Source organism: Isoptericola sp. NPDC055881 (assembly GCF_053615895.1).
In genome coordinates this window covers 1-47,127 of sequence record NZ_JBSHCR010000004.1, presented here as the reverse complement: position 1 = coordinate 47,127, position 47,127 = coordinate 1, and the positions used below count along the sequence as shown (strand labels likewise).

The following is a 47,127-nucleotide window of genomic DNA, read 5'->3' as shown; positions in this document are numbered from 1 at the left end:
GGGGCCGCCGCGCGCGGTTATTTCGCCCTTCTCTACCCTGTCCTCACCGGCCCCCCCGTCCCCGTTGCGCCCGGGGGGGTGGGGGCGCAACCCTGCGCCGAGGGTTGCGCCACCTCGGTACTGCTACTCGGGGCCGACGACGCCCACGCGGGCGGCGCGGACCACCTTGTCGCCGATACGGTAACCGGGCTCCACCACCAGGCTGACGGTGGTGGCCGTGGCGTCCGCGTCGACGTTGTGCATGAGCGCCTCGTGCACCGTCGGGTCGAACTCCTCCCCGACCTGACCGAACCGCTCGACGCCGAACTTCGCGAGCGACGCGTCGAGCTTCTCCGCGATGGCCGCCATGGGCCCGGACAGCTCGGCGTGCTGCTTGGCGCGCTCGATGTCGTCGAGCACCGGCAGCAGCGCGGCCAGGACGTCCTGCGTGCCCTGCGTGCGCGCCGCCTCCTGGTCGCGCAGCGACCGGTTGCGGTAGTTGGTGAACGACGCCCGCTCGCGCTGCAGCGCGTCCAGGTGCTGCGCCGCCTCGGCCTTCGCCGCCAGGACCTCCGCGCTCTCGGCGGCCTCGCCCTCGGGCTCGAAGTCGAGCGCCGCGAGCGGGTCCTGCGACCCGTCGGCCTGCTCGGCAGGCTCGCCCGCACGGGCCTCGCCCGACGTCGGGTCGACCTTGCGCTTGTCGGTGAACTGGAAGGGGGCCTCCCCCGAGCCCTCGGAGCTCTCCGGGGGCTCGGGGACCGACCGCTGCTCGTCCGTCACTTCTTGTCGTCCTCGTCGTCGACGATCTCGGCGTCGACCACGTCCTCGTCGGAGGCGGAGGAGGCACCCGCGGCGGACGCCGCGTCGTCCTCGGCGGCCTGGGCGTTGCCCGCGGCCTGCTCCTGCTCGGCCGAGGCGTACAGCGCCTGGCCGATCTTCTGCGACGACGTGCCGAGCTTCTCGTACGCGGCCTTGACGGCGTCGGCGTCCTCGCCCTCCAGGGCGGTCTTGACGCCGGCGATGTCGGCCTCGACCTCGGTGACGACCTCGGCGGGGAGCTTGTCGCGGTTGTCCGCGATCTGCTTCTCCATCGAGTACGCGAAGGACTCGGCCTGGTTGCGGGTCTCGGCCTCCTCACGACGCTTCTTGTCCTCGGCGGCGTGCTCCTCGGCGTCCTTCACCATGCGGTCGATGTCCTCCTTGGGGAGGGCGGAACCACCGGTGATCTTCATCGACTGCTCGGTGCCCGTGCCGCGGTCCTTGGCGGACACGTGCACGATGCCGTTCGCGTCGATGTCGAAGGTGACCTCGATCTGCGGGACGCCGCGCGGCGCCGGGGCGATGCCGGTGAGCTCGAACGTGCCCAGCGGCTTGTTGTCGCGGGTGAACTCGCGCTCGCCCTGGAAGACCTGGATCGCCACGGACGGCTGGTTGTCCTCCGCCGTGGAGAAGATCTCGCTGCGCTTGGTCGGGATGGCCGTGTTGCGCTCGATGAGCTTGGTCATCACGCCGCCCTTGGTCTCGATGCCGAGGGACAGCGGGGTGACGTCGATGAGCAGCACGTCCTTGCGCTCGCCGCCGATGACGCCGGCCTGCAGGGCCGCGCCCACGGCGACGACCTCGTCCGGGTTGACGCCCTTGTTGGGCTCCTTGCCACCGGTGAGCTCGCGCACGACGTCGGTCACGGCCGGCATGCGGGTGGAGCCACCCACGAGCACGACGTGGTCGATGTCGGACACGGAGATGCCCGCGTCGCGGATGACCGCGTGGAACGGCGCCTTGGTGCGGTCGATGAGGTCCTGCGTCATCTGCTGGAACTGCGCACGCGTGAGCTTCTCGTCCAGGTGGACGGGGCCGTTCTCGCTCATGGACAGGTACTGCATCGAGACGTTGGTGCTCGTCGCGGACGAGAGCTCCTTCTTGGCCTGCTCGGCCGCCTCGCGCAGACGCTGCAGGGCGATCTTGTCCTTCGACAGGTCGACACCGGCGCTGTTCTTCACCTGCTTGATGAGGTGGTCCACGATGCGCTGGTCCCAGTCGTCACCGCCGAGGCGGTTGTCGCCCGAGGTGGCGCGCACCTGGATGGTGGAGAAGTCGTCCTCGTCCTTGCCGACCTCGAGGAGCGAGACGTCGAACGTGCCGCCGCCCAGGTCGAAGACGAGGATGAGCTCGTCCTCCTTGCCCTTCTCCAGGCCGTAGGCGAGGGCCGCCGCGGTGGGCTCGTTGACGATGCGCGTCACGTTGAGGCCCGCGATCTGGCCGGCGTCCTTGGTCGCCTGGCGCTCGGCGTCGTTGAAGTACGCCGGGACGGTGATGACCGCGTCGGTGACGGGCTCGCCCAGGTACTCCTCGGCGTCGCGCTTGAGCTTGCCGAGCACGCGCGCGGAGATCTCCTGCGCGGTGTACTTCTTGTCGTCGATCTCGACCGCCCAGTCGGTGCCCATGTGGCGCTTGACCGACGAGATGGTGCGGTCGACGTTGGTGACCGCCTGACGCTTGGCCACCTCACCGACGAGGACCTCGCCGGTCTTGGAGAACGCGACGACGGACGGCGTCGTGCGCGACCCCTCCGCGTTCGCGATGACGGTGGGCTCGCCGCCCTCCAGGACGGCGACCACGGAGTTCGTGGTGCCCAGGTCGATACCGACTGCTCGAGCCATGTGTGCTGCCTCCATGCGTACGTCCGGACGCCTGTGCGCCCGAGGTTGAGTCAACTGCACTCAACGTAAATCTCGGCGCCCCGGCCTCGCAAACCGCAGGCGCTGAAGTTGAGTCTGTATGGCTCAACCTTGCTCGGGGCGCCTCTATTCCCGCAGGTGATCACGGGCGTTCGCTGTGAGCGAACAGGGCTGCTGTGCCGCAATCCTCGGGAGGTTCCGCTCGCTCAGACCAGTTCGACGTTGTCGGCCTGCGGGCCCCGGTCGCTCTGCCGCACCTTGAAGCGGACGCGGTCGCCCTCCTCCAGGAACTCGACACCCCGCACGACGGACACGTGCACGAACAGGTCCGCACCTCCGGCGTCGGGCGTGATGAAGCCGAACCCGCGGTCCGCGTCGTACCGCGCGACGGTGCCCTCGCCACCACGCACGGGCGCGCCGGACGACGACGGCTGGCCCGACCGGCCGCGGTCCGCGACCCCGCGCGGACCACGCCCACCGGCGGCACCGCCGGCACCGCGCACGAGCTGGACGTTGCGGGCGTTCGGACCCTTGTCGCCCTCGACGACGTCGAACGTCACGCGTGCGCCCTCGGCGAGCTCGCTCAGGCCATGGCCGAGCGCGCGGACGTGCACGAAGACGTCGTCGCCGCCCGCGTCAGGAGCGATGAACCCGAAGCCCTTGACGTCGTCGTACCAGGAGACGGTGCCGTCCGCGCCGTCGGAGGCGGGCCGGGCCGGCTCGGACGCGAGCGGGAGCAGGTGGTCCGCCTGCGGACCCTTCTCCCCCTCGACGACGAGGAACGCCACCCGCTGCCCCTCCGTGACCACGCCGCCCCCGACGATGGCCGAGCTGTGCACGAAGATCTCGTCGCGGCCGTCGTCGGGCGTGACGAAGCCGTACCCCTTGGTCGGCTCGTACCAGTTGACGGTGCCGAGCACGCCCAGGGGCGCGTCCGCGGCCTGGTCGCCCGTGACCCGGACGCGGCGGGCCTGCGGGCCGCGGTCGCCCTCGCCCACCTCGAACTCGACGACCTGCCCCTCACGGAGCAGCTTGGGCCCGTCGTCGCCGACGATCTCGGACGCGTGGACGAACAGGTCCTCCGCCTCGTCCCCGAGGTCGATGAAGCCGAACCCTCGGTCGGCGTCGAACCATCGGACAGTTCCCTGGGGCACCTGATACTCCTCGTCTTGACAGAAGATTGCTGTCTCCAGTGTCCCTGACTGGTGCGGCGCGAACCTCCGAACGTGCTCAGCGCCACCTTTGCGCCCCGGCCCTGCCGCGACCCGGACGCCTGTGGTGGGATCGGCGCATGCAGCCCGAGCCCGCCGACAGCTACTACGCCCGCATCGCCGCCCACCTCGGCCCGGACGGCCGGCTCCCGGTAGCGGTCGAGGAGATGCCCGGCTGGGACATCTACCCCACGAGGTGGACTCGTTGCGGATGAAGCCGCTGCGCCCCCTGGCCGACGCCGAGCCCCCGCGCAGGGGCGAAGACCCGTCCGAGTGCTGGTGCTCGTCGACGACGGACCGCCTGCCCACGTTCCTGGAGGACCACGTGTGGCGCAACGAGCGGTGGGTGCTGACCGCCGACCTCGCCCAGGGGCTGCCCGCGTTCCTCACGCTCGTGCCCGTCTCGGCGCACTGCGACCTGCCGACGGTCCCGGCGGACCTCGCCGCGGAGATGGGGCAGCTGATCGTCGCGGTCTCGGCGGCCGTCGAGGCGCTGCCGAGCGTGGGCCGCGTGCAGCTCGCCAAGTGGGGCGACGGCGGGGCGCACCTGCACCTGGCGTTCCTCGGCCGTCCCGCCCGCGTGCTGCAGTTCCGCGGCTCCCCGCTGCTCGACTGGGCGGAGAACCTGCCCGACGTGCCCGAGGACGTCCTGCGCGCGAACGCCGCGTTCGTCGCCGCACAGGTCGTCGCCGCCGTGGGCGGGCAGGCCGGTCCGGCGGGCGGCGCCGCCTGAGGGCTCGTCCCCCGGTCGTCAGAGCGGCTTGCGCATCTGCTGCGTCACGACGTCGTACCCGGCGGAGCCGTACAGCGTCACCGCGGGCGTGTTGTGCCCGAAGACGTTGAGCTCGAGGGCGGTGGCGCCGGCCTCGCGGGCCGCGTCCTCGGCTGCCGTGAGCAGCCCGCGCCCGAGCCCCTGACCGCGGCGCGACTCGACCACCTCGATGTCGTACAGGAACGCCACGCCGGGCACCCCGCGCGGGTGGTCCAGCGCCACCCACACGCGCCCGACCGGCTCACCGTCGGCGTCGACGCCGCGCAGGAACAGCATCCGTCCCGTGGCCACGCCCTGCGGCAGGAGCCGGGCGCTCTCGTCGCGCGCCCGCTGCATCGCGCCGTCGGCCTGCCACATCCCCGCAGCGACCTGCTCCGCCGCGTAGCCCTCCGCCAGCGCGTCCTGCCACTCGTCGAACTCGCCCGGCGTCATCGGGCGGAGCGTCACCGTCGTCATGCGGGCATGCTGGCACAGGTCATGACGACCGACCCTCCGACCGACCCTCCCGGCCGTGACTCACCGACCGCTCAGAACGGCGGCGTGCCGGGATCGGACGGCGGGTGCCCGTCGGGGGCTCGCGCGTCGGCCTGGTTCGGCGAGCGACGCCCGGGGTCCGGGGGGGCGGGGTTGCGCGCGCCCCGTGGGCGACGTCCACAGCAGGGCGCCGTCAGGCGCCCGGGCGACACGCCATCCGGTCTGGTGCTTGAGCACGTGGTGGTGACGGCACAGATGGGTCAGGTTGTCGGCGGTCGTCGTGCCGCCGTCGACCCACGCCCTGACGTGGTCGACGTCGCAGGCCGAAGCCGCCCGGGTGCAGCCCGGGAACGTGCAGGTGACGTCCCGGGCCTGCAGCAGCGCGCGGAGCGCTGCCGGCACGGCGTAGGTGCCCGGGTCGGTGGCCAGCACCGTGGCGTCGACCGGGTCGACCAGGAGTCGGCGGAGCGAGGGGGCGCTCGCCGTCAGGCGGAGCGCGGTCTCCGCGTCGACGGGGGCCTGACCGTCCAGCTCGGCGACCCCGCCGGCGTCACCGCCGAGCAGCGTGAGCACCGGCACGGTGATCCGCACGGTGGGTGCGACGCGGCGGGCAAGGTCTGCCAGGCCGGGCACCCGGGCGCGCTCGGCGCCACGGGCAGCAGCGCTGCCCGCGACGGCACGCGGGTCGTCGGCGCCGTCGACGTCGGCCCGGCCGAGCAGGAGGTCCGCGAACGCGTCGGCACGGAGCTGCCCCGCCCCGCGCGGGTCGCCGTCGTCCCGTGCCGTGCGAGCGACGCGCGAGAGCCGGTCGTGGATCGCGTGCGCCTGGACCGCAGGCAGGTGCGCGGCGATCCAGGCCATGCCGTCAGCGCCCGGGTCGAGGTAGACCGCCCGCTTGTCGACCGCCGCGCGGTGCCGGACCGTCAACGACACCGGGTGCGCCAGGTCCCGCGCGCGCCGCAGCCGGCGGCGGAGCTGCGGCAGGGTGACCCGCCTGGCAGCCGGCAGGACCGCCTCCTCGACGCTTCGGCGCGCGGCGACGTCGGGAAGGCCGAGGAGGGTGTCCGCGAGCGCCCCGGCATGCGCGAGCGAGAACCGCCCCTGGCACAGGTCCACGAGCGCCGTGGCCGTGCCCTCCCCGCCCCCGGCCTCGCCGGCAGCATGGGCGTGCAAGGCCACCTCGGTCAGCACGCGCGCCACGCCGACGAGTCGCGTCGCCTCCTGCTCGGACCAGCGCAACGCCGTCGCCAGGTCGGCCGTGAAGGCCCGCTCCGCCAGCTCGCGCCGACGGGTCGACGATGCCCGGCGGACCTGCGGGTCGTCCTGCTCGAGCAGCGCCCGCTCGCACCTGTCGGCGGCCCGTCGCGCCCGTTCCACGGCGAGCACCTTGGCGCCCTCCAGCGCGTCGATGCGTCGCTGGAGCTCCACCACCTCGTCGATCGAGGACGACACCTCATGGAGGGACGGTCGCGGCCCAGGGTCGACGCGTCGCAGCACGTCGGACAGCTCGACCGGCGCTCCAGGTGACGCGTCGACGACGTCGTGCTGCTGAGCCGTCCCGCCCCCTTTCGCCGCCGCGGTCGGCCGTCCCGACACACCGTTCGAACACTTGTTCGATCCTACCGAAGCTCAGCGCGCCCCGGGCGAGACCTGTGGACAACCCCTCACCTCCTAGGTCATCGCGGCCCGCCGACCGGTGTGCGGCGCAGCCGGTAGAACGTGGGCTCGCCACGACGCGCGAGGCGCGGCATGCCCGGGGCGTCGGTGGGGACCCGGTGCACGTCGGTGACCTCCCACCCGGGGAAGGCGTCCTCGATGTCGGCCCGACTGGCGCCGGTGGGCATGAACGGCGGCCCGACGGACCTGCCCAGCACGAGCATCAGGAGCGTCGCGCCCGGACGCGTGCGGTCCGTCACGGCGCGGCCCATCGCGCGCTGCTCGGGGGTTCGCAGCCCGTGGAAGCAGCCGACGTCGAGGACGAGGTCGAAGCCGTCCCCCACGACGTCGGCGGGCAGGGTCGTGGCGTCCGCCCGGACGACCGTCGCGGCGACGTGCTCGCGCGCCAGCCTCGTGCGGGCGCGGCCGAGAGCGCGCTCGACGACGTCGACCGCCGTGACGTCCCACCCGCGGCGGGCGAGGGTCAGCGCATGCACTCCCGTGCCGCAGCCCACGTCGAGCGCGCGCCCGGGCCCTCCGCGCTCCGCCTCCTCGCGTCGGAGGAGCTCGTCCAGCCGACCGGCGTCCGCGGCGGCCGACCGCTCCCACGGCGTGAATCCCACGGCGTAGGCGACCTGGTAGAAGGTGCTCATGACGTCCTCCTGGGCTCGGTCCAGCGGCTCGTGCTGCACCCGACGCTAGGGGTCGTGCGCGCGACGCCACATCGGCAGGACCATGCATCCCTGGTGTGCAGGCCGGGCTCAGACGAGCCGGGAGTCGTAGGCGTACGCCGTCGCCGCGGCGCGCGAACCCACCCCGATCTTGAGGAAGATGTTCGCGACGTGCCGCGCCACCGTGCGCTCGGACAGCACGAGCCGCCCGGCGACCTGCCGGTTCGTGAGCCCGGTCGCGAGGAGGCGGAGCACCTCGACCTCCCGCGGGGTGAGGCCGTCCGGCGCCCCCGCCGTCTCGCCCACGAGGGATGCCAGGTCGCGGCGCGCGCCGAGGTCGGCGAAGGTGCGCCGCGCGGCGTCGGTCTCCACGTCCGCGGTCTCCGTGTCACCCAGCAGCCGGCAGGCCCGGGCGAACAGCACGCGGCACCGGGCCTCGTCGTAGGGCGCCCCCACCTCCGCCCAGGCCCGGAGCGCCGCCCGCAGGGGGCCGACGGCACCGCGCGGGTCGCCGTCGGCGAGCGCCACCGCGCCCGCGCACTGTGCGCTCGCCGCCGTCACCGACGGCGCACCCAGCCGCCCGGCCAGGGCGGCCAGCTCGGCCGACGCCGCCCTCGCCCGAGCGCCGTCGCCGGCCGCGAGCGCCACCTCCACCTGCGCCGGCAGGAGGCGGCCACGCAGGAAGTCCCCGGCCGCCTCCGCCGACGCCCGGGCGAGCGCGGCGGTCGCGTCGGACGCGCGCCCCTGGGCGGCGCGCAGCAGGGCGAGCCCGGGCTGCGGGTCGAGACCGGCGGCAGCCGCCGCCCGGTAGGCCTCTTCGGCGGCGCGCGTCTCCCCCCGGACGCGGTGGAGCTCCCCGCGCTGATAGTGGGCCATCCCCCGGGCGGGGTCGCGGCGTCCGGGGTCCCGCGCGCACCGGTCCAGGACGGCGGTCACCTCGTCCGTCGCGGCGGCCCACTGTCCCCGCAGCTGCAGCACCTCGGAACGGTGGACGGCGCACTGCCCCCGGTAGTGGACGATGCCGGGCTGGCCCGCGCACCACCGGGACAGGGCCTCCGTCCACTCGGCGCTACGACCCAGGTCGAGGCAGCCGCGACAGACCAGGATGGCGGCGCAGTAGACCTGCCCGACGGCCTGCGGCCCCGCCGTCCCGGTCGTCGCGAGGACCATCACCTCGTCGAGCTCCGCCATGCCCTCGGCGGTGCGTCCCAGCGCGAGGAGCGCCTGCCCGTGGCCGTTGCGGGCCAGCAGCTCCAGGTCCGGGTCGGCGTGCTCGCGCGCGACGGCGACCGCGTCCGCGAGCAGGTCTCGGCTCTGCGTGCCCTGCCCCTCGGCCAGGGCACGCATGCCCAGGTTCAGCCGCTCGTACCCGTGCCACACGGTGGCGGCGAAGCCCGTGTCGCCGACGATGCTCCGGGGGCGCTCGAACCATCCTCGGGCCCGGGCGCGCTCGCCCCGCATCAGCAGGGTCAGGGCCAGCCAGAACGCCACGCGAGACGCCCCGTCCCGGTCGTCAGCGGCGAGGAACGCGTGATGCGCCCTCTCCCGCGCCGCGTCGGACTGCCGGTCGTCCCCCGCGAGCAGGGCCGCCAGGCCCCAGCCCTCCAGGTCGGCCGCGGACAGCGGCTCGCCGTCCTCGTCCGCCCGGGCGAACGCGGCGCGCGCGACCTCCCAGGTCCGCGCCGCGCACGCGGCACGCGCCTGCGCCACAGGGCCTGGCGCCCGGGGTCCGTCTCCCGTCACCTCCCGATCGTCCCACCGGCACCACGAGGGAGCCCTGCGTCAGTCGTCGACCGGCTCGCCGGTGGGGTCGTTCGCGACGACGGCGTCGAGGCGCTCGCCGCCGACAGGCTCGCGCACCCAGTCGACCAGGCGCCAGCCGGACGCGGGGTCGCCCTCGACCTCGATGAGGCCGGTGTTGGCGAGCGGCGTGTGCTCCACCTCGTCGACGTCGAGCCCGCGGACGCGGGCGCTGGACCACGAGCGGATGGCGGCGCCGTGCGACACGGCGAGGACGACGTCGTGGTCGTGGTCGGCCAGGGCGGCGACGGCGTCGTCGAACCGGGCGAGGAACGCGTCGCCGTCGGGCCCGCCGGGCATGCGCCGGGAGAGGTCGCCGCGGGACCAGGCGAACACCGTCTCCAGGTAGGTGTGGTGGTCGGCGAGGTCGGCGGACATCTCGAGCGCGCCCGCCTCGATCTCCCGCAGCCCGTCGAGGACGGTGGGGCGCAGGGTGCGGTCGTCCGCCAGCGGCTGCGCCGTGAGGGTGGTGCGCAGGAGGGACGAGACGGCCAGCGCGTCGATCCGGCGGCCCTCCAGCGCGCGCGGCACGGCCGCGGCCTGCGCCTCGCCCAGGGGCGTGAGGCGGGGTCCGGGCGCACCGGTGTCGAGCAGCCCGGCCACGTTGGAGGGCGTCTGTCCGTGTCGCAGGAGGAGGAGGCGCATGTCCCTAGCCTGCGCCATCGCTGCGACGATGTCCGCGTGCCGATCACTGTCGTCCCCTCCTCCCCCACCTGGCCCGCACGGTTCGAGGGCGTCGCCCGTGCGCTGCGCGCGGCGCTCGACGGCGTCCCGGGCGCCGTCGTCGAGCACGTCGGGTCGACGTCGGTCCCCGGCCTGCCGGCGAAGCCGATCCTCGACGTCGACGTGATCGTGCCCGCGGCCGACGTGCCCGCCGCGGTGCGGGCGCTCGAGGCGGTGGGCTACACGCACCGCGGCGACCTGGGCCTCGCCGGCCGGGAGGCGATGGACGCGCCCGACGACGACCCCGCGCGGCACGTCTACGTCTGCGCCCGGGGGACGCTGCACGTGCGCAACCATCTCGCCGTCCGCGACGTGCTGCGCCGCCGGGACGACCTGCGCGACGAGTACGGCGCCGTGAAGCTCGCGCTCGCCGCGGACCCGACGATGGACATCGAGCGGTACCTCGCCGGGAAGTCGGCGGTGCTGCAGAAGGTGCTCGCCGAGTCCGACCTGACGCCCGACGAGCTGCGGCAGGTGCTGCGCGCCAACGACACGTCCGCGTAAGGCTGCAACGCTCGGCCGGTTGCCGGACATGCCACGGTTGTCACCGTCCCCCGGTCGAGAGGACCTCAACGATGCCAGCCCTCGAACCACCTGCCGCCCCGCCCTCACCACCCGTCACGGACGGGCACGAGGCGCGGTTCACCGCGCTCTTCGAGGCGACCCACCGCCCGCTGCTCGCGTACGCGGTGCGGCGCGTGGCCGACCCGGCCGACGCCGCCGACGTCGTCGCCGAAGCCTTCCTCATCGCGTGGCGGCGTATCGAGGAGGTCCCCGCCGGACCCGACGCGCGGCCGTGGATGTTCGGCGTGGCGAGGCGCGTCCTCGCCAACCTGCACCGCGGCGAGCGCCGTCGCCTCGCGCTCGCCGACCGCCTGCGCGCCGAGGTGGCCGAGACGTTCCCGGGACCGGACGCGCCAGGGTCCGACGTCGAGCGCGCCCTGGGACGTCTCGGCGAGCAGGACCAGGAGCTGCTGCGCCTGGTCGCCTGGGAGCAGCTCGCCCGCGACGAGATCGCCCTCGTCCTGGGGATCACGCGGGCCAGCGTCCGCGTCCGGCTGCACCGCGCCCGCCGGCGGCTCGCCGACCAGCTGGCCGCGCTCGCCACCGCCGACGACGGTCCGCCCGCCCCCGTCCCCGGCCCCGCCCTGGCCACCGTCGCGCCGGCGCCGCCCGCCGCGGCGGTGCGGGGACAGCAGCACGGCAACGGACAGCGGGAGAGGTGGGGCGCCGCGCGCCCCGAGATCGAGGAGGCGTCATGACCGACGTGATGAAGCAGCTGCGAGACGCCGACCCGGCACGCCCCGGTCGCCTCGACGCCGTGGACGAGGCGGTCTTCGCCGCGCTGCGAGACGACATCGCCACGACCAGCACCCGCAGCACGGCCGACCTCGCCGAGGCCCCCGCCCCGACGACGAGCCGACGCCGCCGGGTCGGGCGCCGTGGTGCGGTCGCGATCGGCCTGGCCGCCGTCCTCACCGGGGGTGGCGTCGCGTACGCCGCGGTCCACCTGTTCCAGGGGGCTACGGGCGAAGGCCTGACCTGCGTGCGCACCTGGAACGCCGACACCGCCGCAAGGCAGCACGTCGACGCCGCCGGGTCCTGGCGCACCGGCGACCCCTACGCGGACTGCACCACCCTGCTCGCCGAGCAGGGGCTGCCGCCCATCGACGACCCCGTCGCCTTCGCGTGGGACGGCCAGACCGTGGTCGCCCCCGCCGACCAGGTGCCCGACGGCGTCGAGCGGCTGGAAGGCTCGCAGGCCCTCGGCACCGGCGTGGTCGAGCTGCGACGCACCGTCGAGGACGTCGTCGACGGCGGCAGGGGCGAGTGCCGCACGGTCGCCGAGGGCGCCGCCTGGGCCCAGGGTGAGGTCGACCGGCTCGGCCTGCAGGACTGGACGGTGGTCGAGCAGCCCGGGACGGAAGGGCTGCCGTGCTCCGACTACGTGGTCGACGTCCAGGACCGGCAGCTGACCGTCAGCGCCTCGGAGGACCCCTACCAGCGGCTCTCCACACCCGAGATGGACGCGATGACGGCCGCCCTCCGGGAGCGGATCGTGGACCGGTGCGTCTCTCTCGCCAAGGCCCGCGCCGTCGTCGACGACGTGTTCGCCCCCGTCGACTTCGAGTTCCCGACGACGGACGTCGTGGACGAGTCGGCCGGGTGCGCCCGGGTGGACGTCCTCCTGGGCGGCACCATCGACGTCACCGTGTACGGGCCGAGCACGGCCCGCTGACCGGCTCACGCAGCACCCACCGCACGGGCGCCCCTGCCGGCTCGGCGCAGCCGGCAGGGGCGCCCGCACGTCGGCGCGCGGCACGCACCGCGTCCACAGCTCCCGTGTAAGCCGCGGCGAGCCGCGGACACTACGTGGTGTGAGCACCCCCGACGACGCGGCCGACGCCCGCGAACGCCTGTCCGCGCTGTGGAGCGCGCACGCCGTCCGCGTCCAGGCGTACCTGTGGCGCCACACCGACCCGGACACCGCGCAGGACCTGCTGTCCGAGACCTTCCTCGTGGCATGGCGGCGTCTGGCCGACGTCCCCGACCCCGCGCTGCCGTGGCTGCTGGTCGTCGCGCGCAACCTCACGCGCAACGCGCACCGGGCCGCGCGACGACGCCGCACCCTCGACGACGAGCTCGCCTCGCTCGCCGCCTCCGCGCCGCTGGCCGAAGCCGCCCCGGAGGCGCTCGCCGTCGAGCGCGACGCCCTGCTCGGAGCACTGGCACGCCTCAGCGCACGGGAGCGGGAGGCCATCCTCCTCGTCGCCTGGGACGGGCTGGCGCCTCCCGACGCCGCCGACGTCGCCGGGTGCAGCACCGCCACGTTCCACGTCCGCCTGCACCGCGCCCGACGACGGCTGGCCTCGCTCTCCGACGCCACCGACAGCGCCGACGCCCTGCCCACCGCTCGGTCGACCGCCCGGACTGGCGACCCCACCCGCTCCCCCGCGTCCTCGAGGAGGTCGGCATGAACCCCGCAGACCTGGACGAGCGCCTCGCCCGCATCGCCCCCACGACGTCACCCGACCCGGACCGGCTCGACGCCGCCCGCGCCGCGCTCGACGCCGTGGTGGACGCGCTGGTCGACGGCGCCCCCTCTCCGCGCAGCCGCCGTGTCGGTGGTGCGCACGTGCTCGACCTCGACGAAGCCCGCGTCGGCCTCGGCGACGACCTCGTGCTCCCGGAGCCCGACGACGAGGTCGTCGTCCCGCTCACCCGGGGCAGGACCGCCCGCGAGCGCCGTCGGCGTCGCGTGCAGCTCGGTGCCGCGGCCGCCGGCGTCGTCGGCATGGTCGCCGTCGGCATCGCCCTGTCGCCGTGGCCCGCCACGCCTGGCCCCGCTGCGGCACCGGAGGTCCCCTGCGCGGCGATGCTCTCCGATTCGGGCTCACTGCCGGAAGGCGACGCGGACCCGCGGTGGAGCATGCTCACCCAGGACACGTACGACGGCACGGACCTGGCGCTGATGCGTTCGCCGGTCCTGGGCTACACCGGCTTCTGCGCGGGCTCGGGCGGTGCAGGGGCGGCCACGTCGAGCACCGTGCTGTGGACCGGCGAGGTGCCGGAACCCGCGGACGGTGAGGTCACGCTCGGCGGGATGGTCGACGACAGGTGGTACGTGCTCTGGGGAGACGCGGGCCCCGGCGCCCGGTCGGTCCAGGTGCGCGCGCAGTGGTCGGACGAGCGGTCGCACACTTCCGAGCTCGTCGTCGACGCCCGCAGGGACGGCTACGGCTGGTCGGTTCTCCTGCCCGGCGACGAGGTGCCGTCAGACGCTCGGATCTCTCTCGAGTGGAGGGACTACGGCATCGCACGGTCGGCGCCGCTCGACAGCGCGTGGCCGTCGGACGGCGAGGCGGCGACGGCGCTGACCGCGCAGCGGCGGAATGCCTGTACGGCGGGTCCCGACCTTCCCGGTCTCCACCCGCTCGCCGAGAAGCGGTACGACCAGCTCGGGCTCACCTCGATGATGAACGCGCGCCGCGAGCTCGTCGTGTGCATCCAGGAGGCTGACCCTCCCTACGACTCCGTGAACACGATGAGCGGCCCGGCCGACGCAGCGCCGGCGAAGGACGAGGCGACCGTGGACGTCGGCGGTGCGGCGGACGGCGCCCGGATGCTGACCGGTTTCGCCGGGAAGGACGTCGCGAGCGTGGAGCTCATGACTCCGGACGACACGGTGATCGAGGCCGAGCTGTCCGACGGGTACTGGGTCGCCTGGAGCACCACCGTGGCCGACGAGGAATGGGACCTGGCGCGGCTGGTCTGGTACCTCGACGACGGTTCGCGGCACGAGGAGTGAACGCGTCGCCGCCACCACCCACGGCCCGGCAGTGTGGGCCGGTAATGCCTCAGTAACGGCCTCTTCGTAGCGTGCAGGCACCCTGCACCTGCCCTCGAGGAGCGCACCTGATGCCCCAGCCCCGACCGCCCCGGCGCCGACGCGCCACCTGGGCGGCGGCCACGCTCACCGCGGCCGCCCTGCTCACCAGCCCCCTGCTCACCGGCCCTGCCGTGGCCGCCCCGACCGCGGACCCCGGCAGCTCCAAGGTCGACAGCGCGCTCGCGAGCGCCGTGAAGGGTGGCAAGGACGCCACCTTCTTCGTCGTCCTGAAGGACCAGGCCGACCTTTCCTCCGCACGCTCCAAGCGCGCCCACGCGGCACGCGCCGAGGCGGCCTACACCGCGCTGAAGCGGCACGCCGCGTCCAGCCAGCGCTCGCTCACCGCCTACCTGGACGCGCACAAGGTGGGCCACGAGGACTTCTGGATCGCGAACACGGTCGAGGTCACGGGCGACGCCGACCTCGTCGCCTCCCTGGCGAAGCGGCCTGACGTCGCGTCCGTCATCAAGGCGAAGACGTACGAGCTCGACGCGACCGAGGCCACGCCCTCCGGGGAGGTCACGACGACCGCCGACGACGCGACCCCGCAGTGGGGCGTCGCGGACATCAACGCCGACGACGTGTGGACCCAGTACGAGGACCGCGGCGAGGGCATCGTCATCGCCAACGTCGACTCGGGCGTCCAGTACGACCACCCCGACCTGGTGGCGCAGTACCGCGGCAACAACGGCGACGGCACGTTCACGCACGACTACAACTGGTACAACCCGACCGGTGAGTGCGAGGACAGCACCGTCCCCTGCGACAACAACGGCCACGGCACCCACACGATGGGCACGATGGTCGGCAAGAACGGCATCGGCGTGGCCCCGAACGCCACCTGGATCGCCGCCAAGGGCTGCGAGACGCGGTCGTGCTCGGACGAGTCGCTCCTCAAGGCGGGCCAGTGGATCCTGGCGCCCACCGACAGCGAGGGGCGCAACCCGCGCCCGGACCTCGCGCCGAACATCGTGAACAACTCCTGGGGCGGCGGCCAGACCGCGTTCTACCAGGACACCATCACGGCCTGGAACGCCGCGGGCATCTTCGAGGCGTTCGCCGCCGGCAACTCCGGCGACGGCCGCACCTGCTCCACCACGGAGGCGCCGGGAGCCCAGGCACCGGCCTACGGCGTGGGCGCGTACGACGCGGACGGCGTGATCGCCGGCTTCTCCGGCTTCGGGCCGTCGCCCGTCGACGGGTCCGCGAAGCCGAACATCTCCGCCCCGGGCGTGAACGTCCTCTCCACGTGGCCCGGCTCGTCGTACGTGGCCGAGGACGGCACGTCGATGGCGACGCCGCACGTCGCGGGCGCCGTCGCTCTGCTGTGGTCGGCCGCGCCGTCCCTCATCGGTGACATCGACGGCACGCGCGCGCTGCTGAACCAGGGCGCCCGCGACGTCGACGACACCCACTGCGGCGGCACCGCCGACGCGAACAACGTGTGGGGCGACGGCAAGCTCGACATCCTCGCGTCGGTCGACCTCGCGCCGCACACGGCCGGCACGCTCACCGGCACGGTGACCGACGCCGCCACGGGTGCGGCCCTGCGCGGCGTCACCGTCACGGCGACCAACACCGCGGTCGGCGCGCGCGCCGTCCTCACCGGCGCGGACGGCTCCTACCGCCTCCACCTGGCGCCGGGCACCTATGACCTCACGCTGAGCGGTTACGGCTACGCCCCGCAGACCATCACCGGTGTCGAGATCGCCGACGGCACGGACGTGACCCGCGACGCCGCCCTCGTGACCACGGCGAGCCACCCGGTCACCGGCACCGTGCTGGACGTGACCGGTACGCCGCTGGCGGGAGCGACCGTCGAGCTCGTGGGCACCCCGCTCGCGCCACTCACCACGGGTGCGGACGGCACGTTCACCGTCCCGGCCGTGGCCGAGGGCGACTACACCCTGTCGGTCCAGCCTGCCGACCCGGTCCTGTGCAACGGCGACTCCCGCACCGACCTGACGGTCGACGGCGTCGAGACGCGCGTCGTCCGGCTCCCGGCGAAGAGTGACGCGTCCGGCAACAGCTGCACGCCCGCCGACTACTCCTGGGTCAAGGGCCAGAACACCGTCGCGCTGAGCGGGGACGAGGACGCCGCGCCGATCTCGCTGCCCTTCTGGGTCACCCTGTACGGGGTCGACTACAGCTCCGCGTCGGTCACCACCAACGGGCTCGTGAACTTCCTCCAGCCGCGGCTCGGCGACTACGCCAACACGGCACTTCCGGAGGCCTTCGCCCCCAACGGCATCGTCGCCCCGTTCTGGGACGACCTGACCCTGGACAAGCGGTCGAGCGTGCAGACCGCCACCAAGGGCAAGGCCGGCGCCCGCACCTTCGCCGTGGTGTGGAACAACGCGGTGGTCGCATCCGGCGGCGCCCGCGTGACCTTCGAGGTGCTCTTCGACGAGGCCTCCGGGGACGTCACGTTCCAGTACAAGTCGGTGCCGGACGGCGGCGCCTCCGCGACCGTCGGCATCGAGAACCAGGCCGGCTCGGACGCCCTCCAGTACTCGTTCGACGAGCGTGTCCTCACGGACGGCTCGGCGATCCGCTTCTCCCAGGGAGACTGACCATGAGGACCACTCACTCCAGGCAGGCCGCCAGGCTCGCCTCCACCCTGGTCGCGGCGGGGCTCGTCCTGTCCGCGGCCCCCCAGGCCCTGGCGGCCGACGACGGCGCGATGACGCTGACCGACGCCCAGGCCGACCGCCTCGCGCAGGACATGGGTTCCGACGTGTACGGCGGCGTGCAGGACGACGTCGCGGACGACGTCGAGGACGCCGGCACGACCGGAACGACCGACGGCACGAGCGGCACGACCGGCGGCACGAGCGGCACGACCGGCGGCACGACCCCCGTGACGTTCACCCAGCGGTCTGCCCGGGAGGGCGTCCGCGGTCTGGGCGTGACGATCCCCGCGTCCGGCCGGCAGTACTTCAGCGTGCACGGCCTCGGCAACGTCGAGCTGCACGACGCCGACGGCTCCACCGTCTGGGAGCGCGGCAACACCTCGCTGCGCGCCGACTGGAAGGTCACGCCCGCGCGTCCGTGGGAGCGGGAGATGTACCCCGCGCGGGTCGTCATGGGGTACGACGCCGTCTCGCCGTTCTCGACGGGCTCGGACGACGGCTACGCCACCGGTGACCTCACCGGCGACGGGACCGCAGACCTCGTCTTCTCCGCCAGCCTCGGCATCGAGCCGCCCGTGGGCGCACGCTTCCCCGGGACGAACCTGAACGCAGGGACCGAGGTCACCGTCCTGGACGGGAAGACGGGCGCGACGGTCTGGTCGAAGGCGTACGCGTTCGCCTCCACGGTCAAGGTGGTCGGCGACACGCTGCTCGTCGCGGACACGCCGAGCGCCAACGGCTGGGCCCCCGATGGCTCGACCGCAACGCTCACCGGCACGCGGTTCACCGTCGCGGACGGCGCGCTCACGCCGTCGGAGACGTGGACCTTCGACCCCGCGGTGACCGGCGAGGTCGGCTGGGGCGACCTCACCGACCTCGGCGACGGCACCGTCGCGACGTCGTGGAACCTCCGCAAGTCGGACACCGCGGCGGGCCAGGGCCACACCATGGTCCTGGACGTGGCGGACGGTTCCGTCGTCTGGCAGCAGGAGAGCGACCTGTACAGCCGCCAGCTCCACCTCGACCCTGCCCGGGGCCGCGTGGTGGCCCTGGAGCAGGCCGACACGCGCGACGCCGTGCGGTACCAGGTCGTGTCGTACGGCCTGACGGACGGCGAGCGCACCGTCCTCAACACCCGCGTCAACGCTCTGCCCACGGCCATGACGATCGGTGATGCCGCCTCCGGTGACGGTGCGGAGTACATCGTGGCCGAGTCGACCCTCGACGCGGTCCGCTACATCAACGCGAGCACGATCCGGGTGCTGGACGGCGACGACGGATCCACCGCCAAGTGGACCGTCACCACCAAGCGGGACGCCGCCAACGGCGCGGACGGGCCCAGTGTCTGGAGCCTCGACGTGGCTGGCGGCCTGCTCGTCGCGTCGTCGCAGGACGACAAGGACATCAACGAGGCCGACAACGTCGCCGGACTGCGGTACGGCACGCTCAGCGCCTACACCAGCGCCGGCCGCCTGAAGTGGCGTGCGGACGGCACCGACGCGTCCCCGCGGTTCCAGCAGGTCGACATCTCGGGCAAGGCCGCGGTCGTGCGCGTCGTCGACCAGGGGCAGAACATCCGCACCTACAAGCTGGGCAACGGCAGGGCCACGGACCTGACCCCGCTCCAGGGCGACCTCAACGCCGGCACCACCGTCGACCTCGACGGTGACGGGAAGGACGACGTCGTCGCCGGCGGCTCCTCGCACGGCGTGTGGGCCTGGAAGGGCACCTCGCTGGTCAAGGGCACGCCGAAGGAGCTGTGGCGGGCCACCGTGCCGGGCGAGATCCACCGCGTGGAGCACGGCGACGTGAACGGCGACGGACGACCCGAGGTGGTCGTCGCCGCCGACACCGCGACCGTGGTGCTCGACGGTGCCACCGGCAACGTCCTGACGACGATCGACGGGGCCGGGCAGTACGTGCGCACCGTCACCGTCGCGGACGTGAACGGCGACGGCAAGGACGAGGTCGTCGTCCCGACGGACGCCGTGCGGGCCTACGACGCCCGCGGCCGGGTCCTGTGGACCTACGCCGCGCCCACCGAGCGCACGGACGTGGTGTTCGGTGACGTCCAGGTGGACCGCGGCACGGTGTACGCCCAGTACACGACCGAGGACGCGCTCTGGGACGACGCCCCGTCGGTCGGCGGTACCGCGCTCGACGGCACCACCGGCGAGCCGCGCTGGCACGTGACCCCGGACGCCCCCGCCCAGGCCATGGACGGGAAGATCCACGGCGCGGTCCTCGACCACGGTGTCTTCGCCTCGCCGAAGATCGCCTTCGCGGACGGGAACGCGGTCGTCTACACCTGGATCATCATGGCTGACCCGAGCGTGACGGGCGCGGAGGCCGCCAGCACCGCCACCGTGGTCGTCGAGATCCGCGACGGCCGCACCGGCGAGCTGCTGCAGCAGGACATCAGCGGCAGCCCGTGGTCGCACGGCAACTTCTTCATCGACGGCAAGAACGACCCCCTCTATCTGCTGAGCTTCGGCTCCTTCAGCGGCTACCCCGGTGACGGCACCGTCACACACGGATCCGTGACGGCGCCCGCACGCACCGCGCAGTTCGTGACCGGTCCCGCCGGCCGTCGGCTGGTCCTCACCGGTCTCGAGGGCGGGGTCGCCGCGTACGACCCGTCGCAGCTGGACAACGTGGTGCCGTTCCAGCCCAGCATCGGGATCACCGGTCCCATGGGCGCACGCACCTTCCTCGCCGACGACCTGGACGGCGACGGCGTGGACGACGTGGTCTCGCTGAACTACGACCACCTCGGCGTCAACCGGATGGCGGCACAGCTGGGCGGCGGCGTCCTGTCGCTGGACGGCGGCATCCACCAGCTGACGACGTTCACGCTCTCCTGAGCAGCCGATGGTGACGGCCGACTGAGCGTCGGCTGCCGAGGACCCCTCGACCTCCGGTCGAGGGGTCTTCGGCGTGCGCGCCTAGGATCTGCGGCATGACCGTGCGGCACGCCAGGGAAGAGCCTGCCGCCGTCGTGCCACCCGTCCCGCTGCTGCGGCTGCACCTGCTGGGCGGGTTCCGCGTCACCCGCGACGGCGGGCCGCCGCTGCCGGAGCGGTGGCCCCGGCCCAGCGCCCGCACCCTCGTCAAGCTGCTCGCCGTCGCAGGCGACCACCGCCTGCACCGCGAGGAGGCGATGGACGTCTGCTGGCCCGACGCGGACGGCCAGGCGCAGGTCGGCAGCCTGCGGGTGGCGCTGCACGCGGCACGGCGTGCCCTCGAGCCCGAGCTCGCGCCCCGGGCGGCGTCGTCGTACCTGGTGTCCGCAGGGACGCTGCTGCTGCTCGACCCGCAGACCGTGTGGATCGACGCCGACCACGCGGAGACGACGGCGCGCGCCGCGCTCGCGTCGGGCGACCGGGCAGATCTCGCCGCGGCGCTGGACCTGTTCACCGGCGAGCTGCTGCCCGAGGACCGGTACGCCACGTGGGCGCAGGCTCGCCGCGAGCGGCTCGTCGCGCTGCGCGAGCAGGTGCAGCTGGCGCTGGCGGGCGCGCACCTCGCGGCGGGCGACGTCACGCGCGCGGTGGACGCCGCGGAGCGCGTGCTCGCGGACAACCCCGCGGAGGAGCTGGCCCACCGGGTGCTCATCGAGGCGTTCCTGCGCCAGGGCCTGCGGCGGCGCGCCGTGTACCAGTACCACGCGTGCCGCGAGGCGCTGGACGCCGAGCTCGGGGTCCGGCCCGGCCCGGAGACGGAGCGCCTGCACCGCCTCGCGCTCGACGCCTCCCCCGGCGGCGCGCCCACCGGCGCCGCCCTGCCCGCGCCGCTGCGCGCTCCCGCCGCGGCGCCGCTGCGCGGGCGGGAGACGGAGCTCGAGCGGCTCCTGGCGGACGGCGGGCCGCCCGTCCGCCTCCTGTCGGGCGAGGCGGGGGTGGGTAAGACGCGGCTCGTCGCGGAGGTCGCGCGCCGGTCCGCCGACGACGGCGCGGCGGTGCTGTGGGGCGGCGGGCACGACGCCGAGGGGCACACGCCGTACGGGGCGTTCGCGGAGGCGCTCGACGGCTGGCTGGCCGAGCAGAGCGCCGGGTCCCGCGCGCGCGTGGGGGCCGAGCACCCGGAGCTGGCCGCGTTCCTGCCCTCGCTCGGCCGCGCGGACGGCGGAGGCCGCAGCCCCGAGGAGGAGCGCGACCGGCTGTTCCGTGGCACCGCGGCGCTGCTCGGCGACCTCGCCGCGGCGCGCCCCGTCGTCGTCGTGCTGGACGACCTGCACGCCGCCGACACCGGGTCGTTCCAGCTGCTCGGCCATCTCGCGCGGCTGGCTGCGCGCGCCGGTGCGCCGCTGCGGTTCCTCGTCACGCTGCGGTGGGAGGAGCTGCCCGAGGGCGACCCCCGCCGCGTCGGGCTGACGTCCCTGGTGCGCGCCGGCCTCGCCGGCACCGAGGAGGTCGGGCGGCTCGGCCGCGACGCGTGCCTCGCGGTCGCGGCCGACGCCGCCGGGGCGACGGCGGAACGGCTGGGGCGCGTGTGGGACCTGTCCCTCGGCAACCCGCTGTTCGCCGCCGAGCTCGCCCGCGGCCTCGCCGACCCCGCCGCGGCCGCGGACGCCGCCGACAGCGCTGACGGCGACGCGGCGGTGGCGCCGCTCGGCGTGCGGCAGCTGGTCGACGAGCGGCTCGGACGGCTCGACGCCGACGCCCGGCGCGTGGTCGAGGCGCTCTCGGCGGCGGGTGGCGACGCCGCGCTCACCGAGCTGCTCGACGTCGCCGCGTCCGGCCTGAACCCGCCGCTCACGGGCGCCGCGGCCGCCGACGCGGTCGAGCGGGCGCTGGCGGCGTCCCTCGTCGAGGAGCGGGCCGTCGTCGTCGACGGGCACGCCGAGCCGGGCCTCGCGTTCCGCCACCCCCTGGTGCGCCTCACCTGCTACGACCGGCTCAGCGCCGTCCGACGCCGCCGTCTGCACGCGGCGTTCGCGCAGACCGTGCTGCGCCGCCGGCCCGAGGCCGTGGACGTGCTCGCCTCGCACTTCGCCCGCACCGACGACCCGCGGGCGGCCGAGTACCTGCGCCGGGCCGCGGAGCGCGCCGCAGCCCTGTACGCCAACGACACCGCCGACCGCTACTACCGCGACCTCGTCGCGCGCCTCGACGTCGACGCCGCCCGCGCCCGCCTGGACCACGGCCAGGTGCTGCGCCGGATGGGGCGGTTCGACGAGGCGGCCGCCGTGCTGCGGAGCGCCCTCGCGGAGTTCGCGCGGCGGGACGACCACGACGACACCGCGCTCGCCGGCGCGCGGCTGGCGGAGATGCTCCTGCGCACGGGTGAGCACGAGGAGGGGGCGGCCGTGCTGCACCGGCACCCGGCCGGTCCGGACGCCTCGCCCGCCACGGTGGCCGCGCACCACCTGGCCTGGGGTTCGCTGCACGGCGCGCAGGGCCGGCACGAGGCGGCGTACGAGGCGGCGTGCCGCGCCCTGGAGGCCGCGCGACGCGTCCCCGGCCCCGCGGGGCAGGGGCTGCTCGCGCGCGCGTGCGCGCAGCAGGCGTCGAACCTGGGGCAGGCGGGGCGGCTCGCCGAGGCCAGGGAGGCGGGCGACCGGGCGCTCGCGCCCGCGGAGGCGTTCGGCGACCCGACGCTGCTCGGCACGGTCCTGTCGACGCTGCGCGAGAACGCCCGGCGCAGCGGCAGGCTGCAGGACGCCGTGGAGCTCAGCCGGCGGGCCCTCGACCTCGTGGCGCAGTCCGGCGACCCCGTCTCCGCGGCGTTCGAGCGTGCCAACCTTGCCGAGCTGTACCTGCACCGGGAGGACGTCGACACCGCGACCGCCCTGGCCGAGGAGGCCGTGGCCGGGGCGGAGCTGGACGGCGCGTGGGGACTGCCCTATGCGCTCGCGGCCCTGGCGCGGGTGCGGTCGGTCACCGGAGCCGACGACGCCGCGGTCCTCCTGCTCGACCGTGCCGACGAGTCCGCCGCCCGCATCGACGACGAGAAGGCCCGCCGCGAGGTGAGCACCGCCCGGGCGGAGGTGGCGCTGCGGGCGGGGCGCCCCGAGGACGCCCGGGACGCCCTCGGGGCGGAGGCGGCCGCCTCCCCCGTGCTCGCGGCGTGGTGCGCGCTGGGTACCGGCGACGCGGCGGGCGCCGTCGAGCTCGCCGCGGCCGAGGCGCGCCGGGCGCAGCAGGCGGGCGAGCGTCTCACGGAGGTGGACGCGCAGATCGCGCACGCCGTCGCCCTGCACCGCACCGGTCACGCGGACCGCGCGTGGTCGGTCCTCGCCCAGGCCGCAGCCCTGGCGCAGGACCTGCCCTACCCGGCGGGCGCGACGGCGGCCGCGCAGGCCCGGGAGGCCTTGCGCGCCGCTCGGTAGCCTGGCGCGATGCCCGACCCCGGCACGTACTCCGGGGACGACCGCGAGGGCCGCGGAGGAAGGTGCCGGCTGAGTCAGCGCGGCGCGGCGAGGTGCTCCTCCCACGGCAGCAGGGTGACGGGGTGCGGAGGGTGGTCGGACGCGCGCAGCGTCAGGTCGACCACGGCCGCACGCACCCGCGCCCACTCGGCCTCGTCCGTCGTCGAGCCCGGGCGGCCGGGCGTCCGGCCTGCCAGCTCGAGGATCAGCTGCAGCAGCAGCACGGCGCGGGCGGGGTCGGCGCGCCGGGGGTCGGGCCGCGTCGCGGCGCGCACGACCTGAGCCGCGAGCGCCTCTCCGCGCGAGCCGGCGGCGAGCGGGGCAGAGCTCGCCATCCGTAGCGGGAGCGGGGCGGCCCGCAGGGACCAGCGCGTGCCGGAGGGGTCGAGGGGCACGATCCTCGTCGGCCCGCGCAGCAGCGACGCGACCAGCAGGGCGACGGCGACGAGCACCACCGTCCCGGCCACGGTGCACAGCCAGCCGGCGGTCCGGGGCGCGGTCGGCGTCGTCAGGAGGAGCACGCCTGCCGAGACGACCCAGACGGTCGCGCAGCCCACGGCCACCAGGGCGAAGAGCAGCGCGGCGGAGGCGTCCCCGGGGCGTCGTCGTCGTGTGCTCATACCCCTTGATTGCCGGCAGGGCACCGATCGCTACGTCGAGGCACCCGATCCACCACGTCGATCCAGGACGGCGACGCGGGGAGCGGCCGTCTACGCTCACCCCGTGACACGCTCCGCGAGCCGACGGTGACGGGCCCTGGCCGCCGGGTGAGAAGGTTCCTGCCGCCGTTGTGGGTGCCGGCCCTGCTGCTCGTCGTGGTCCTGCCGCTGACGGGCGCGCTCCCGGCGGACGACGCCCGCTCCCTCGCCGCGCTCACCGGCCCGGTGCTCGGCTTCGTCGTCCTGCTCACGGTCGTGTCGGAGCTCTGCGCCGGCGCCGGGCTGTTCGACGCGGTGGCGGACGGCGCCGCCCGGCTCGCCCGCGGGCGGGCGTGGGTGCTGTGGCTGCTCGTGGCCGTCGTGGCGGCGGCGTGCACCGTGGTGCTGTCCCTGGACACGACGGCGGTCCTGCTGACCCCGGCGGTCGTCGCGGTGGCGCGGCGCCTCGACCGGGACCCGCTCCCTCTCGCGCTGACGGTGCTGGCCCTCGCGAACACGGCGTCGCTGCTGCTGCCCGTCTCGAACCTGACGAACCTCATGGCGGCCTCGTCGTTCGACGCCGGCTACCTCGGGGTGATGGCGGCGCCCGCGGCGGCGGTGCTCGTCGTGGTCCTGGTCACGCTCGCGGCGCTGCACGCCCGTGCGCTGCGCGGCCGGTATGCGCTGCCGTCGAGGCGGGAGGTCGCCGACGTGGTGCTGCTGCGCGTCGCGGCCGCGGTGGTGCTGGTCATGGGCGCCGGGTTCGCGGCGGGGTTGCCGGTGCTGCCCGTGGCGCTCGGCGCGACCGCCGTCCTCGGGGCGGCGACGGCCTGGCGACGGGCGCCGTTGCTCGTCCCGGTGCGGGAGATGGTGCCGTGGCGCACGGTCGTGGTCACGGCGGGCCTCTTCGCCGTGGTCGGTACGTGGCACGCGCACGGGCTCACGGAGCTGCTGGCTCCGCTCGTCGGCTCGGGGGACGACGCCGCCGGGCTCGCCCAGGTCGCTGCCGTCGGCGCGACGTCCGCGAACGCCGTGAACAACCTGCCCGCCTACCTCGCGCTCGCCCCGACCGTCACCGGCGACGACGCCCGGCTCGCAGCCCTCCTGGTGGGCGTGAACGCGGGGCCGCTGATCACCCCTTGGGCGTCGCTGGCCACCCTGCTGTGGCTCCAGCAGTACCGCCGCCACACGTTCTCCGTGCCCGCCGGACTGATGCACCGCGTCGTCGGCCAGGGCGTGGTGGTCGCGCCCCTCGCCGTCGCGGCCGGGGTGCTCGCGCTCGTGGTGGCCGGCTGACAGGACGGCGCACGCACGGCAGGCGTGGCGCGCGGCGTGTCGTCGCCTCCGAGGCCCCCTCGTTTCGTGCCCTCTCGGCAAGGCCCGAGACCTGGGCGTTGACCAGGAGCCGATGCGGCTGACGAGCAGATTCCCGCCCAGCCGGAGGTGCGCCGCCTGCACGGGACGGCGTGCGGCTGAGCATGGAATGACGGTGGAGGCGGACTGGGGCCAGGAGCCCGCGCGTCGTGCCCGGTCGGCCGAAAGCACAGAAAACGAGCGGGCCTTGGAGGCGACGACACACCACGTGCCACGCCGGCGCGCGAGGCAGACGATGGTGAAGGCGCACGGAACGGTGGGGCCCTGGCGGGTAGATTCGCCCGATGCTCAGAACCCTGCGGCGGGCGCTCGCCGGCATCTACTGGCGGCTCAGTCGCTGGACCCTCCGCAGCGAGCCCGTCCCGGCACAGGCGGGCGTGCTGGTCGGCGCGCCGCACACGTCCAACTGGGACTTCGTGCTCATGCTCGCCATCGCGTGGCGGCTCGGGCTGGACGTGCGCTGGCTGGGCAAGCACACCCTGTTCGCCGGCTGGCGCGGGCCGCTGATGCGCGCGCTCGGTGGCATCCCGGTCGATCGTCGCGACCCCAGCCGCGTGGTCGAGGACGTGCTCTCGCGCGTCCAGGCCGGAGAGGTCTTCCACCTCGTGGTGACGCCCGAGGGCACCCGCTCCGGCGACGGCTGGAAGTCCGGCTTCTACCGCATCGCCCGCGCCGCCGACCTCCCCGTGACCCTCGGGTACGTGGACCGCACCACGATGACCACCGGCCTCGGGCCGACGATCCACCTCACCGGCGACGTGCGCGCCGACATGGACGTCGTCCGCGCCTTCTACGCCGACAAGGCGGGCGTGCGCCCCGCCCTGCGCACCGAGCCCCGCCTGGCCGACGAGGACCGCCCCGGCTGACCCGCCGGGACGGAAGCCGTCCGGCTTCGTCAGCCGCGCGCCACGTGGTCGTAGGCGCCCGCGGCAAGATCCTCGAGCAGCGTCGGACCGGCCGGCTCCCAGCCCAGCAGCTCGCGCGTCAGCTCGCTGGACGCGACCGCGTCCATCCCCCAGAAGCCCCCGAGCCAGCCGAAGTGCTCGGCCGCGTCGGCAGGGTCGACGGACGCGACGGGCACGCCGACGACGCGGCCGATCGCCTCCGCCATCTCCCGGTGCCGGACACCCTCCTCGCCCACGGCGTGCACCACGGTGCCGCCCGGCGCCTTGTCGAGCGCGAGGGCGACGAGGCGCCCCGCGTCACCGACATGGACGGCCGGCCACCGGCTCGTCCCGTCCCCGACGTAGCCGGACACGCCACGCTCCCGCGCGATCCGGACCAGCTGGGCGACGAAACCGTGGTCGCCCACGCCGTGGACGGTCGCCGCGAACCGCAGCGCCACCGGGGCGACACCCCGCTCGGCGGCGTCGAGCGCCAGCCCCTCCGACCCGCCCCGCGGCGCGTCCGGACCGCTGAACGCCGACGCGTCCCGCTCCGTGAGCACCCGCCCGGGCGCCCCCGCCAGCCCCGACGCCAGCAGCAGCGACCGCCCGGTGCCCGCCAGCTCGTCGACGAACGCCTGCACCACCGCCCGCTCGGTGCGGCCCGCCCCGGCATAGTCGGAGAAGTCGTGCTTGAACGCCAGGTGGATCACGGCGTCGGCCTGCCGGGCGCCGGCACGCAGGCTCTCCAGGTCGTCGAGGCTGCCTCGGTGAGCAGCGGCCCCCAGGACGGCGAGCCGGTCGGCGGAGGCGTCGGACCGAGCCAGTCCGACGACCTCGTGCCCGGCGGCGAGCAGGTGCGGCACGGTGGCGGAGCCGATCCAGCCGGAGGCTCCGGTGACGAAGACGCGCATGATTTCTCCTCGAAGTGATGTCAGTTACTGACATCACTACGCTACACCTGATGTCAGGTGCTGTCATCACTAGACTGTCCGGCATGGCCCGATGGGAACCCGACGCGCGCGGGCGGATGACACGCGCTGCGCTCGACCTGTACACCGAGCAGGGGTTCGAGCAGACGACGACCGCCCAGATCGCGGAGCGCGCCGGCGTCACCGAGCGCACGTACTTCCGGCACTTCGCCGACAAGCGCGAGGTGCTGTTCGACGGCTCGCACGAGCTCGAGGGCACCGTCGTCGCGGCCGTCGTCGACGCTCCCGCCGACGCCGCCCCGCTCGACGCGGTGGGCGAGGCCTTCGCCCTCGCCGCGTCCGCCCTCGAGGAGCGGCGCGAGTTCGCGGCGCGCCGCGCCGCCGTCGTCGCCGCCACGCCGCGCCTCCAGGAGCGCGAGCTCCTCAAGCTCGCCGCGCTGCGGGACGCTGCAGCGGCCGCGCTGCGGGAGCGCGGCGTCACCGAACCGGCAGCGTCGATGGTCGCCGAGGCCGGGGTCTCGGCGTTCCGGGTGGGGTTCGAGGCCTGGATCGCTTCCCACCAGGAGCGCCCGCTCGCGCACGAGGTGCGCGACGCCCTCGCCGCGCTCCGGGCTCAGGCAGCGGTCTAGGCTCGCCGTCGTGCCCGAGCCCGAGTCGATCCCCGCCCACCTGCCCGCCGACCTTCCCGACGGCGTCGCGCTGCGCCTGCTGGACCGCGACGACGGCCCCGCGCTCGCCGCGGCGTACGCGCGCAACCGTGAGCACCTCGCGCCCTGGGAGCCGGAGCGGCCCGCCGAGTTCTACGAGGCGCAGTACCACGCCCTGCGCATCCCCGTGGAGCTCCTGTCACACGGCTCCGGGCGGTCCGTGCCTCTCGTCCTGGACCGCGGCGGCGACGTCGTCGGCCGCGTGAACCTCAGCGACATCGTGCTCGGCGCGTTCCGCAGCGCGCACCTGGGCTACTGGGTCGACGCGGCCCTCGCCGGCCGCGGCATCATGACCGCGGCGGTCGAGGCCGCGTGCGCGCACGCGCGCGACGACCTGGCGCTGCACCGCGTCCAGGCCGCGACGCTGCTGCACAACGAGCCGTCACAGCGGGTGCTCGCGCGGACCGGCTTCGAGCGGATCGGCACCGCGCCCCGGTACCTCAACATCGCGGGGCGCTGGCAGGACCACGCCCTGTTCCAGCGGATCCTGCACGACTGACGGGTCGGCGGCGGTCCCCGCGCCGTCGCCCCGCTCCCGGGCCCGACGACGGCCGCGCAGCACGAGCCCCACCGCGCCGGCCGCCACGGCGAGCACGAGCAGCACGATCCCCGCCCCGGCCACCGTCGCGAGACCCGACCGGTCCGAGGCCGCGTCGGCGTGCGCGGCGGCCTCGTCCAGGTCGCCGGCGGCCAGGTCGTCCCGGGCGCGCTCCGCAGACCGGTCGACGCCGAGGGCGAGCGCCCCGAGCCCCGACACCGGGTCCCGGTCGGCGTCCGCGGCCCGCACGGCCCGGCCCACCTGCGTCGTGACGGCGGCGGCCTGCGGCAGCAAGGACCCGAGCGCGGCGTACTGCTCGTCGTGCGACGCGTCCTCGTACGCCGCACGGACGGTGGCGGGCACCGCCACGCCCGCCCGCCGGGCCGCGTCCTGCACGGCCCCGGCCTCCGCCGCGGCGTCGCCGAGCGCGGACCGCACGTCCTTCGCGTCCCCGAACTCCCAGCGCGTCATCGCCGTGCGCAGCCCCAGGGGCGGCTGCCACGCGCCGTCCGCCTCGTCGACCGCCGCGTACGCGTCGCGCGCCTCGCCCCGCCCCCGCAGCTGCTTCCGCTGGTCGCCGTCGAGCACCCAGGTGCGCAGCACCTGCGGCGCACCGTCGACGCCGCCGCGCGTCTGGACGAGGTCGAGGAAGCGCCGCCAGTCCGTGCGGGCGTAGTTCTCGTCCGTCGAGCCGGGCCGCTCGTAGGCGCTCTCCCCCGCCTGGGCGGCCGACACGACCGCGGTGAACGCGTCGTCGTCCAGCCCGCCCAGCAGCTTCTGCACCACCGTGTACGACGCGGCGTACCCGTACGCCTCGACGTCCGCGTCGAGCTCGCCCGGGTTCGCCTCCCACGCCGACAGCGGCAGGGCCACCGCGGCGTCCCGGTCGGGCGCCTTCCACGGGTCGCTGGTGCCGCCGGTGCGGGCCACCACGCGGTGCGCCACGACCTCCGTCATCCCCTCGGACAGCCACCGCGCCGAGAGCCGGTCCGGGTTCAGCCAGGCGTGCCCGAGCTCGTGGTACAGCGTGGCGTCGTCCAGGTCCTCCGGGATGACGATCTCGTCCTTGCCCGGGTCGAACCACGCGTACCCCAGGACCTTGGGCGACACGTCCTCGCGGATCGTCTCGAGGCCGCCCGGCCAGGGCCGACCCACGACGTCCTCCAGCGCCGGCAGCCCCTTCTCCAGCTTCCGGGAGACGAACCTCGTCCACTTCCCGTCACCCGGGAAGCTCTGCAGGGTGAGCGTCGTGCCGGCGGCACGGACCCGCTTCTGGTCCGACTTCTTGGGGTCCCGGGCCGACACGACCGCCCAGATGCCGTCCTTGTCGGAGTTCTCGGTGGCCGTGTACGTGACGGTGCGGCCCGTGCGCTTCGTGGTGAAGTCGTCCGACGTGGCGTCGAAGGTCATCGAGGCGGGGAGCACCACCTCGACCGTCGTACGGCCCGCGTCGCCCAGGCCCGACGCCGCGAACGTGGCGAAGCCGTCCCCCACCCGGGTGTAGTCCTTCGAGCGCACCGGCTCGCCGGGGATGTCGAAGGCCCAGTCGATCGTGCGAGTGCTGCCGTACCGCAGCGGGGAGAACGTGGCCACGGCGTACCGGGTGCTCGGGTCCTCCGTCGACTCCAGCGACACCGGCAGGGACACGCCCCCGCTGACCGCGCGCACGTGCTCCGCCCCGGCGGGGACCGGGATCGCGTACGACGTGTAGTAGTAGTACGTCAGCCCGCGGTCCGGGGTCACGTTGCCGATGGTGGTGGTCACCGTGGCACGGACCTCGCTGTCCTTCGCCCGCAGCTCGTAACGGTTGTGCGACTCCTCCGTGAGCCCCTCGTCGGCGACGGCGGCAGGGCCGGAGAGCAGGAGCGCGCCGACGAGGCCGGCACCCAGCAGGGCGGGCAGCGCGGGACGACGACGTGACGCGGGCGAGGGGCTCATCGCGCCGCATCCTCCCGTGCCGCGCGTCAGCGCCGCAAGCTGCCGGCACCCCGGGCACCTCGACGCACCGCCGTTCCGCGTGCGCCTGCCGTCCTCGTGCGGTAGACCGGGGGTTGTCGGGCCGCGGAGGGGGACGCCATGAGCACTGACGAGAAGAGCATCCGCCCCGGCGCCGACGCCGGGGCGATGACGATCGCGCTGCTGACCGCCTGCTCGGAGCCCGACCTGGGGATCCGCTCCCGGGTGGTCCAGGAGCTCCTCGACGAGGCGAGCCACGACTCGCGGCTCGCCCGCGAGGTGCTGACCACCATGCTCACCGCCTCGGTCATGTCCTTGCGCGCCTACACCGACGCCACCCGGCGTGACCCGCAGGACGTGCTGCGCGCCCTCGGCATGAGCTGGTCGCAGCGGTCCCTCAGCGCCTGACGGCAGCCACCAGCACCGTCAGGCACCGTCAGGCACCGTCAGGCACCGTCAGGCACCGTCAGGCGTCGAGGTCCTCGATGCGGGCGACGCTGGGCTCGCGCTCGGTCTGCAGCCGTGCCGCGACGTCCTCCGCGGCACGCAGGACGCGCAGCACGTTGCCGCTGGCCAGGCCGGCGAGCTCGTCGTCCGACCAGCCCCGGTCGGCGAGCGCCGCGAGCAGCGCCGGGTAGCCGGACACGTCGCGCAGCTCGTCGGCGAAGCCGCCCGCGCCGTCGTAGTCGCCGCCGAGCCCGACGTGCGCCGCCCCGGCGACCTCGCGGACGTGCTCGACGTGCGCGACGACGTCGTCGAGCGTGGTCGGCGGCTTGGGGTGGCTCTTCTCCCACTCCTCGGAGAACGCGGCGAACTCGGCGTAGTCGTTCGGGGCGATGCCTGCCTGCGTCGCCGCCTCGCCCGCCGCCGCGCGCCACTCCCCGATCGCGGGGGTGACGAAGCTCGGCACGAACGTCACCATGCAGACGCCGCCGTTGTCGGCGAGGCGCGCGAGGACGTCGTCGGGCACGTTGCGCGGCACGTCGCACACGGCGCGGGCCGAGCTGTGCGAGAAGATCACGGGCGCCTCCGTGACGTCGAGGGCGGCACGCATCGTGCCCGCCGACACGTGCGACAGGTCGACGAGCATCCCGAGGCGGTTCATCTCGCGCACCACCTCGCGACCGAACGCCGTCAGTCCGCCCTGGTCGAACCGGCCGTCGGCGGGAGGCGCGTCGGTCGCGGACTCTGCCCACGGGTTGTGGTGGTTGTGCGTGAGCGTCATGTAGCGCACGCCCACCTCGGAGAGCATCCGCAGCGCGCCCATCGACGAGTCGATCGACTGCCCGCCCTCGGCCCCCATGAGCGACGCGATCCGCCCCTCCGCCCACGCGGCCACGACGTCGTCTGCCGTCGTCGCGAGCCGGAAGTGCTCCGGCCAGCGCGCCACCATGCGGCGCACGGCGTCCACCTGCTCCAGCGTCGCGGTGACGGCGGCGCTGCCCGGCAGGTTGGACGGCACGTAGACCGACCAGAACTGGGCGCCCACCCCGCCGGCACGCAGCCGCGGCACGTCGGTGTGCGTGCGGCCCTCGGTGCCGGCCTCGATGTCCAGGCGGGACCAGTCGTACGCCACCTGGTCCCGCGCCTCCCACGGCAGGTCGTTGTGCCCGTCCCAGACGGGGTGGTCACGCAGGAGGGCGGCGATCCTGTCGGTGTGCTCGGTCGTCATCCGGCGACCCTACCGACCCGCCCCCGCGAGCTGTCAGAGCCACGTGACGGTGGAGGCTGACCTGGGTCTGACAACTTTCCTCAGCGGTGCCCGCCGCGCAGCCTGTCGATCTCGCGCCGCTCCCGCTTGGTGGGCCGGCCGGCACCGCGGTCCCGGACGCCGACGGCCTCCCGCTCCTGCCGGGTCGGCATGGGCGGGCTCTCGTCCCGGTACGCCTTGACGGCGAGCGGGGCTCCCACGCGTTTGGGGAGCAGCTCGACGACGACGACCTTGCGGTCGCGCAGCGGGTCGCGCCAGGTGACGGTGTCGCCCGCGGTGACGGACGTGGCGGGCTTGGCCACCGTGCCGTTCACCCGGACCCGCCCCGACCGCAGCAGAGCGGCCGACGCCGAGCGGCTCTTGAAGAGCCGCACCGCCCACAACCACACGTCCACGCGCATCCCGTCAGCCTCTCACGGTGCGTCACGGCACGGCACCGGTCGACGCCGGGACGTCGCCCTCGCGGGCCGCGCGGCCGGGAAGGTCAGAGGCGGCTCCGAGAATGCTCTAAGAATCCCTCCCGAGACTGAGGGCATGAGCACGCTCGCCACTCCGCGGCCCCGCCCCCGGCCGACGCACCCTCCGGTCGGGGCGGGCCGGGGGCGCGCGCCGGGCGGGGTCCTCCTGCGCGGGGTCGTCCTGCGCGGCGTCCTGGCCGTGGCCGTCGCCGCGACGGTCGCCTTCTGGTGGCGGGGGACGCCGACGACGGCGGGCACCTCCCCGGGGGCGGCGCTGACCGGCCTCGGGGAGCTCGTCGGCCTGGTCGCGTCGGTCCTCGTCTGCGCCCAGCTGCTGCTGGTGGGCAGGGTGCCGTGGTTCGAGCGGGCCGTCGGTCTGGACCGTCTCGTCGCCTGGCACCGCACCCTGGGGACCACGGTCGTGCTGCTCGTGGTGACCCACGTGCTGCTCATGGTCGAGGGGTCGAGCCTGCTGACCCGGCAGGCGCCGTGGCCCGAGGCCCTGTCGATGCTGACGACCATGCCCGACCTCCTGCTCGCGCTGCTCGGCACGGCCGTCTTCCTCGCCGTGGGTGCGAGCAGCGCCCGGCTGGTGCGCCGGCACCTGTCCTACGAGGCCTGGTTCCTCGTGCACCTGAGCATCTACGCCGGGATCTACCTGGCGTTCTGGCACCAGATTGCCGCCGGGGCGCACTTCGTCGGCTCCACGGCCGCGCGGACCGTGTGGGTGCTGCTCTACGTGGCGACCGCGGCGGCGGTCCTCACCTGGCGGTTCGTCCTGCCGCTCGTCGACGCCGGCCGGCGCGGCCTCCGGGTCACCGCCGTCGTCCCGGAGGCCGGCGGCATGACGAGCGTGTGGGTGTCGGGGCCGGGTCTCGGGGAGCTGCCCGCGGTCGCCGGCCAGTTCTTCCTGGTCCGCTTCGTCACCCGGGGGCACCTCGTGACGGCGCACCCGTACTCGCTGTCCACGGCGCCCACCGGTGACGAGCTGCGGTTCACCATCGGACCGCTCGGCGACCACTCGCGTGCCGCGGCCCGCCTGCGGCCCGGCACACGCGTCCACCTCGAGGGGCCGTTCGGACGGTTCACCGCGGACCGCGCACGACGGCACGGCGTCCTGCTCGTCGCCGGCGGTGCGGGCATCGGCCCCGTGCGGGCCCTGGCCGAGGACCTGGTCCTGCGCGGTCACGACGTCGTCGTCGTGCACCGGGCGCGGACGGCGGACGCCCTGGGCCTCGGGCAGGAGCTCGCGCAGGCCACCGCGATGACGTACCTGCCCGTCGTCGGGCGGCGGGCCGACCTCGGGTACGACCCCCTCGACGCCCGGTCCCTGGCGGCCCTCGTCCCCGACGTCGCGGCCCGCGACGTGTTCGTGTGCGGCCCGCCGGGCATGGTGGGCGCCGTGGAGCGGGCGGCGCGTGCAGCGGGGGTCCCCCGATCGGCCGTCCATCACGAGGAGCTGAGCCTGTCATGACCGCACGACGCTGGCGGGGCACGATCGTCTACGCCGGGACGCTGGCCGCCCTCGGCGCGGCGGCCCTGGCCCGGTTCGGCGTGCCCGTCGCCGACCCCGGCCCCCTGACGAGCGCCACGGGCAGCGGCGTCGCGGAGCCGACGACCGGCAGCACGTCCCCCGACAGCACGTCCTCCGGCAGCACGTCGTCGGGCAGCACGTCGTCGGGCAGCACGGGCAGCGCGTCGCCGTCGGACACGTCGACCGGCTCGGCCGACACGTCCACGGTGACCGTGACCGGCGACGTCGCCCAGACCCCGTACGGGCCGGTCCAGGTGGCCGTGACGTTCTCCGGCACGCACATCGACGACGTGGTCACGGTGCAGTCCCCGACCGGCCCGGAGAGCTCGCAGATCGCGGCCCGGTCCACGCCGGTCCTCGCGCAGGAGGTGGTCGACGCGCAGTCCGCGCACATCGACACCGTCTCGGGGGCGACGTACACGTCCGAGGGCTATCGCGAGTCCGTGCAGTCGGCGATCGACGCGCGGGGGTGAGCGTGCGCCACGTGGAGACCGTCATGGGCGTCCCGGTGTCGCTCGTCCTGCGCGCACCGGACGACGCCCGGTCGCGGGCGGCCGTCCGAGCGGCCTTCGACCGGCTGCACGCCGCGGACGCGCGGTTCAGCCCGTACCGCCAGGACAGCGAGCTGTGCCGGTACGCGCGCGGACAGGTCCCGGTGCCCTCCGGCGAGCTGCGCGAGGTGCTCGACCTTGCCGAGGCGGCGCGCCGGGCCAGCGGCGGGGCGTTCGACGTCCGCCGCCCGGACGACACCCTCGACACGAACGGCGTCGTCAAGGGATGGGCCGCCCAGCGCACGGCCGACCAGCTGCGCGCCGACGGCTTCCACGACCTGTGCCTCAACGCGGGGGGCGACGTCGTGGCCGCGGGGAGCGCCGAGCACGGCCGCCCCTGGGTGGTCGGCGTCCGGTCGCCCTTCCGGCGCGACGCCCTGCTGGCCCGGGTCGAGGTGGTCGACGGCGCCGTCGCGACGTCCGGCACCTATGAGCGCGGCGCGCACGTCTGGGACGGTCGCACCGGCTGTCCCGCCGAGTCCCTGGTTGCCGCGACCGTGGTCGCCGGCGACCTCACGACGGCGGACGTCCTGGCCACCAGCGTCCTCGCCCTCGGGCCCGACGGCGTGTCCTGGGCCGCCGGGCAGGGCGCGAGCCTCGTGCTCGCGGTCCGCCCCGACTTGGAGGTGATCAGCGCGGGCGTGGCCGCGCCCGCGGCAGCAGCACGGTGAGCCGGGCACCGCGAGCGCCGTCCTGCCGCACACCCGCCGCGACGCTGCCCCCGTGCTGGGCGGCGATCTCGGCGACGAGCGCGAGGCCCAGCCCGTAGTGCCGTCGGTCCGCACCCTCCGCACCCGCACGTCCCTCCCCGTCCCGGCGACCCGACGCGAACCGGTCGAACAGGCCGGTGACGTCCTGGGGCACGCCCGGGCCGTCGTCCTCGACCACGACCCGCACGTCGTCGCGTGACACGAGCACCAGGACACGGACCTCGCTGCCGGCGTAGTCGACGGCGTTGTCCACCAGGGCTGTCACCGCGCGCCGGACGGCGACGGGCGTCGCGACCACCACGGCCTCCTCGACGCCTTCGCGGACCAGACGCAGGCCGCGTCCCTCGGCCGTGGGGCGTACCGCGTCCACGACCTCCCGCACCACGGCGGCCACGTCCACGGGCACCCGCTCGACCGCACGGGCGTCGGCCGCGACGAGCAGGTCGTCCAGGATCTCCGTGAGGGCCGCCGTGTCGGCGAGGAGCCCGTCCACGTCCTCGCCGACGCGAGCCGTGCGACCGCCGTCGGGATCGTCGAGCCGGCGCCGCAGCAGCTGGGCGCGCGTGGACAGGAGCGTCAGCGGGGTGCGCAGCTCGTGGCTCGCGTCCATGACGAACCGGCGCTGCATGGCCAGCGCCGTCGCCAGCGGCCGCACCGCACGCCGGGCGAACCACCACCCGGCCGCCGTCGCCAGCAGGACGCCCACCCCGCCCGCGACGGCGAGCGCGGTGAGCATCCGGGCCAGCTCCTCGCGGCTCTCGGCCGTGTCCGCCACCGCCTGCACGACGCGGCCCCGCTCCACGTCCGTCAGCACGTCGTACTCCCCCGACGGGAGGGTCACGCGGTCGCGCACCTCCTCGCCGGTGCGTGCCACCTGCTCCATCGTCGCCACGTCGGGCAGCCCCTCCGGCATGCCGGGCGTGGTCTGCACACCGCCCGGAGCGGCGACGGCGACCCACAGCCCCGCTCCCACGTCGTCCACCCGCCCCGTGGACTCGACCGCCGACTCGAGGCGGCTCGCGGTCTCCTCCGCGAACGCCCGCGCGGCGAGCCCGGCCGCGACACCGGCCACCACGAGCACGCAGCCCAGGACCAGCGCCCCGGTCTGCAGCCCGAGGCGGCGGCTCGTGCGCCGCAGCTGCTCCCGCTCGGGCAGGCGCGCGCCGCCCGGCGTCACGGTTCCCCCCACCGGTAGCCGACGCCGCGCACCGTGGTGACGGCCCGGCGGCCCAGCTTGCGGCGCAGGTAGTGGACGTACGTGTCGACCACCCCGTCGTCCGTGGCCTCGGGGAACACCCGGTCGCGCACGGCGTCGCGCCCGAACACCTGGTGCGGGTGACGTGCGAGCAGCTCGACGAGCGCGGCCTCCCGGTCCGACAGGTCGACGGGGGCGCGACCGTCGTCGAACCGCACCCGGCGCGCGGCCACGTCGAACGCGCCACCGCCGAACCGCACCTGCTCCGTCCCGCCCACGAGCGCCCCGGCTCGACGGCGCAGCGCACGCAGGCGGGCGAGCAGCTCGTCGACGTCGAACGGCTTGCCCAGGTAGTCCTCCGCACCCGCGTCCAGGCCCTCGACGCGGTCCACGGGGTTGCTCAGCGCGGACAGCACGAGCGCCGGGGTGGTGACGCCCTGCGCCCGCAGCCGTCCGAGGACGTCCAGCCCTTCGATCGCGGGCAGGCCACGGTCGAGCAGCAGCACGTCGTAGGTGCGCGTGAGCCCGAGGTGCAGCCCACGCTGCCCGTCCCCGGCGACGTCCACCCCGTACCCCGCGTCGCCGAGCAGCTCGGCGAGCATGGCGGACAGCTGGCGGTCGTCCTCGACCACCAGCACGCGCCCGGAGGCCGGCACCGTCGTGCTCACCCGGTAGACGTACCACCCGGCGGGCCGCGGAGCGACCGGTCCGCGCCGACGTCGACCGCGGGCGGGTCCCGCCGCCCCGAGTGCTCGTCGGGTGTCGCGACGGCGCCGTTGCTAGCGTCTGCCCCATGGCTGAACCCATGGCTGGACCCACGGCCGAGGTACGCGTCGAAGAAGACCTCCTCGGACGCAAGGAGGTCCCCGCTCAGGCGTACTACGGGATCCACACCGTGCGGGCGATCGAGAACTTCCCGATCTCCGGCACGACCATCAACGACGTGCCGGAGATGATCCGCGGCATGGTGATGGTGAAGAAGGCGGCGGCGCTCGCGAACCGGGAGCTGCGCGCCATCCAGCGGGACATCGCGGACGCCATCATCGAGGCGTGCGACGAGGTGCTGGTCCAGGGCCGCTGCCTCGACCAGTTCCCCGTCGACGTGTTCCAGGGGGGCGCGGGCACGAGCGTCAACATGAACACCAACGAGGTGATCGCGAACCTCGCGCTGGAGCGCGTGGGCTTCGCCCGCGGCCGCTACGACGTCATCAACCCGAACGACCACGTCAACAAGTCGCAGTCCACCAACGACGCCTACCCGACGGGGTTCCGCCTGGCGGTGCATGCCCTGGTCGACGCGCTGGTCGTCGCCGTGCGCCGGCTGTCGCGGGCGCTGGACGAGAAGGCGTCGGAGTTCGCAGAGCTGCCGAAGATGGGCCGGACCCAGCTGCAGGACGCGGTGCCGATGAGCCTGGGGCAGGAGTTCGCCGGCTTCTCGGTGAACGTCGCGGAGGAGGTCAAGCGGCTGCGCAACGCCGCCGACCTGCTGCTCGAGGTCAACCTCGGGGCGACGGCGATCGGCACGAGCCTCAACACCCCGCCCGGCTACCCGAAGGTCGCGGCGCGGCGGCTCGCGGAGGTCAGCGGGCTCGGCACGGTGCCCGCGGAGAACCTGGTCGAGGCCACGTACGACAACGGCGCCTACCTGGCCGTGCACTCCGCGGTGAAGCGGCTCGCGGCCAAGCTGTCGAAGATCTGCAACGACCTGCGCCTGCTGTCCTCCGGGCCGCGCGCGGGCCTCAACGAGATCAACCTGCCCGAGCTGCAGGCCGGGTCGTCGATCATGCCCGCCAAGGTCAACCCCGTGATCCCCGAGGTGGTCAACCAGGTCTGCTTCAAGGTCATGGGCAACGACGTGACCATCACGCACGCCGCCGAGGCCGGCCAGCTCCAGCTCAACGTCATGGAGCCCGTGCTCGCGGAGTCGATGTTCGAGTCGATCCGCCTGCTCACGAACGCCTGCGACGCGCTGCGCACCAAGTGCGTGGTCGGGATCACCGCGAACGCGGAGGTCATGCGGCAGCACGTGCTCGGCTCGATCGGCATCGTCACGTACCTCAACGAGGTGATCGGCCACCACAACGGCGACCTGGTGGGCAAGGAGGCGGCCCGCACCGGCAGCTCGGTGCGCGACGTCGTGATCGCGCGCGGCCTGCTCACGGCCGCGGAGGTCGACGCGATCCTCACCACCGAGAACTTCCTGCACCCGCGCTACTCCGGGCGGTTCTACGGGCCGGACGAGCGCGGCATCCCGCCGCTGGGGCAGGAGGGCGAGGCGTCGCACGTCGTGGAGTCGGACGACGCCGCAGGGACGCCGCCCGACCCCAGGCCCGAGGACGAGACCGAGCACGAGACCGAGCACGAGACCGAGCAGGAGACCGAGCAGGAGACCGAGCAGGAGTCCGGGCCGGGGGCGGCCGCACGGTGATCGTCGTCCAGTTCGTCGTCGTCCTGGTCTTCGTCTTCATCGGTGCGCGCATCGGGGGGATCGGGATCGGGCTGGCGGGCGGCGCCGGGGTCATCGTCCTGGGCCTGCTGGGGCTCGAGGTCGACCCGGCGACGGGCGTCCCCTGGGACGTGCTGGGCATCATCATGTGCGTCATCGCGGCCATCGCCGCGATGCAGGCCGCCGGCGGGCTGGACTACCTCGTGGCGAAGACCGAGGTGCTGCTGCGGTCGCGCCCGCGCAACATCACCTTCCTCGCGCCGCTGGTCACCTACTTCATGACCGTGTTCGCCGGCACGGGGCAGGTCGCGTTCTCCACCCTCCCCGTGATCGCGGAGGTGGCGAAGGAGTCGAACGTGCGGCCGTCGCGCCCGCTGTCGATCGCGGTGGTGGCGTCGCAGATGGCGATCGCTGCTTCCCCGATCTCCGCAGCGGTCGTGGCGATGGCCGCGGTCGTGGAGCCGCTCGGGGTCGACTACCTCACGCTGCTGACGGTGGCCGGCGTCTCCACCCTGGTGGGCTGCATGGTGGGGGCGGTCGTCGCGTCCCGCCAGGGTGTCGAGCTGCAGGACGACCCCGTCTACCAGGAGCGGCTCGCGAAGGGGCTCGTGAAGCGCCGCGAGCGCACCGAGTTCGTCGCGAAGCCGCGAGCGCTGCTGTCGCTGATCATCTTCGCGGCGGCCCTGCTGGTCGTGGTGCTGTACTCCACCGCGGTGTCCGACTCGGTGGGTCTCATCCAGGACCCGACCATCACCCGCAGCGGCGCCATCATGACGTTCATGCTGCTGGCGGGGCTGCTCATCGCCGTCTTCTGCCAGATCGACGTGGGCACCGTGATCACGCAGCAGACGTTCCGCAGCGGCATGAGCGCCGCGGTCTGCATCATCGGCGTCGCCTGGCTGGGCAACACCTTCGTGCAGGGGCACACGGCAGAGATCGAGGAGCTGGGCGGCGACCTCATCCGGCAGTACCCGTGGATGCTCGCCGTGGTGCTGCTGCTGGCCTCCGCGCTGCTCTACTCGCAGGCGGCGACGACGATCGCGCTGATGCCCGTCGCGGCCGGCATGGGCGTGGCCGCGACGACGATGGTCGCGTCGTTCCCCGCCGTCACCGGGCTGTTCCTGCTGCCGACGTACACCACCGTGGTCGCGGCCATCGAGCTCGACGACACCGGCACCACCCGCATCGGGAAGTACCTGTTTAACCACTCGTTCATGGTGCCGGGGCTGGTGTCCGTGGCGACGGCCGTCGCCCTCGGCTTCGGCCTGGCGCCGCTGCTGATCTGAGCGTCAGACGTCGAGCCACGGCGCCGCGGCGTACTGCTCGTCCGTGACGTGCTCCAGCCACGTCGTCGTCGCGGCGGGGTCGTCGGCGTTCTCCAGCATGGCCAGGTGCTCCATGAAGTCGTCGGGCGAGGCGCCGTGCCAGTGCTCCTCCCCCGGCGGGCAGTACACCGTCTCGCCGGGCCGGGCCTCGACCACGACGCCGTCGCGCGTGCCGACCAGGGCGACGCCGGAGACGACGTGCAGCGTCTGGCCGCGGGCGTGCGAGTGCCACGCCGTGCGCGCGCCGGGCGCGAACCGGACGAGCGCCACGACCATCCGCTGGCCGGGCTCCTGCGGGACGGCGATCGGGTCGAGCCAGACGTCGCCCGTGAACTGCTCGGGCGGGTTCTTGGTGGTGGCGGGGCGGGGCAGCTTCTTCATCGCTCGATGATCCCTTCCACCCGGTGGTCCGCGCCCGTCGAGGGCTGACCACCCGTGCGCGCCGCATCGTGTCTAGCGTGGGGCCAGGAGGTGGTCCCGTGGGCGTCAGGCAGAGCACGGCGGACGAGCTCGCGCCGCCCCCGCCGCACGACTTCGCGCGCCGGGCCGAGCACGGCCGCAGCGCGCGGCGGCGCACACCGCGGTCGTCCCACGCCGGGTGGGTCCCGGCGCCCGGCCGCGCCGACCCGGTCGACCTCCTCGAGGAGCAGGACGCGACGCGGGTGCCGGAGCTGGTCCCCGTCCGGCACCGCCGGATGATGGTGTCGCCCTTCACCTTCTACCGGGGCGCGGCGCTGCTCATGGCGGCCGACCTCGCCTCGACCCCGGTGTCGGGTCTCGTCACCCAGGTCTGCGGGGACGCGCACCTGTCGAACTTCGGCGTCTTCGGCACGCCGGAGCGGTCGATGGTGTTCGACATCAACGACTTCGACGAGACCCTGCCGGGCCCGTGGGAGTGGGACGTCAAGCGGTTGGCCACGAGCTTCGAGGTGGCGGGGCGGCATCGCGGGTTCACCGCCGAGGAGCGTGCCGACATCGACCGCGCCGTCGTGCGCGCCTACCGCGAGCGCATGCTGCAGCTCGCCGGGTCGGGCGTGCTGGAGGGGTGGTACGACCGGCTCGACGCCGACCGTCTCCTGGCCTGGGTCGAGGCCGAGCGCCTGGCGAAGCGGGTGGGCCGCAAGCAGGTGGAGCGGACGGAGGAGGCCCTCGCGAAGGCACGGACGAAGGACAGCACGCGCGCCACGGCCAAGCTCGTCGAGGTCAGGGACGGCGAGCTGCGCATCGCCGCCAGCCCGCCGCTCGTCGTGCCCGTCGAGGACCTCGTGCCGCTCGCGCGGGACCGCGCACAGGCCGAGGCCTGGATGCGCGACCTGATCGCCTCGTACCTTCCCACGCTCGGGCAGGAGCATCACCCGATGGCGGAGTTCACCTACCTGCACATGGCGCGCAAGGTGGTGGGCGTCGGCAGCGTCGGCACGCGCGCCTGGGTCGTGCTGCTGCGCGGCCGGGACGACTCGGACACCCTGATGCTGCAGGCCAAGCAGGCGGAGCGCTCGGTCCTGGAGCGGTTCCTGCCGCCGAGCCGGTACGACAACCACGGCGAGCGCGTCGTCCGAGGGCAGCGGCTCATGCAGGCGGCGGGCGACGTCTTCCTCGGCTGGCAGCGGGTCACAGGCGTCGACGGCGTCGTCCGCGACTTCTACCTCCGCCAGCTCTACGACTGGAAGGGCGGGGCGGACGTGGAGGTCATGCGCGCCGCCGGGGCGCGCGCCTACGCCCAGCTCTGCGGGGAGGCGCTGGCGCGGGCCCACGCCCGCTCCGGCGACCGTGTCGCCGTCGCCGCGTACCTCGGTCGCTCCGACGTCTTCGACCGGGCGGTCGCGGACTTCGCCGCGGCCTACGCGGACCAGAACGAGCGCGACTACGCCCGTTTCCTGGACGCCGTGTCGTCCGGCCGGCTGGAGGCTGCGGAGGCCTGACCCGCCGTCGACCAGACGGTCGGCGCCACCGACCTCGCCGGCCGCTCAGACCCGCGCGGCGACGCGCTCCGCGGGGGCCTTGGGCGTCCGCGCGGCCGGGGCCAGGAACGCGGCCGCGGCGACCAGCACCAGGACGACGACCAGGGCGGACCGCAGCCCGTAGTGGTCGCCGAGGAAGCCGAGCAGCGGCGGTCCGACGAGGAACGCGACGTAGCCCAGGGTGGCGGCGAGGGAGACGCGGGCCGTGGAGTTCGGGCCGGAGTCGCCGGCCGCGGAGAGCGCGACCGGGAAGCCGAGCGACGCCCCGAGGCCCCACAGGACGGCGGCGCCTGCCGCCACCCACTGCTGGTCGGCGAAGATCACCAGCGCGAGGCCGGCGGCGCCCACGAGGGCGCTCGCGCACAGCACGGCGGCGCGCCCGAACCGGTCGACGAACCGGCCGCCCACGAACCGGCCGAGCGTCATGGAGGCGGCGAACACGGCGTACACGGCGGAGCCGAGGGCTGCGTCGAAGCCGTGCCCGTCGACCATGACGAGCGGGAGCCAGTCGTTGGCCGCACCCTCCGCGAGGGCGAGCGCGAGGATGATGCCGCCGATGAGCAGCAGCCGCGTGTCCTTCCAGACGGGCGGCCCCGAGCCGGCGTCCGCCTGCCGCAGGGCGGGGTCGCGCCGGCCCACGCCCGCGGGCACCGGCCGGATCGCGACGGCGAGGCCGGCCAGCATGGCCGCGGCGACCACGAGCAGGTGCACGACGACGGGGAACGCGACGGCCGTCAGCACCATCCCGATGGTCGCGCCGACCACGGTGCCGAGGCTGAAGAACCCGTGCATGGCGGGCAGCGCGGAGCGGCCGAGCAGGCGCTCGACCTCCGCCCCCTCGACGTTGAGGGCGATCTCGCCGCCGCCCATGCCGCACCCGACGAGGCCGAGGCCGAGGGCGACCACCCCGCCGGAGCCGAGCGCCGCCCCCACCCCCACGACGGCCACGCCGACCGCCATCGCGGAGACGCCGACGACGGTGACCGGTCGGGTGCCCCACCGTGCCACGAACGGTCCGGACACGAGGATGCCGGCCATCGAACCGACGGACAGGCCGAAGAGGATCAGTCCCATCTGCCCGGTCGTGGCGCCGACGAGGTCACGCACGTCGGGCGTGCGGGTGACCCACGACGAGATGGCGATGCCGTTGAGGAAGAAGAGGGCGAACAGCGCGTTGCGGCGCGCGCGGGTGCTGGCGGTCACGAAGGCAGGGTCTCCGGGGAGGTCGGGCGAGGTGTACGAGCGTACACATCATGGGGCCGCGTCGTCCGCACGTTCCAGGCGGAACAGACGCACGACGCGGCCGGAGTCGCGTTCGTACGCGCGGTAGCCCGGCCACTGCGCCTCGATGCGTGCCCACGCGGCGTCCCGCTCCGCGTCCCCCTCGACCGGCGTCGCCCGCACCGCGTACCGCCGCCCGCGGATGCTCACCGCGGCGTCGGGGTGGGCGAGCAGGTTGTACGTCCAGGCCGGGTGCCGGTCGCGCGCGAACGACGTGCCCGCCACCACCAGCCGGCCGTCGCCCACGGGCGTGTACATGAGGTAGGTGTCGCGCGGCTGCCCGGACCGGGCGCCCGTCGTGTGCAGCACGAGCGACGGCACCAGCACCGCGCTGAGCTGGAACCGCCCGCGCGTGAGCCGCGCCAGCGCCCGCTCGACGGGCGGCAGCGCCCGCGGTGCCACCGCCCGGAACGCTCGCGTGCGCGTCACGGGCGCGACGACGGACCGGATCCCCTGCAGCAGCCTGGCCATGCCCCATCCTGGCGGGTCGCGGGCGCGCGCGGCAGACCGGGCGCCCCCGTTCACATCTGCGCATGCCTACTTGTCGGCGCCCCAGGTCGTTGACCGCGGCACCGCCCCGCCCGTTCGCTGGGACCCATCGAGCAAGCTCCCCTGGGACGAAGGAGACGCACATGGCGACCTCGGCGCACGAGCAGGCGGCACGGGCAGGGACGGACGGACCGGACGCGCGCCGGCGATGTCGACGAGCCTCCGGCTACGGCCTCGTGGCGCTCGTGGCCGCCGGTCTCGTCCTGACCGGGATGCCTTCCGTCGCGTCCGCGCAGCCGTCCGGGGCCGCCCAGCAGGCGCCGACGTCCGCGGCGCCGGACGGCGAGACCACGACGGACACCCCCGCACTGGTGACCGGGCTGGACGAGAAGGCGGACGGCTCCGTCTCCCCCGCCCAGGCCGCCCGGGGCTACCTCGGCTCCCGCAAGGCCCGCTTCCACATCCCCGACCCGGCCGCGACGCTGCGGTCCGCCGGGACGGAGAGCACCGACGGCCAGGAGGTCGTCCGCCTGCAGCAGCGGTACCGGGGCATCGACGTCCTGGGCGGCGAGTACGTCGTCCGGATGACGAGGTCCGGCAGCGAGCGCACCGTCACCGGCACGTCGGGCCGGTACTACACCGACCTCGACCTGGACACCGTGGCCCCGGCCGTCTCGGAGAAGGTCGCGGTCCAGCGCGCGGTCGCCGCCGTCGCCGGCCACCCCGGGGGGCTGCTCCGCAAGGACACGCCCGAGACCCTCTCGTCGTTCAGCGGCGAGTCGCAGGGCGTGGCGATCCTGCCGCAGGGCGACGGCGTGCTGACCCGGCACGTCACCGTCACGGGGGTCGGCGCCGACGGGCTGCCGGTCCAGCAGGAGGTGTACGTGGACGGCGCCGGCGGCTTCCCGGTGCTCCAGTACAGCGCGATCAAGACCTTCGGCGCGCCGGCCGGCGACCCCGCCGCCGCAGCCGCGGCCGGGACCGGCACGAGCGCCGAGGCAGCAGAGGTCGCCGCGACCACCACGCCCGGGTCGGTCGTGGGCACCGGGGTCCGGTACGACGGCGAGACCGTCGACCTCGGCCTGTACCAGGCCGGCCCGGACAAGCCGTTCCAGCTGCTCGACTACACCCGCCGGGCGGCGGACAAGCCCTTCGAGGGCCCGCTGATCAAGACGTACGACGCGAACGGGGCGTCGGCCGCCTCCGCCTCCGGCCGGTGGCCGAGCCAGGCGACGATCGGCGAGAGCGCGACCGCGGACCTCGGCCAGGGGTTCACCGACTCCGGCATGGTCGACGCGCACTGGGCGGCCGGCCAGGTCTACGACTACTACAAGGACACCTTCGGCCGGGCCGGGCTCGACGGGCACGACGGGTACATCAACTCCATCGTGGGCGTCACCTCGAACGGCGGCCCCTACAACAACGCGTTCTGGGACGGCACGAAGATGGTCTACGGCAAGGGCGGCGGCGACTTCCGCACCTTCTCCGCGGACACGGACGTCGTCGGCCACGAGATGACGCACGGCGTCGTCGAGCACACCGCGAACCTCGTCTACGTCGGCCAGTCCGGCGCCATGAACGAGGCCCTCGCCGACTACTTCGGCAACGCGATCGACCTCGAGGCCAACGGCGTCTCGATGGACGACCCGGACGCGGCGCTCCTCGGCGAGGACCTGTGCACCACCCTCGCCCCCCGCGACTGCGCGCTGCGCGACCTGAACGACGGGGCCACGACGTTCGCCGACTTCGTCGGCGCCGGCATCAGCGGTGACAACGGCGGCGTGCACCTCAACTCCACGATCTTCTCGGGCGCCCTGTGGGACATCCGGGAACGGCTCGGCGCGGAGCTCGCCGACCAGGTCGTCTACCGCGCCCTGTCCGCGTACATGACCCCGCTCGACGACTTCCTCGCGGGCCGGGCGGCCGTCGTCGCCGCCGCGCAGGAGCTGGGCGCCACCAAGGCACAGCTGAAGGTCGTCAACGGCGCCTTCGACGCGCACGGCATCGTGGCCGGATGGGAGAAGACGCTCGGCATCGACAGCGACCTCCTGGTCGCGGACGTCAACGTCGGCGACACCGGCGTCGGCGCCGGCGGGGGCCGGTACGCCGTCTCGCGGAGCAACGAGGACGGCTCCGAGCCCTACTCCGTGTGGCTGGGACGCACCGACGGCAAGGGCAGGCCGGAGCTCGTGAGCGGCAACAACGGCAGCTTCAACGTGTACGCCACCACCGACGGCAAGACCGTGGCCTGGGCCGAGTACACCGGCAGCGACATCCTGATGCGGGCCAGGGCCGTCACCGGCGGCGTCACCAAGACCGTGCAGTTCAGCCACAACGGGCCCGTCGGAGGCCTGGCCGTCGACGGCGACCTCATGGTCCGCACCGTGACCGACTACACCACCGGCACCCAGCACGTGAACTGGGCCAACCTGAGGACCGGGGAGACCGGCCTGGTCGACTCGGGCACCCCCGCGCAGAGCACGGCGCTGCCCTCGGTCAAGGACGGCAAGATCGCCTACGTGAAGCTCTGGTACGCCGCGGACGGGCCGCGGCTCGGCGTCGAGGTCTTCGACACCGTCGCCGGGACCAAGACCCTCATGCCGATGGACTACGCCACCGTGATGGGCGTCGGCCAGACCGCCCTCACCGACGACGGCGTCGTCTGGATCGAGGACGACGACATCACCGACGCCGGCCAGGCCGCCGTGCGCACGGCGTCCTTCGACGGCACCCACCCGGTGACGCTGATCCCGGAGACGCCCGCCAGCACGCTCTACCCGTACTCGCTGACGGCGTCCGGCACCGCGGTGACGATCACGTCGATCCCGCAGGCGACGTGGTGGGCCAACGAGACGCTGCCGAAGCTCTACCAGGTGGCCGTCGACGGCAAGAAGGCCCCGCAGCGGATGTCGTGCAGCCGTGGCGAGCAGCTCCTCGCCGCGGCCGACGAGGGCCAGCGCGTGCTGTGGCTCGACGGCACCACCAGCCACACCAACCTGGTCAAGCGGGACCGGCCGGTCGGCACCTGCTGACCTGACCCTCCCCACCGGCCGCGGCCGGGCGCCCCGCACGGGGTGCCC

Annotated in this window: 40 protein-coding genes; 22 read left to right on the top strand and 18 right to left on the bottom strand. The window is 74.6% G+C overall.

The genetic code is table 11. The annotated features are described in order from the left end of the window. Window positions 1-123: 123 nt before the first annotated feature. From grpE to ACWGKI_RS02125, 3 genes are all read right to left on the bottom strand, one after another. On the bottom strand, window positions 124-759 hold the full coding sequence (grpE, locus tag ACWGKI_RS02135) for a nucleotide exchange factor GrpE (protein WP_452184311.1): 636 nt from the start codon (window positions 757-759) through the stop codon (window positions 124-126). Next, the gene (gene dnaK / locus ACWGKI_RS02130) at window positions 756-2,639 is read right to left on the bottom strand and encodes a molecular chaperone DnaK (protein WP_452184309.1); all 1,884 of its coding nucleotides are present in this window, start codon (window positions 2,637-2,639) and stop codon (window positions 756-758) included. Before dnaK ends, grpE begins: the two co-directional genes overlap by 4 nt. A gap of 224 nt (window positions 2,640-2,863) precedes the next feature. Beyond that, complete coding sequence (locus ACWGKI_RS02125; RefSeq protein WP_452184307.1) at window positions 2,864-3,811, bottom strand: cold-shock protein; 948 nt, start codon at window positions 3,809-3,811, stop codon at window positions 2,864-2,866. A gap of 137 nt (window positions 3,812-3,948) precedes the next feature. Between ACWGKI_RS02125 and ACWGKI_RS02120 the strand changes: the two genes are divergently transcribed. Next, window positions 3,949-4,083, top strand: coding sequence for a hypothetical protein (locus tag ACWGKI_RS02120; RefSeq protein WP_452184306.1), 135 nt, complete (start codon window positions 3,949-3,951; stop codon window positions 4,081-4,083). Next, window positions 4,080-4,601 (top strand): hypothetical protein, encoded by a 522-nt coding sequence (locus ACWGKI_RS02115; RefSeq protein ID WP_452184304.1) that lies wholly within the window; start codon window positions 4,080-4,082, stop codon window positions 4,599-4,601. Before ACWGKI_RS02120 ends, ACWGKI_RS02115 begins: the two co-directional genes overlap by 4 nt. Window positions 4,602-4,619: 18 nt before the next feature. Here ACWGKI_RS02115 and ACWGKI_RS02110 read toward each other — a convergent pair whose 3' ends face one another. From ACWGKI_RS02110 to ACWGKI_RS02090, 5 genes are all read right to left on the bottom strand, one after another. Further along, a complete protein-coding gene (locus ACWGKI_RS02110; RefSeq protein WP_452184302.1) occupies window positions 4,620-5,096 on the bottom strand; it encodes an N-acetyltransferase family protein in 477 nt (158 codons plus the stop codon). A gap of 60 nt (window positions 5,097-5,156) precedes the next feature. Then, on the bottom strand, window positions 5,157-6,566 hold the full coding sequence (locus ACWGKI_RS02105; RefSeq protein WP_452184300.1) for a DUF222 domain-containing protein: 1,410 nt from the start codon (window positions 6,564-6,566) through the stop codon (window positions 5,157-5,159). Window positions 6,567-6,790: 224 nt separating this feature from the next. Continuing rightward, window positions 6,791-7,423 carry a class I SAM-dependent methyltransferase gene (locus ACWGKI_RS02100; protein WP_452184298.1) on the bottom strand — a complete coding sequence of 211 codons (633 nt, stop codon included), beginning with the start codon at window positions 7,421-7,423 and terminating at the stop codon, window positions 6,791-6,793. A 108-nt stretch (window positions 7,424-7,531) separates the two neighbouring features. Continuing rightward, window positions 7,532-9,184, bottom strand: coding sequence for a LuxR C-terminal-related transcriptional regulator (locus tag ACWGKI_RS02095; protein WP_452184296.1), 1,653 nt, complete (start codon window positions 9,182-9,184; stop codon window positions 7,532-7,534). Window positions 9,185-9,223: 39 nt separating this feature from the next. Beyond that, window positions 9,224-9,886, bottom strand: coding sequence for a histidine phosphatase family protein (locus ACWGKI_RS02090; protein ID WP_452184294.1), 663 nt, complete (start codon window positions 9,884-9,886; stop codon window positions 9,224-9,226). Between the two features lie 36 nt (window positions 9,887-9,922). Between ACWGKI_RS02090 and ACWGKI_RS02085 the strand changes: the two genes are divergently transcribed. The 8 genes from ACWGKI_RS02085 to ACWGKI_RS02050 all read left to right on the top strand — a co-directional run bounded on the left by ACWGKI_RS02085 (window position 9,923) and on the right by ACWGKI_RS02050 (window position 23,318). Continuing rightward, entirely contained in the window at window positions 9,923-10,468 is a 546-nt protein-coding gene (locus ACWGKI_RS02085; protein ID WP_452184292.1) for a GrpB family protein, read from the top strand. A gap of 71 nt (window positions 10,469-10,539) precedes the next feature. After that, complete coding sequence (locus ACWGKI_RS02080) at window positions 10,540-11,226, top strand: RNA polymerase sigma factor (protein ID WP_452184290.1); 687 nt, start codon at window positions 10,540-10,542, stop codon at window positions 11,224-11,226. Next, entirely contained in the window at window positions 11,223-12,203 is a 981-nt protein-coding gene (locus ACWGKI_RS02075) for a hypothetical protein (protein WP_452184288.1), read from the top strand. The genes ACWGKI_RS02080 and ACWGKI_RS02075 overlap by 4 nt, the downstream gene beginning before the upstream one ends. A 139-nt stretch (window positions 12,204-12,342) precedes the next feature. Then, window positions 12,343-12,942, top strand: a complete 600-nt coding sequence (locus ACWGKI_RS02070) for an RNA polymerase sigma factor (RefSeq protein ID WP_452184286.1) — start codon at window positions 12,343-12,345, stop codon at window positions 12,940-12,942. Next, a complete protein-coding gene (locus ACWGKI_RS02065; RefSeq protein ID WP_452184284.1) occupies window positions 12,939-14,273 on the top strand; it encodes a hypothetical protein in 1,335 nt (444 codons plus the stop codon). The genes ACWGKI_RS02070 and ACWGKI_RS02065 overlap by 4 nt, the downstream gene beginning before the upstream one ends. A gap of 110 nt (window positions 14,274-14,383) precedes the next feature. Further along, window positions 14,384-16,927, top strand: coding sequence for a S8 family serine peptidase (locus ACWGKI_RS02060; protein ID WP_452184282.1), 2,544 nt, complete (start codon window positions 14,384-14,386; stop codon window positions 16,925-16,927). A 2-nt stretch (window positions 16,928-16,929) separates the two neighbouring features. Further along, the gene (locus ACWGKI_RS02055) at window positions 16,930-19,851 is read left to right on the top strand and encodes an FG-GAP repeat domain-containing protein (protein ID WP_452184281.1); all 2,922 of its coding nucleotides are present in this window, start codon (window positions 16,930-16,932) and stop codon (window positions 19,849-19,851) included. 95 nt (window positions 19,852-19,946) lie between these two features. Then, window positions 19,947-23,318, top strand: coding sequence for an ATP-binding protein (locus tag ACWGKI_RS02050; RefSeq protein WP_452184279.1), 3,372 nt, complete (start codon window positions 19,947-19,949; stop codon window positions 23,316-23,318). 74 nt (window positions 23,319-23,392) lie between these two features. On the opposite strand, the gene ACWGKI_RS02045 is transcribed toward ACWGKI_RS02050, so the two are convergent. Next, a complete protein-coding gene (locus tag ACWGKI_RS02045; protein WP_452184277.1) occupies window positions 23,393-23,977 on the bottom strand; it encodes a hypothetical protein in 585 nt (194 codons plus the stop codon). A 147-nt stretch (window positions 23,978-24,124) separates the two neighbouring features. Here ACWGKI_RS02045 and ACWGKI_RS02040 point away from each other — a divergent pair, with 147 nt between their 5' ends. Together ACWGKI_RS02040 and ACWGKI_RS02035 are read left to right on the top strand one after the other, a co-directional pair. After that, a complete protein-coding gene (locus ACWGKI_RS02040) occupies window positions 24,125-25,291 on the top strand; it encodes an SLC13 family permease (RefSeq protein WP_452184275.1) in 1,167 nt (388 codons plus the stop codon). Between the two features lie 362 nt (window positions 25,292-25,653). Further along, window positions 25,654-26,235 carry a 1-acyl-sn-glycerol-3-phosphate acyltransferase gene (locus ACWGKI_RS02035; RefSeq protein ID WP_452184273.1) on the top strand — a complete coding sequence of 194 codons (582 nt, stop codon included), beginning with the start codon at window positions 25,654-25,656 and terminating at the stop codon, window positions 26,233-26,235. A gap of 29 nt (window positions 26,236-26,264) precedes the next feature. Here ACWGKI_RS02035 and ACWGKI_RS02030 read toward each other — a convergent pair whose 3' ends face one another. Next, window positions 26,265-27,167 carry an SDR family oxidoreductase gene (locus tag ACWGKI_RS02030; protein ID WP_452184271.1) on the bottom strand — a complete coding sequence of 301 codons (903 nt, stop codon included), beginning with the start codon at window positions 27,165-27,167 and terminating at the stop codon, window positions 26,265-26,267. Window positions 27,168-27,250: 83 nt separating this feature from the next. Between ACWGKI_RS02030 and ACWGKI_RS02025 the strand changes: the two genes are divergently transcribed. Further along, window positions 27,251-27,814 (top strand): helix-turn-helix domain-containing protein, encoded by a 564-nt coding sequence (locus ACWGKI_RS02025; RefSeq protein WP_452184269.1) that lies wholly within the window; start codon window positions 27,251-27,253, stop codon window positions 27,812-27,814. Window positions 27,815-27,824: 10 nt separating this feature from the next. Further along, on the top strand, window positions 27,825-28,391 hold the full coding sequence (locus ACWGKI_RS02020) for a GNAT family N-acetyltransferase (RefSeq protein ID WP_452184267.1): 567 nt from the start codon (window positions 27,825-27,827) through the stop codon (window positions 28,389-28,391). Here ACWGKI_RS02020 and ACWGKI_RS02015 read toward each other — a convergent pair. Further along, window positions 28,275-30,368, bottom strand: coding sequence for a hypothetical protein (locus ACWGKI_RS02015; protein ID WP_452184265.1), 2,094 nt, complete (start codon window positions 30,366-30,368; stop codon window positions 28,275-28,277). The two genes, ACWGKI_RS02020 and ACWGKI_RS02015, sit on opposite strands and share 117 nt — an antisense overlap. A 138-nt stretch (window positions 30,369-30,506) precedes the next feature. Here ACWGKI_RS02015 and ACWGKI_RS02010 point away from each other — a divergent pair, with 138 nt between their 5' ends. Next, window positions 30,507-30,794, top strand: a complete 288-nt coding sequence (locus ACWGKI_RS02010; protein ID WP_380242363.1) for a hypothetical protein — start codon at window positions 30,507-30,509, stop codon at window positions 30,792-30,794. A gap of 58 nt (window positions 30,795-30,852) precedes the next feature. Here the strand turns inward: ACWGKI_RS02010 and ACWGKI_RS02005 are convergent, their stop codons facing one another. Further along, window positions 30,853-32,058, bottom strand: a complete 1,206-nt coding sequence (locus ACWGKI_RS02005) for a dipeptidase (protein WP_452184262.1) — start codon at window positions 32,056-32,058, stop codon at window positions 30,853-30,855. An 80-nt stretch (window positions 32,059-32,138) separates the two neighbouring features. Continuing rightward, window positions 32,139-32,498 carry an RNA-binding S4 domain-containing protein gene (locus ACWGKI_RS02000; RefSeq protein ID WP_452184260.1) on the bottom strand — a complete coding sequence of 120 codons (360 nt, stop codon included), beginning with the start codon at window positions 32,496-32,498 and terminating at the stop codon, window positions 32,139-32,141. Window positions 32,499-32,631: 133 nt separating this feature from the next. On the opposite strand from ACWGKI_RS02000, the gene ACWGKI_RS01995 reads away from it, so the two are divergent. From ACWGKI_RS01995 to ACWGKI_RS01985, 3 genes are read left to right on the top strand one after another with little or no spacing between them, the layout of a single operon-like run. After that, a complete protein-coding gene (locus ACWGKI_RS01995; protein ID WP_452184258.1) occupies window positions 32,632-34,029 on the top strand; it encodes a ferredoxin reductase family protein in 1,398 nt (465 codons plus the stop codon). Beyond that, window positions 34,026-34,562, top strand: coding sequence for an FMN-binding protein (locus ACWGKI_RS01990; RefSeq protein WP_452184256.1), 537 nt, complete (start codon window positions 34,026-34,028; stop codon window positions 34,560-34,562). The genes ACWGKI_RS01995 and ACWGKI_RS01990 overlap by 4 nt, the downstream gene beginning before the upstream one ends. 11 nt (window positions 34,563-34,573) lie before the next feature. After that, window positions 34,574-35,311, top strand: coding sequence for an FAD:protein FMN transferase (locus ACWGKI_RS01985; RefSeq protein ID WP_452184254.1), 738 nt, complete (start codon window positions 34,574-34,576; stop codon window positions 35,309-35,311). On the opposite strand, the gene ACWGKI_RS01980 is transcribed toward ACWGKI_RS01985, so the two are convergent. Further along, window positions 35,271-36,527: a sensor histidine kinase gene (locus tag ACWGKI_RS01980; RefSeq protein WP_452184252.1), complete on the bottom strand. Its 1,257-nt coding sequence runs from the start codon at window positions 36,525-36,527 to the stop codon at window positions 35,271-35,273. The two genes, ACWGKI_RS01985 and ACWGKI_RS01980, sit on opposite strands and share 41 nt — an antisense overlap. Then, window positions 36,524-37,213: a response regulator transcription factor gene (locus ACWGKI_RS01975; RefSeq protein ID WP_452184250.1), complete on the bottom strand. Its 690-nt coding sequence runs from the start codon at window positions 37,211-37,213 to the stop codon at window positions 36,524-36,526. The genes ACWGKI_RS01980 and ACWGKI_RS01975 overlap by 4 nt, the downstream gene beginning before the upstream one ends. 125 nt (window positions 37,214-37,338) lie before the next feature. Between ACWGKI_RS01975 and aspA the strand changes: the two genes are divergently transcribed. Together aspA and ACWGKI_RS01965 are read left to right on the top strand one after the other, a co-directional pair. Further along, complete coding sequence (gene aspA, locus ACWGKI_RS01970) at window positions 37,339-38,973, top strand: aspartate ammonia-lyase (RefSeq protein WP_452184248.1); 1,635 nt, start codon at window positions 37,339-37,341, stop codon at window positions 38,971-38,973. Next, window positions 38,970-40,277, top strand: coding sequence for an anaerobic C4-dicarboxylate transporter (locus ACWGKI_RS01965; RefSeq protein ID WP_380242344.1), 1,308 nt, complete (start codon window positions 38,970-38,972; stop codon window positions 40,275-40,277). Before aspA ends, ACWGKI_RS01965 begins: the two co-directional genes overlap by 4 nt. Before the next feature lie 3 nt (window positions 40,278-40,280). Here the strand turns inward: ACWGKI_RS01965 and ACWGKI_RS01960 are convergent, their stop codons facing one another. Continuing rightward, complete coding sequence (locus tag ACWGKI_RS01960; RefSeq protein ID WP_380242342.1) at window positions 40,281-40,697, bottom strand: (R)-mandelonitrile lyase; 417 nt, start codon at window positions 40,695-40,697, stop codon at window positions 40,281-40,283. Window positions 40,698-40,795: 98 nt separating this feature from the next. Here ACWGKI_RS01960 and ACWGKI_RS01955 point away from each other — a divergent pair, with 98 nt between their 5' ends. Next, window positions 40,796-42,238 carry a DUF2252 domain-containing protein gene (locus ACWGKI_RS01955; protein WP_452184245.1) on the top strand — a complete coding sequence of 481 codons (1,443 nt, stop codon included), beginning with the start codon at window positions 40,796-40,798 and terminating at the stop codon, window positions 42,236-42,238. Window positions 42,239-42,283: 45 nt separating this feature from the next. Here the strand turns inward: ACWGKI_RS01955 and ACWGKI_RS01950 are convergent, their stop codons facing one another. Continuing rightward, the gene (locus tag ACWGKI_RS01950) at window positions 42,284-43,480 is read right to left on the bottom strand and encodes an MFS transporter (protein ID WP_452184243.1); all 1,197 of its coding nucleotides are present in this window, start codon (window positions 43,478-43,480) and stop codon (window positions 42,284-42,286) included. A gap of 48 nt (window positions 43,481-43,528) precedes the next feature. Next, window positions 43,529-44,029, bottom strand: a complete 501-nt coding sequence (locus ACWGKI_RS01945) for a nitroreductase family deazaflavin-dependent oxidoreductase (protein WP_452184241.1) — start codon at window positions 44,027-44,029, stop codon at window positions 43,529-43,531. A gap of 161 nt (window positions 44,030-44,190) precedes the next feature. Between ACWGKI_RS01945 and ACWGKI_RS01940 the strand changes: the two genes are divergently transcribed. Further along, window positions 44,191-47,079 (top strand): M4 family metallopeptidase, encoded by a 2,889-nt coding sequence (locus ACWGKI_RS01940; protein WP_452184239.1) that lies wholly within the window; start codon window positions 44,191-44,193, stop codon window positions 47,077-47,079. Window positions 47,080-47,127: the final 48 nt, after the last annotated feature.

Coding starts and splice junctions, on each gene's coding strand:
- dnaK (WP_452184309.1), bottom strand. CDS start 2,639: ATGGCTCGAGCAGTCGGTATCGACCTGGGCACCACGAACTCCGTGGTC.
- ACWGKI_RS02120 (WP_452184306.1), top strand. CDS start 3,949: ATGCAGCCCGAGCCCGCCGACAGCTACTACGCCCGCATCGCCGCCCAC.
- ACWGKI_RS02115 (WP_452184304.1), top strand. CDS start 4,080: ATGAAGCCGCTGCGCCCCCTGGCCGACGCCGAGCCCCCGCGCAGGGGC.
- ACWGKI_RS02110 (WP_452184302.1), bottom strand. CDS start 5,096: ATGACGACGGTGACGCTCCGCCCGATGACGCCGGGCGAGTTCGACGAG.
- ACWGKI_RS02100 (WP_452184298.1), bottom strand. CDS start 7,423: ATGAGCACCTTCTACCAGGTCGCCTACGCCGTGGGATTCACGCCGTGG.
- ACWGKI_RS02090 (WP_452184294.1), bottom strand. CDS start 9,886: ATGCGCCTCCTCCTCCTGCGACACGGACAGACGCCCTCCAACGTGGCC.
- ACWGKI_RS02080 (WP_452184290.1), top strand. CDS start 10,540: ATGCCAGCCCTCGAACCACCTGCCGCCCCGCCCTCACCACCCGTCACG.
- ACWGKI_RS02075 (WP_452184288.1), top strand. CDS start 11,223: ATGACCGACGTGATGAAGCAGCTGCGAGACGCCGACCCGGCACGCCCC.
- ACWGKI_RS02065 (WP_452184284.1), top strand. CDS start 12,939: ATGAACCCCGCAGACCTGGACGAGCGCCTCGCCCGCATCGCCCCCACG.
- ACWGKI_RS02060 (WP_452184282.1), top strand. CDS start 14,384: ATGCCCCAGCCCCGACCGCCCCGGCGCCGACGCGCCACCTGGGCGGCG.
- ACWGKI_RS02055 (WP_452184281.1), top strand. CDS start 16,930: ATGAGGACCACTCACTCCAGGCAGGCCGCCAGGCTCGCCTCCACCCTG.
- ACWGKI_RS02050 (WP_452184279.1), top strand. CDS start 19,947: ATGACCGTGCGGCACGCCAGGGAAGAGCCTGCCGCCGTCGTGCCACCC.
- ACWGKI_RS02045 (WP_452184277.1), bottom strand. CDS start 23,977: ATGAGCACACGACGACGACGCCCCGGGGACGCCTCCGCCGCGCTGCTC.
- ACWGKI_RS02035 (WP_452184273.1), top strand. CDS start 25,654: ATGCTCAGAACCCTGCGGCGGGCGCTCGCCGGCATCTACTGGCGGCTC.
- ACWGKI_RS02030 (WP_452184271.1), bottom strand. CDS start 27,167: ATGCGCGTCTTCGTCACCGGAGCCTCCGGCTGGATCGGCTCCGCCACC.
- ACWGKI_RS02025 (WP_452184269.1), top strand. CDS start 27,251: ATGGCCCGATGGGAACCCGACGCGCGCGGGCGGATGACACGCGCTGCG.
- ACWGKI_RS02015 (WP_452184265.1), bottom strand. CDS start 30,368: ATGAGCCCCTCGCCCGCGTCACGTCGTCGTCCCGCGCTGCCCGCCCTG.
- ACWGKI_RS02010 (WP_380242363.1), top strand. CDS start 30,507: ATGAGCACTGACGAGAAGAGCATCCGCCCCGGCGCCGACGCCGGGGCG.
- ACWGKI_RS02005 (WP_452184262.1), bottom strand. CDS start 32,058: ATGACGACCGAGCACACCGACAGGATCGCCGCCCTCCTGCGTGACCAC.
- ACWGKI_RS02000 (WP_452184260.1), bottom strand. CDS start 32,498: ATGCGCGTGGACGTGTGGTTGTGGGCGGTGCGGCTCTTCAAGAGCCGC.
- ACWGKI_RS01995 (WP_452184258.1), top strand. CDS start 32,632: ATGAGCACGCTCGCCACTCCGCGGCCCCGCCCCCGGCCGACGCACCCT.
- ACWGKI_RS01990 (WP_452184256.1), top strand. CDS start 34,026: ATGACCGCACGACGCTGGCGGGGCACGATCGTCTACGCCGGGACGCTG.
- aspA (WP_452184248.1), top strand. CDS start 37,339: ATGGCTGAACCCATGGCTGGACCCACGGCCGAGGTACGCGTCGAAGAA.
- ACWGKI_RS01960 (WP_380242342.1), bottom strand. CDS start 40,697: ATGAAGAAGCTGCCCCGCCCCGCCACCACCAAGAACCCGCCCGAGCAG.
- ACWGKI_RS01945 (WP_452184241.1), bottom strand. CDS start 44,029: ATGGCCAGGCTGCTGCAGGGGATCCGGTCCGTCGTCGCGCCCGTGACG.
- ACWGKI_RS01940 (WP_452184239.1), top strand. CDS start 44,191: ATGGCGACCTCGGCGCACGAGCAGGCGGCACGGGCAGGGACGGACGGA.